This window comes from bacterium, from assembly GCA_013360215.1.
GTDB lineage: Bacteria > CLD3 > CLD3 > SB21 > SB21 > JABWCP01.
This window is the reverse complement of the sequence record JABWCP010000002.1, coordinates 1-57,671: the sequence shown is the minus strand read 5'-3', so window position 1 is coordinate 57,671 and position 57,671 is coordinate 1. Positions and strand designations below refer to the sequence as shown.

Below are 57,671 nucleotides of genomic sequence, written 5' to 3'. Positions count from 1 at the left end.
GAGATTCCCCCGTTGTGTATTTTTGTTTTGAACCGCTTGGAGCCAATAAAAACTACGATCGGGATCTGTTTGATTTTCTTCGATCCGAAAAAAGCCTTCATAAATCAAACGTTCTATAAATCGAGATTGCCATCTATCACTTATTGAGTCTTTTGAAGCGCGACTCCATAAGTGACCAATTTCCAAACGTAGCCGAATTCCTGATTTTAGTTCCACCACAGGGGTAAATCCTTGACCGCGAACGGCACTTTGGATCCAATCACCCTGCCCTTGCGGAACCTGCCTGAAACTATCTTGACTGACTTGAACAAAATTGCCTGTATTGGGCGGCACCGGAATAAAAACGATTTTTCGGTTTTGAAGTTGTTCCTGAGATATCTGATAATCTACGGTGACTTGCACGGCTCTGGAAAAAGGATGATAATCGGCACTTGCGTTTACCAGATTACTGATGCGATCCGGATTGGCTATCGTTTTCTTACTTCCAAAATATTCTCTTTTTCTTCGTTGCCACTCGAACGTGTGATTGAGATTATGCCATTCCGTCCATTGCCAATAATAACGTTGGTTTACAGATTTTGATACCCTTCCATTGAGGGAGTCCACGGCATCATTTCGAATGCGGTCCGATCGCATTTCATAACTTGCGCCAAGCGTAAGATATTGACCGGTAATGATACTTAAATTGGGGCGAATCACCTGATACGATGCGCCGTAAACCGAATCCGATTGTCTGTTCTTTTGCGATTCGTCTTCGTAATACAAACCCGGGCGCCACATCCGCCACGAACCATTGAAATCAAAGAATTTCCTTTGTGTATGGTTATTCAATATGACGGACTGTGTCCGATCCATAATCTGTATATCATAAATGCTGCCCGATATGAAAATATTTTTCCGATCTATTTTTAAACCCGAACCGGATTTAGTGGATACAAATTGATGATCGCCGCGCGTTAATTCACCCGTAAAAAAATCAGTTTGTACGCCTTTCCACGGCTTATATGCCAATCTGAAATCATTCACGGTTTCTTGTAATCCGGGCGCGGTTACTGAGTATACAGACGTCGCAAGATTGGAGATATTCCATTGGCGACCGTATTCAGCATCTTGTGTGCGATCGGGCGCAGTAAAATTGCTATCCTGATTACGACGTGTAATTTGTAAATCAAATTTTCCAAGTTTCGTTTTAAATAACCGGATGTCCTGATCTGCGACGGAAGCTTCCAATTGGTAGGCGTAACCTTGCGATTGGCGCGGGGAATAAAGATTTTTATCAAATTGACTCAATGCAAATTCTGTTTGCAACCGCAGATTCTGAAACGGGTTCCATGCTGCATACCATATTCCCGTTTTCTGCCGTGTAGGCAAATCCATCGGTACAAGCGGTAAATAATAACCCAAACCCGATCCGGCATAGATAAATTCACCCATAATATTACCGCGAACATAATCACCGCGTCCAAACCCGACATCAGTAAAACGTACATTGTACGAACCGGAGCTATCCGATCCGGAATAAACGTAAATGCTATCATCGGAAATCGCGTCATAAACTTTGTAATAAGCACCGCGCCCTTCCCCGACCCATCGTCCTCCCTCTACCAGGATTGTATTCCCATTGCCTTGCAGCCCCCGATCATCCAACGAGGCAAGCGAATCGCGTAACTGTTGGTTAATAGACAGATTAAGCGGATTATTCTTATCATCGGACTCTGATATAAATGCGCCTCCTACAGTTAAACGTCGGTCAAAAAATTGTGATCGCACCGATGCTGAAGCTGTATTACGTCTAAATACTTCATTGGAATATTCAAAATCGACAACGATTCTTGATTCGGGCGTCACCAAACGTTTTCGTGTAAAGGTGATCTGACCTGCATTATAATCCATCACATAATCATTATTTTCCCCTCGAGTCAAAGCTACGCCATTAAGCCACACTCTTTCGCTACCGGCAACGATGATCGGGTTTCGCTCACCGTTTTTTCCGGTTAATTCGTAAGGTCCTTGAACGCCTTCGGTTATGGTTAGCGTATTACTGTGATATTTGCCTTTTGCCGTACCATAAGCTGCAGCTGCGTCGGTACGCCCATCGTTGTACAAACTGCGAACGCCCTGAAGCGAACGATGAAAATTGCCAAACTGAGTACCTGTTGTTTGTATTTCAAAGTCACCGAGGGTCGCGGTAAATTTATCCGCTTTACGTACTTCGATATAGATTTTATCGATTTCCTGAAGGTGTTCGGTATTTCCTTCGGGCTGGATCGGCGTTTGTTCGTCTGTTATTACCGCTTCCAGCGTTACGTCTTCCCCGATTTGACCTGTAACTTGCACATTCAATCCGGAGTTTAGAGTAAAATCCTGATTGTTTCCGATCGTAAATCCGCGCGTTATTGTACCACGGCCATTCAGATCGTTGGTAAAATCCGATGACGGATTAGGCGGTGTCCATCGCGGCAATGTATCAGATTTGGATGAAACGATATTTGATCGAATGATCGGCAGATCACGGCGGGCGTACGAGTCATCTATGCCTAAACGTGAAACTAAAAAACGGCACTCAACCGTAATCGAAGAATCTACGACAAATGAAAAACGAACGACGCCGTCGGAATAACGTATCGTATAATCCTTTTCGCGGATTAATGTCTGATATCCGATGGTAAAAACTTCACTTTCGGGTATGATGCGGCGAAACGGAAGATGGTACAATGTGTCGGAAGAATATCCGCGAATCGTGTGTGCACTTTGAAAGTAGTTAATATTTTTGGATAGCAAGGTATGCTGTAGTGAGGAGTCTGCCGAAATATAAGGAGACGTCTCATCCTGTGCTCTCGCCACAGATAAATCGATAACAATGGCCGATAGAAATATAACGGCAAAACGATAAAGCATCTATCGCAATTCCTCGGTAATTTCGATTTGATAGAGCTTTGATTCCCCGACAGTCGATGACTGGTCTACTATCCAAAGCGAGTGACCGAAACAAGTCATTGCGGTAGGATTTTCAAATGCAAAAGCTATTGTCAAAGCCACTCTCTGCCCTTCGGCATTCCATATCGTTAACGATTTTTTGTCGGCATCCCATACCAACACACGATCCCGTTCATCGGCGGCTAGAAGTAAATTTGCCGAAAACACCGCATCGCTTATGGTTCGGATATAATTTCCAAAAATATCGAAAATTTTGACACCGGTTCGGTCTTTGATAAATAGATTTTTTTTACCGATAACGATCTGTTTTGGATCGTCCAGATAACCGCCGCCTGTAGTAAAACTATTCCATTCCGTTATAGTGCCCGTGACCGAATTGACTTTGTACACACGATGTGTCGCCTGCGATATATAAAAAAGATCACCCTGTTTGCTTTGGGTTAGTGACAAGGGATAAGCCACGCTATGAACGGATTCTTGACCGGAGTAATCGAGATTATGTCCGCCGATGGAAGCCACCCATTCCAATCGCCTATTTAGCCGGATAATCCGCTGATTATTCATATCGGCCACATAAAGGTTGAGTCCATCATGAGTGGTAATCCCTGTCGGAAAATCCAGCATTTCACCGCTCCAGCCTAACCCACCAAACAAACCAAGCATTTGACCTTCAGCATTCATTCGAATGACACGATGCCCGGACGATTCCGTCATATACACATCGCGCAAAGGAGTAACACATACGGCGTTGATCTGTGTAACATTGTTACCATCCGACGTTTTGATGGGAAATACCTGTTTAATCTGAAAACGTATTTCCGCTTGTCCGAAAGCAGGAACGCAGCATATCAGTAAGAAGATACAAATCGTTTTGAATTTCACGTTTTTTTCCGATAGATTGGGATCGCTTAAATAATTAATAAAGGAGGTTCCCTTGCTGTTCCGTAATTTCATATCGTTGAGTAAAAACATATCCATGCTGTTATTAGGCCTTACATTAGCTAATACGGCTTGTACGCAATCGGCCAAAACCACTGAGAAGAAAAAAATAAATGCGGAAGTCGCCGTGATCGAAACTGATTTTGGCAATATTATACTCAAATTTTACGATAAAGAAGCGCCGAAACATACAGAAAATTTTAAAAAATTGGCTCGCGCCGGTTTTTATGATACGCTGACATTTCACCGCGTTATACCCGGTTTTATGATTCAGGCCGGTGACCCCAATTCCAAAGATAATGACCCTTATAATGACGGTCGCGGCGGCCCGGGTTATACCGTACCTGCAGAGTTTAACAAAAAACGTTTTCACAAACGTGGCGCATTAGCTGCAGCGCGTCAAGCCGATCAGGTCAATCCGCGAAAAGAATCCAGCGGTTCACAATTTTATATCGTACAAAACGGCCCGGTATCTCTGGATGTACTCAAACAGATGGAAGCTCAATTTAAAGCCGCGAAACCGGGATTTTATTTTACTAATGAACAAATTGATACCTACACCACCTTGGGCGGTACGCCTTTCTTAGACGGCGAATATACCGTGTATGGTGAAGTTGTCAGCGGTCTTGATGTCATAGATAAAATTGCTATGGTGCAAACCGACCCACGCAATAATCGCCCTGTTCAGAACGTAATTATGAAAAAAGTTTCCATACAGACGATGGAGATCGAAGAATAAAAATTAAAACGGCCACTCCGGTATATGTTATTGACATGACCCGGGTGGCCGTTACTTATTTAGTATAAATTTTATCCTTATTTGTTCAAGTTGAAATGCTTTAATGTATCGTCCAATATTTTCTCCGGGCTATTTTTATCTGTCATAATCCATCGAATGCGTTCGTTCTTCCTAAACCACGTCAACTGACGTTTAGCGTAATTACGCGACCCTTGTTTAAATAAACGCACCATTGTATCGCGATCCATTGTTCCCTTCAGATAAGCGATAATCTCTCTATATCCCAAACTTTGCATCGAGATCAGATTTTCCGAATATCCCCGTTCAAGCAGCATCTCGGTTTCACCGATCACCCCTTGCTCGATCATTTGATCCACACGCATTTCAATACGTTGATACAACTTTGTACGGTCGCAATCCAAGCCAACCCATAGTGAATTCCAAGGAAACTTGGATTGGGTTTCCTTGTGCCATTGGGACAGCGGTTTACCGGTTACACGAAAAACCTCCAATGCGCGCTCAATTCTTTGAATATCACCGATATGCAACCGGTTCGCCGTTTCGGGGTCATTTTGCCGTAACTCTTCAAAAACAGATACGATACCTTCAGAATCTATTTGCTTTCGTATCTCGTCACGTACGGTTTCGTTGTTATCTACGCCTTCAAAAAATCCATCAATCAAAGCACGAATATACAAGCCCGACCCTCCCACAATCACGGGTAGCTTGCCGCGATCAAAGATGGATTGAATAACGGGAAGTGCTTCACGCGCATATTGCGCTGCATTATAGGTCTCGTCCGGGTTGATATGATCAATAAAATGGTGCGGGACACGAAGGCGTTGTGTGTTATCCGGCTTGGCCGTACATATATCCATATAGCGGTAAAGCTGGCGGGAATCGGCGGAAACGATTTCAACATCAGAATATTCTGACAGTTCTATGCCCAAAGCTGTTTTACCGATCGCCGTCGGTCCGACAATCACTAATACATTAGGATTCAAATCGTTCATAAAGGATGCGCCTTGCTCAGGTGCGCATAAAACGTTTGTCTAATTCATCCAACGTCAATTGGATGATAATAGGTCGTCCGTGCGGACATACGTAAGGGAATTTGCAGGCAAATAATTGGTCTATAAGCCCGTTCATTTCATCCACGTTCAATGGATCGCCCGATTTGATAGCCGATTTGCAGGCAAACGATTTGGCCAGATTATCACGAGGATCCATAGCATCATGCTCGTGCTCTTTGTATTCACGAATAATCTCCGTAAGGATTTTTTGCTCATTACCAAGACGAACATCGGCCGGAACGGCTTCGACGACCAGCGTCCGTTTACCGAATACTTTCACGATAAAGCCAAGCCGCTCCATCAAAGCAATATGTTTTTCAATAATGGAAAAATCTTCAGGAGAAAACTCAATCGTCTGAGGAAAAAGTAATTGTTGTGAAAAAATCGGATTATGTTCAAAGGCATCCAGCGCTCTTTCATAGAGGATTCGCTCATGCGCCACATGCTGATCGATGATGGCTAAACCGCTTTTGATTTGCGAAACGATATACCGATTATGCAGTTGCCAAACCATGCTGTTGAGGTTGACCGGGATACGTTTGACCAATTGATCTTGTATATAACTTTTGGAGCTCGGAGCCGTTTCTTCAGCTGAGAAAAATTGCGCTACGGTTTCGTCCGGTGTGGGTTGCGGAGCGGTGTCGGAATGCGCCGGTGTCGTCCACTGCAAAGGTTGACGCTGTGTATTAAGTTCCAGCATCATAGCCGTACCATCAGAGGTACGAATATCATTGGAAGAAGAATGCATCGGATGAGATTGGGTCAGGCTGGGAATCATCACATCCGTATTCATGGTGTCCCTTACGGCATGAAATACAACACGGTACAAAAGCTGTTCGTCTTTAAATTTGACCTCGGCTTTTGTCGGATGCACGTTGACATCAAACTCTTCTGAATTCCACTCCAGAAATAAAACGAAGAATGGTTTATCACCTTTGGGAATGGTATGGCCGTACGCCGACGCTACAGAAAAATTCGCCGTGCGGTTCACGATGGGTCTTCCATTGACAAAAAGAAATTGTTCGCCTTTGGTTTTATATGAGAACGAGGGTTTGCTAACATACCCATGAATTTTTACGCCAAACTGATCCGCCATTAGCGGCAATGTATATGACATGATTTCCCGACCGATGACTTTTTCCAAGCGCCCGTAAAGATCCGTTTTCCGCAATTGAAATATTTTTTCATCATCATGGATCAATGTAAATTCAACGGCGGGATATGCGATAGCAAATCGTTTGATGACGCCCGCAATATGCCGAAACTCGGTTGTATTGGTCTTTAAAAAATTACGACGTGCCGGTACATTGTAGAACAAATTTTTGACGGTTATCGTGGTACCCGGTAGCGATGCTTCTTGTGTTACGTTATTCAACTTTCCGGCGTGCAATTGGACTAGGGTTCCAACCTCCTGATCGGACGTACGTGTTTTTAGCTCAATGTCGGAGACGGAAGCAATGCTGGCTAAGGCTTCCCCACGAAACCCGAAACTCTGTACTTTGAGCAAATCTTCCCATTGGCGTATTTTACTGGTCGCGTGCCTTTCAAAACAAAGCACAGCATCGTCTTGTGTCATACCTTTACCGTTATCAATCACCTGCACAAGATCTTTTCCTCCGGATCGGACCGTGATCGTAACCTCATCCGCACCGGCATCCAAACTATTTTCAACCAATTCCTTAACTACCGAAGCCGGGCGTTCAACAACCTCGCCGGCCGCAATTTTATTGGCAATATGATCCGGTAGTATTTGTATTCGATTTTCCATGTTATCCTTGTTTTTCAGCATAAACCACGATAGCCGACGCTTTCCCGCGTATCAATCCGGCAATCGTAGTGATAAACACAACCAATGGGATACGTACCAATGACAGAGGGAGAAACCACAAACCGCGTCGTTGAATAATATTTTTTTCACTCATTAATACATTGAATACCGCATCAATAGGCATGCCATGCGTGCGATAGACCCGAAACTGATGTTTATTTAGCAACGATCGGAGATCAGCTAAAACAAAATCGTACAAATGACGCGGTACATCCAATGCCACCCAATCGCGTCCGTAAAAAAGAGCATCCAATGAACTAATATTAGGTACAGCGATAACCAAAGTGCCACCCGGTTTAAGTTTTTTATAAATCAAATCCAGTGTTTCATCCAAACGATGCACGTGCTCCAGTACATGCCACATGGTAATAACATCAGGCTTGTCCGGTGTTTGCCCTATGAGCTCCCGATTAATAGTACCCGTGAGGACAGGAACATCATAGTTAGAACGTGCAAATTCTGATGCTTCCGGCGAAGGTTCGATACCGGCAACCTGCCACCCGTTTTGTTTCATTTCATTGAGAAATTCAGCTGTGCCACATCCTAAATCAATGACTAAACCTTTGTTTGATTTATTTTCTACTTTTTTACGCTTCCATCGTACAGAAAAGCGGCGGACCGTATGATAAATTTTGGCAAATAAACTGCGGTTATCGGACGAACTTACAAACGGCGTGTACTCTTCGGCGGAATAATAGACCCCGATGGTATCTTCTGTCGGTCTTGGGTTGAGATATACAAATTGGCATTGCACGCATCGAACCAGCATATGATCGGCATATTTATCATTAAATCGCATCCATGGTGAATATTGATCATGCGAGCATACCGGACACGGCACGGTTTCAAAACGTAAGGAACCCGACATTATGTACTACCCTCTCAAAATTCGATCTGAAAGAAATATCAATAAAATTGTTACACCGATGAGCATGACGTATTCCGTTGTGCGGGATACACTAAACTCTGTACTTTCCAATATGACTTCCGATTTCTTAAAACGTAGATCCTCCGGCGTACTTTTTTTAGTTTTCCAGCAACGGGCGTAAATATATTCATCATCTGTTTTATCAATTACCATCTTGTAAAACTGAACAAATTTACCGTCCACGTGTTTGACGCGTATATTTTTCCCTTTTTCGACCATAGCATAATTAGCATCGGTATAAACGATCAGTCGGCTGGTATTGCCGCATCCGGCCATTAAAAAACTAAAAATTAAGAATCCAAATATACGCTGCATAGATACCCCTTTACTGTAGAATATGAAGGATATAAGTTCCACCGGCTAATAAGAATAATATAAGTACCCCGATATATGCAAATCGGATTTCACCGTTTTTCCAAAATTTGACAATCATTGCCAGCATGCCGGCTAACGGACTGATCAACATTACGACAATGCCGCTGATCAAAACAAAATGAGATAAAGCTAAATTACCGCTCAACCGTATCAGCAAACCGACGGATAAAAGAACCGCGCTGAACCAACCGCCGATTTTTAACATCAAACCTGATTGCTGCATTTCAAAATACTTTCATGAAGAGTCGAATTGCCGCAACGGTCAAGACAACAATGACTAAATATATGATCCATCGCGCATGGAGGCGAATTGCTAAACGTGCCCCGGCTTGGGATCCGGTGAGAATACCCAGAACAAGCGCCGATGTCATAATCAATTCAAATTGCCCAAAAATAACATAGACTAGAGCTCCGGCCATACCTGTATAACCAATCATAAATCCTGATGTTGCTGTAGCCGCCTTGATGGGCATACGATTGATCGCATGCATAAAAGGCACCTGAATAATACCGCCACCGACCCCCAACATGCCCGAAATCACCCCTGCAATACCCGAAATAAACATCATAACGACGCCATGCTGCACCCGGTAGAATTTGCGGATACCGCTGTGCGCTTCCAATAATACACCGTTGGGAGGAAAACGATGCGGTTCTTCATTGTTTTGCCATTCAACCCGGGCATCCGGGTTTTCATTTTGAAAAACCTGATACAGTAAAAAACCTGCAGCAAAAAACATCAACGCTACAAAAAAAAGAGAAAGCAAACGGGCGTCCATCATCACGCCGATTGCGCTTCCGATAAAAGATCCGGACACCATGAGTATCAAAAGAAGCATACCGTAACGATAATGAATCAATTCTTTTTTAGAATAAACCGCCGTTGACATGACCGAAGTAGCAATCAGCGCAATAAGGCTGGCGCCGATCGCGGATTTGATCGGCACATTCAGCAGGATCGTTAAGGCCGGTGTCATGATGATCGCTCCGCCTAAACCTACCATCGAACCGACGGCTCCGGCTGTAAAGCCAATGATTAAATATGCAAGAATTTCCAATGGATGCTTATTTTTGTTTTAATATCTTTTTATACAACACTTCATCTTTAAGCACGCTGCGAGCGGATTCGACCACCGAATCTGACTTGAGCGTTATTTCGAAACGGCGTCGGTTTCCGTAATATCGGGAAATGATTTCTTGCTGCAAAAGATTTCGTATCGCCGTTTTAGCGGCCTCGAACTCTTTCACTTCTTCTTCATCAAATTTGTTCTGAAGTTGTAGAATGGATTGCTGTATCTGTGCCGAATAACCATTGTTTTCGGCGTAAGCGCGTAATTCAGTCAACTGCGAATCGGCGGTTGAATTATAATTGAAATGATGATCTTTGAGAAATTTATAAAATTCGGTTAACAGTTCTTCATCCGGTACAAATCCCGTATCAATTCGGGTATTTTGAGCCGAAAAACGAGTTGCAAAATCGAATACGTACCCGCGACGTACTATTTCTCGTGTATATCCCAAAAAACTATAATCATCTTTTATGATATCCGGTGTGATGCCGCCTTCGGCATATACGATACGTCCTGTTTTAGTTTTGAATTCCTGGCGTTTCGACGACAACGAATCATTGGTCAGGCTATCCCGTACCTGATCTTCTTCTCCAAACACATCGTAATAAAATTCATTCGGCTCATCTTCCGATTCCAAACGCATTGCGTTTGAGCGATCATGGGCATAGTGTTCGCGCTGGATACAACGTCCGGACGGCGTATAGTATTTAGCCGTAGTAATTTTGAGAACCGCATCACGCTCTTGCAATGGATATACGGTTTGCACAAGGCCTTTACCGAAAGTTGTGCTACCTACTAAAATACCGCGATCCAAATCCTGCATTGCCCCACTCACGATTTCCGACGCACTGGCGCTATTACCGTCAACTAAGACGGCTACCGGCAATTGTGGAATCAAAGGGTCATTATTGGCATAGTATGAACGATTGGCATCTTGGATTCGACCTTTTGTGTATGTGATCAATTCGCCTTTACGAACAAATTGATTGGTAATATCAATGGCCGCATCAAGAAGTCCTCCCGGATTCCCACGCAGATCTATGATTAACCCCTTGATGCCTTGTGATCTTAAATCTTTTAAAGCACGCGTGAAATCGGATGTAGATGTTTTAGAGAACTTAGTAAGCTTGATAATCCCGATATCTCCGGCCAATACGCCGTAATAGGGTATATTTTCTATGGCGATCATCTCACGAATCATAGTCATTTGCAAGGCGCTGCTTTGACCTTCGCGTTTAACATCAAGTTTCAATGATGTCCCAGGTTCGCCTTTTACGGAATTAGAAAGATCACGTATCGGTATATCACGCGTCGTTTTACCATCCACGCCGACGATACGATCTCCCGGTTTTAAACCGGCTTTGTATGCGGGTGATCCTTCTGTCACGGTGATTACCATGATCGTATTGCGTCGAATACCGACGGTCACGCCGATGCCGCCGTATTTGCCCTTCATAAAAGCATCCAAATCACTGCTCTCAGAACCTTCATAAAACATGGTATAGGGATCGAGCGTTTCAAGCATGGCGTCAATACCCGTACGCATGATTACTTTGGGTGATATTTCATCTACATATTTTTCACCGACATTTTTGTACACATCGCCAAACAGCCTGAGCGAACGTTTGACTTCGTAATAATAATCATCACCGACAAGCGACTCGGCAAACCAGCCGCCGATGAACGTAACACTCAGTGCGCTTATTACGATCAGAGTTTTCACCCGATTAAATGTAAACTTCACAAAAGGCCTTTCATTGAATTGGTTTATTAAAACCTTTTTTACTGTAGGTGTCCCATTGACCTACAAATCGAACATCGTCGAATGCAACGGAACCTTTTCCCTGAGGTGTTGAATTATTAAGCATAACCGATATTTCATCATTTTTATCAAGTTCATACACGCCCAAAGTTATCCATTCGTCAGTATATTTGCTTTGATTTACTTTAACCGTATCAATACCGTTTTTAGTGCTTACACGATAGAAGGCCACGCCATCGGCAAATTTTTTGGGGATGTGTACTTGGATTTTATAGGAACCCGACTTAGGAAGTTTGGGTTTCCATACGGCTTCCACCGTCGGTTTACCTCTCGTAATCCACATATACCGGTATCCGTGATGATAGCCGCGATGATCCCATTGTGTACCGGGTATCTCCGGTTCAGGAACGATCACGATGTGCTCAGGTTCATATATATTATCGGATGAAACATGAAGACCGTTGGGTAATTTCTGCAAAATGGTCGTATCGTTTTCGAATATCGGTTCCGGTGGCAGATTGGCACCATCCACCCTCAACTCCCAATGAATATGCGGCGCACTGGATCGGCCGGTGCTTCCTACCGTTCCGACTTCTTGTCCTTGTTTAACGTATTCACCGACTTCCACGCTGATGGTCGATAGATGTGAAACTAAAGTCGTATATTTTTTCCCGCCGTACATATAATCTATTTTTACGGTTCGGCCATAACCTTTGATGTAGCCGGCCAAAGAAACAATACCGTCCGTTGATGCGCGAATAGGAAAACCGATGTCAGCGTCCCCGCCGTAACCTTGTTCGATATTATTTACGTCAATACCATACGGAACCGTACGAATATGATGACCGATATTATAATGACTGCCGCCGCCACCGAGCACCCAATTTCCGTGGAAAGGAAATTTGTATTTAGGAAAATCATCTACGATAACTTTTACCACTACCGGATTGGACCATGCGCCTAAATTATCCTGGGCCTTAAAAAATACATAATGAACACCGGGCGGCAATTGACGAGGACTGGTAGTAAACTCGATCTGATCGCTGAGTTCGCCGCTAATACTGGAACTCCAACTGTATTTGACAGGAAAACGGGTACCCGTGCTGCGAACCGTCCCTTTGAATGTGATAGGTTTATATTTACGAAGGCGTATTTCACCTTTTTGAAGTTCTTCGTTGATCAGGTTAATCGCCTGATGTTTAGATCCCATACGTGTGCGCCGATGTAAGACCACGCCGATAGATGTTATCGAATCAATACCGACAGAAAACTCGGCTTTAGCATCCGGTTTGTATTTGTTAGCATCCCGTACGCTACTAAAACTTTCAGCGAATGCACTGTCATTGGCGCTTTCCCATTTGCTTTCATAAACCGATTCTTTTTCAAACTCATCATGGCCGAGATCAAATATATTTTCTCCATTCTCGGCGACACTTTCAGTGCCGGCTTGTGGCGGATTCAAAAAAGCTTTTTTCAGATCAACGGATGCCGTCTGATAAATACCTGTAATGTAATTAAACTTATACAGATTGCCGTCATTGGCGCTAATAAGCACATCGTCGCCGACAGTCTGGAGCGCTAGTACCGGGAAACGAAACTCGGGAATGGGTATCCAACTTTTTCCTTCGTCAACCGAACGGATAAGATTATATCTTATTTTAGCGTCCGGCAATCCCGGTTCATACTCTTCCGAGCGATCAATGACATAAATCGAGTGATCTATTGAGAAGTTTTGAATATCTGAAGGCGATTTGAATTCTTTTTCATATTGAAACGCTTGTGAAGTATGGGATACAAAACGATCTCCGGACTGCATCCAAATCCACCGGGAAGTCTCACGAGTTTTAGAATCAATATCGCGCAGCATTAAGGAGATTTTATTTTTGTGTGCACGAATGCCGAATCCTTCTAATATATGATCGTTCGATTCAGGATTAAAAGTTTCGGCTTCGATCAAAATATTACCATTGTCATCACTGCGTAAAACTGTAACCACTTCGGGTTTAGTACGAGATTGGGCTAATACATACCATGATGTACCGTCGAACGCCACGCCGCGATAATCGGATCCAAGCCCCGGTTCAAATGCCGCCCAAGTAGCGCCGCCATCCGTCGTGCGCAATATGGCACTGCCCATAAATTCGCGCAGAATCATAAACCCGTTCACCGGGTCGGAAAAGCAAATTTGAATCGGATCGCCATCGGCAAGCTTCAATGATTGCATGGTCCAGCGGCGACCGTCGGTCGTGCGTAATAATACATTTTGATCTGAATTGGGTTTACTTAAAATCGCCCAAACGTGCGTTCTATTAAGACTGGCCGTTGCACGCACTTCCCACCCGTTTTCTTCAGCGCCGAGGACGGTTTGCAATTCCCAATTCAATCCCCCGTCATATGTTTTTAAAATACCGGTTATGAAAAGTGCTTTGGGATTTAAGCTGTCTTTTAATGCGCCACCGGTTTTAATGGATCCGATCGCCCATCCCGTAAGGCTATCCGCAAAAACAAATTGTACTTTATGCGAAGCAGCGCTTTTGGGAGGTTTTACTTTTGCATTAAGTGTGTTTATACAAACACCGTAAACCAAAAAAGACAGGGTTAAAAATAATTTCATCAAAAGTTGCATGCGTTATTCAATTTTATTTTTCAAGTAATGGATCAATTCAAGGCGATCATTGAGCTGAACTTTTTCAGTTGTTCGTTTAGCGTACTGCTGCGCCGCGCGATAATATTGCTCGGCTTCGCTCCATAGCTCGATTCGTTGTGCGGCATCACCCAATAACTGATTATATTTTAGATATACCGAGCTATCGGTAATAGCCATAGGGTGTGTTTTGATGTACGAAAAAATAGAATCATATTGCGAAGTTTGATATAAATAGGAAATCAATTTATACGAAAAAATCGCATCATCTTTTTTGTCGTAATGCACTGAATACCACTCGCCGGCTTTATTTTGATCAACGGCGTCCAACCAAGAAGCGTATAGTGTACCGTTATCCGGATGCCGCATCAAGTGATCGGACCATAACGCCGCTTCGTATACGGATGTCGTTTGGTCATAGAGCGTCATAATCTCATGCGTCAAATCCATAGATTTTTGGTTTTGACCTTGGCAAAATACAATATCTGCTTTTAATAATAAAGCCCATCCTCGCATAGTATAGGATAGCGTGCTTTTATTTAATACTTCTTCGACTTTCGATAACGCAGCATCATATTTCTTTTGCTTAAAATGGATGCGTGCACGGCTCAATACCCAGCGTTCGGGCGACGTCCCTGTTGATATAATCTGCTCTGTAAGCTTAAGTGCATTATCCCATTCTTTCATCTCAATTGACGTGTAATATTCTTTTTGCAAATCAGCAACATAATGCGGGCACCGTCTTCTGAATATTGAAGGCTGTAATAGCGTAGTCGCAATGCGAAGGTCAAGCGAATCAAGTTCGATCGTATTTAAAAAAAACTTCCATCGTTCCTGGAGTGTATCCAATGGCAGTTCGTAAACATCTTTAAAATCTTCCGAAGCATACACGCGGTGTATATTTTGAATGGGATATTGATCTACGAGAAATCGTACAAATGAGCCTGAAACGGTATAAGCCAAACCGGATGAACTGCTCCAAAAACCCATCGGTTCCATCAAGGCGGTAATGTCCGGCAGTTTGTTTAGTTTGTATAGCGCAGCGGACCATTCATGCGGCGTTAATTGCGATTCATCCCAAGCCGCGGCTACAGCAAGCCCTTCCAGCATGCCGGGTTTGGTAGTACTATAAAGCGGATGCCCAAACGAAGACGCCAGCACGTGTACCGCTTCATGTTTTATTGTGAATTCAGCATCATCAGAATTGACATGGACCTCATTACGCCATACTTTGGCGAAATTTGTTCCCCCGGCACCCATGAGTATTTTTTTTGTTTGCGCATCGGGATAGATGAATATTTTAACTTTAGCTGGATTGATATTAAGCCAATCCGTGACCTGTTTTATTCTCGCACTGACATAACGTGTTACAAATTTGGAAGTCGTATCACTATAAATTGTAAGTCGTTCATCATCGTACACCACATTCAATTTTTGTTCGAGCGTCGCATAGGATGTGTCCCAGCCCCAGTTATCGCGCCAATAAAATAGGCCCGTAATGACCAACCATACTGCAGCCATCAAAGAAATAAATTTCTTGTAAGTAATAGTGTTATTCAATTTTCGTGTGATTAAATCACCGGATATAAAAATGGCAAACGCGAACCCCAATGAGAATAAACGATGAAATACAAGTGTGTCCGTCAATGGAATCCATTCGTCGTAGATCGGACCTGCAAAATAGCCCCACCAAATGCTATAAACGAAAATCGGCGCGGTGAAAAGCAACCAAATCAGATTTAGGATCAAGGTGAATAACAGGATTATCGCCACCCCCAACCAAGGCCTTCTTTGGATAAAAAAGCGACAGACATATCCAAGGGTAAGACCTATCCAACTCCCTACAAAGGGAAGTAAAAAATACAAACCAAAAGTACGATACCAATGCAAATGATGACCGGCAATCATCGCAATCGAAATGATGACAAAATCAAAAAAAATGATCGGCAACAGCAACCGATTAACGGTTCGTAAGACGCCGGAATGATAGCTAGTATTGGAATGTGCCCTTTCCGTGCTCATCCAAACGGCGAAGAAAATGACATTAATAATGTTTAATGTCTCAGCAAATTCATAATCCAAATCGGATGTTAAAGGTATAAATGCCATCATCGCGGGTGCGACGATCCGTAATATTAGCATTGACCCGCGAAGTTTATTGGATAGCCAAAAACTAAACATGTATTTCCTTTTAACGGCTCAACACGGTTGACTCGATGGCTTGTACAATACGCAGATAACGGCGATCATCAAGATAGATCGGCGCGTAAACAGACCAACGGTGTGTTCGCTTGCCCATCTGAATCTTCAATTCGTAAAAGCTAGGATACTTATCCTGCATGGCTTTATTATCATCAAGACGCCAAACATCGTTTGCTTCCAAAACCTGCCAAAGGTACAAATATTTTCCCACATCCAATGTGTATACACTCAGACTATCTTGATGTACACGGATCATATTATTGTTCGAATAGATCGAAAAATTTGTTTCTGTGTTTCTTGAGTTTACATGATCGCGAAGTGACAAATCAATACGCGAGTTTTCCGCCGATAAAGAAATGCCGGGATACGTCTCTTCAAACATCATTTCTATATAAGCAGTCAGCTTTTTGGCTGAAGATTGATCCGATTTACCAAATAACCGCCAATCATAACTCTTTCCCGAATGTCTTAGATTGATGTTAACGATTTTCCCGTCGGATTGTCCATACACGTTGGACGGCTTTATCGTATTGTGTAAATCACCCACACACTCTAATAAATCAGAAAACTGAGACGAATTCAGGAATAATGTATCACCGGTGGATTGACGTAACATATGCGCTTCACGGTAATCCAAAATGCCTGATTCTTTTGCCGTTCTGGCAATATACATCAGGCCTATCAAACTGTCGCGGGGATTGGTCTCAAAAACAAGACGTACGTGGAAGGCATGAGCGGGATTGTTGATCGCGTATTCCAACCGAAACCCGTCGCGAATAATTTTGATATTTTTCTCGCATCCCAAACCCGATATAAGCCATAGAATGCAAACTAAAGCGACGAATCGGTTATTAGAAATCACGGTTCAAACTTATGTACAAGCTCGGTCGTAAAGTCAGGCCTTACCCTTACCGTGATTTCGTGATATTTTTTAAATGACGGGTGCGTCAATCGTACTTTATAAAAACCGGGTTTCAATTCGCGCTTGACCGGCGTTTTGTAGTCACCGTCACGTACAGTATTAAGAAATATTTCGGCACCGGGCGGATCGCTAACCAAATTGAGATACCCGTTCGGGTTTGCAAAAACTACACGCACAGTAGCCGTATCGCCTTTGACAGCGCGGAAATTCATCAATCGTTTTTCATTGCGCAATACCGCTCGTAATTTATGCGAATTGGCAAGCAAATCATTTACAATAACCGGTGTTTTACCTGCCGACTCCTCCGATCCGTCTAAGTACACGTCCGCGCCTGTGGGATTACTTTCAAAGCGCACGGATGTCCATTGCGCTTTGAGGGAATCTGTCAGTACAAGCACCGAATCCGGTTCCACGCGCAAAGTTTTGACCAAATCGTCATAACCATCGGCTTTAATTGTTAATACTTGATTTCCGACCGGCAAGACATACGAATTATTTCTATAATTTTTCTGAACTCGTCTTCCATTCACCATAAGATAACTTTGTTCCGGAAAAACTTGATCCAGTGAAACGGTACCGCGTTGTTTTTCTAATGACTGCTCCACATACGTCAGACGTTTTTTTCCAAGCGCAATGTCGCGTTTACGCGAAATAAAATCCTCACGTGAAAAAATCAACGTATAGCGACCTCCGGGGAAAATCAAACTGTCTATCGGCGTAAATCCCAAGAACTTACCGTAGCTTGTTTCCACTTTGACCATATCCGGCGATGAGCGAATAGTAACAAAAGAAGTATCACTTCCCGGCGGTATTTCGACCGGTAACGGTTTAAGGTGAACTTCTATGTTTTTCTGTTCCCCTTTTCCGAAAATCACCGCGGTTTCGTACGACTCGTAATGATCGCGCTTTACCGTAATGCGGCGTTCACCGACCCCCACGCTATCGAGACGAAACAATGAACTTTGCGGGGTATAACGATCACCGTCAATCATAATTTCGGCATCGGGTACATTGAGATTCATGATCAATGAAGCGGGGCCTTTTTCGCTCAAAGAACGTGCCATACGGCTAAACTCAAATCCGCCGGACCATGTGATAAGCAACAAAATCGTAGCTAATGTCGCCCAACCAAACGAAACCATGCCGACATATCGGTTTTCAAAAAATCTTACGATTTCTGTTTTTTTATCGGCAGACGGCGGTGCACTTTTAGAAATAGTCGTCCGGTGGCCGCCCGATGATAATTGCTTTTTGGTCGCCTCTAGCGCTTTGGCAAATTCGGTCCCGGATTGATAACGCTCTCCCGGGCCTTTGGCGATTGCCCGCATGACGATAGGATTGATGATCTCCGGTACATTGAGGTTGACCATGCTGGGCGGCATGGGATTTTCGCTGACCACGCGATACATGATCTCCGTTAGATTTTTTCCCGGAAAAGCTTTTTCGCGAGTAAGCAATTCGTAAAAAACGGCACCTAAAGCGAAGATGTCTGTCCGATGGTCTACCGATTTGCCGGTTATCTGTTCCGGTGACATATATCCGGGCGTTCCTAAAATCGTACCGATCACCGTCGTACTGGACGTGGTGATTTTAGCAATGCCGAAATCCATGATTTTAGGAATATCTTCCGATGTGAGGATGATATTGCCGGGCTTGATATCGCGATGTATAATATCATGTTTATGGGCATAGTCTAAACCATGCGCGAGCTGGATCAGGATATCAAGAATCTGCTCAACCGTAAGGGTTTCGTTGTTTTCAATGACGGATTCCAATGTCCGGCCATCCACATACTCCATCGCCATATACGATACGCCATTTTCTTCTTCGGCGTCATAGATGGTAACAATATTCGGATGAGTCAGTTTACCCGCAAATTTGGCTTCGTGCACAAAACGATCCTTGAGTTGCTGGATCATTTCATCGGTCATCCCTTCACGAAATTGCAACATTTTCAAAGCTACGACACGGTCAATACGCGTATCCACAGCTTTAAAAACTTTAGCCATGGCCCCTTCACCCAAAAGGCTGAGTATCTGATACCTTCCGATTTTTTCAGGGTAGGATTCGTTTGTCATAGGCTCATTAGAATAAATTCAAAAAAAATCAGAATTATTGCTTACCAAATCGGTTTTCGATATGTGCGATGATGGCCTGTATTTGTTCATCCAAGGTCATGAGTGAATTGTCTATTACGATCGCGTCGGGAGGTTGCCGCAAAGGCGCTTCGGCGCGAGTCATATCGGCGTGATCGCGTTTTTGTATATCTTCGATCATTTTGGGCAAATCCCATTCATCGGTATCCGCCATTTCTTTCAAACGTCGGCGTGCGCGTTCTTCGACTTTGGCCGTCATATAAAATTTGATATCCGCATTGGGAAAAACCACCGTTCCGATGTCACGCCCATCTACGACGTAACCGCCCTGGTTACCGATATGTTGCTGTTGTTGCCGCAAAAAAGTTCGTACCTCGGCTATCGCCGAAACGGCGCTGACATGGCGTGTTACTTCGGGTGATCGGATACCTTCGGACACATCCCAACCATTGAGAAAGGTTTGCTGGCGTCCGTCTTTGTAATCAATATGCAGTGTGATGTCCGGCAACATCGTAATGATTTTTTCAGGATCGGTCGGAAAAATACCGTGATGTATGGCTTGCAATGTTATCGCTCGGTACATAGCGCCGGTATCAAGATAACAATAACCAAGCCGCTTAGCTAATAATTTAGCGGTCGTGCTTTTTCCGCTTCCCGCGGGACCGTCTAATGTGATCAGTAATTTTTTCACTTCACTATGACTATTTTTTTATCAAACCCGTGGCCTTTTTTAACGCCAACACCTCAGCCGGTTTGAGATTACGCCACTGTCCGTATTTGAGTTTACCCAGCTGTATAGGACCGTACTGCGAGCGGTGCAGCTCCCTCACTTTATAGCCCAGTTTACGAAACATGCGCTTGACTTGTTTGTTTTTACCCTCGTGGATGGTAATTTTGACAAGCTCTTTTCCCAATTTTTCGGCTTTACACGGTGCTGTTTTACCGTCAATCAGCACGACGCCCCGGCGCAATTGCTGCAACTCCGATTCGCCGATTTTTTTATTGAGCAAAGCGATGTATGTTTTTTCAATGCCAAACTTGGGATGGGCCAGACGAAAAGCCAATTCACCGTCGTTGGTCAATAGCAGAAGTCCGGTCGTATCGAAATCAAGTCGGCCGACGGGATACACACGTTCCGTAATTTTGACTAGATCCACGACCGAATCACGGCCCCGCTCATCTTTGACGGTGGTTACATACCGCAGCGGTTTGTGCAGGATAATGTACACATCTTTTTCTTTGATCGAAAGAAGTTGACCGTCCACTTCGACACGATCTAACGCCTCATCCACCTGATAAGATAAATCCGTAACAGCTTGTCCGTTGACAGTAACACGCCCTTCGCCGATGATTTCGTCACAACTGCGGCGACTGGCGACCCCCGCCGTAGCCATAAATTTATTAAGTCGCATCATAATTTAAAATTCGTCCGCTGCAATTTTTTTCTTCTCGATCACGGGTTCCGCGATGATGGCGCCGGTGTCCATCAGCGTCGGTAACTCCGGTTTGATCTGCAAAGCTGTTTTAAACGTATCCTGCCACCGTACACTCAGTTCAGACACCTCACCGGGTTCGCGAATTGCTTTGAGATGGACCAGGCACTCGTTGACTATTTCTTTTTGATTATCGGCATCAAATGGCGCACCGAAATACATACCGAAAGGATAACGCACCAGTAATGTACGCGGCGACTTAACGTTTTGCGCGATGGCTTTTACCGCGCCGATAGTTATCGTCGTAATATCGTTTTCCTCCAGAAATCGTGCGATCATCCCCGCTGTTTGATGCCCCAAAGGGCCTCCCGGCGTTACCAAAACAACATCCACCAATTGTTTTTGGAGTAATTTCAGTATTTTGGGCATACAATCTTCAATAAACAACCGCGGATCTCTGACTTCGCCCATCACGCTGTAGTGGGTTTCCGCTAGACCGCCGATACGTTTTTCGGATACCATCTCTTGTAAACGATGGATAGGAAACACGCTATTGATATCCACCCCGGCCGACCCGAATAGATCCATGTAACGATGGGACACTCGAACAGTTTCCTGGGTAACGGAATTGGGAATTTCACGAAATGAGACATCCGGTATCTCATCTTCAAAAGAAAACGGTTTTTGCGTTTTCCACATATAAAGTCCCGCCGTAGTGATAATCGCAATGCGCACTTCGGAAAGATCTTTAGACAAATGCTTCCATGGGATGTCCTGATTGACGATCCAAGCCTGGTCATTTAAATAATCAAAATTCATCGCCTCTCACTTCAAATGATCTTCGGGATTAAAATTATTTTCTTTAAGCATCGTATCGATTTCAGCGAATTCTTGAGACAGCCCTTCGTTCTTCGCTGTTTCGTCAGCCGTTTTAGCCGCCGCTTCCGCCGCTTTTTTATCGGCAAAATCAAATTCCAGCGTCTCGGCAAACTCTTTATCTTCTTTGATGATGTCTTCGATCTCTTTGAGTTTGGGAAGTTCATTGATGGCATCCAAACCGAAATGCTCCAAGAACGGCTTGGTCGTGCCGAAAAGTAAAGGTTTTCCCGGTGCATCTTCACGACCCACCACCGTGATTAAATTTTTTTCCATCAGTGAACGCAATGTCCAATCGGCGTTTACCCCTCGGATACGTTCAATCTCCGCACGTGAAATTGGTTGGCGATACGCCACAATTGCCAGCACTTCGAGCGAAGATTGGGATAATTTTTTTTCCGCTTTTGATTTGAAAAGTCGACTAACCCATTTGTCATACTGCGGATGGGTGGCGTATTGATAACCGCCGGCGATTTTGATAATTCGCAACGGTAAATTGTTGGCCTGATAATGTTTATTGATCTCATCTATCACTTGTCGAACTAACGAAGCCTGAACGTAATCTTTTTGAATACACTCCAAAAGACGATCCATCGGCAAAGGTTCCGTCGATGCAAAAATAATGGACTCAACTACATTTTGAAGCGGCAATCCGTCCACAATACGCGGATCCGCAGGGACCTCCGATGTCTCGGTATCAATCTGTACTTCCGTGGGTTCCAAGTTGGATTCGTTTTGATTCTGTTCTTCCATAATCTTTTTAATAACCTATCATCTATCATTTTCCAAAAAAACGTTTGACAAAAGATACTATTTTCCGAACAAATACCGTTATAATAGACGGTTTTTCCATTTCATCAAGCGATGGTTTTTCTCCGTTTGTTACGGTGCGGCTAAGAGTCGCATCGGCGGTTTCATGCTGTTCAGTCAAGGGTTTGCTTGCATCATCTTCCATTTTAGCTGAGACAACAGACGCGCCATCAGTTCTTGGTTCGTCTTGTGAAACGAGCGGTTTTACTAAATCCGGTTGAATCGTTTCATAGTTTTGATTGTGAATCGCCTCAATGATATGAACAGGATCGGTGTTCTGTGATGGTTCCGACGCAGCACGTTCAATCACATCCTCGGAGGTTAATTCATTTTCGTGAATAGCTTGAATATCCGTCGTCGAAACATCGTTTGCGCGAATTAATGCGGGTTCATCTTCCCCGACTGGTATTATCGTATCTGATTCAGTTTGATCTGTTTTACTATTATTGCCGATTTCGTTTGAACTAACCTGCGATGGTGTTTGATCAACATCGTCTGCATTTGTTTCAGCCGTCGCAACGATCAGCTCATTCGTTGGCGCAATCACTTTATCTTCAGTGTCTGATAGAGCCGCATTATCCGTGATTGTATCCACCGATTCGGCATCAGAATTATTTACATTGACTTGCGATTCGGCGATTACTGTTCTGATACGCTCGACGGGAACGGGCTCTGTTATCGTTTGGTCTTCTGTCGTGGTTGCTAAAAAAACGGCATCATCGGTTACATTTTCATCAACAGTCACTTCGGTTATTGAGGCGGTTAAATCCGTTGCGATCGTATCATCGGCTGCATTTACTATTGTACGATCCAATGATTCCGTTTCTTCGTTTGAAAACTCGTCACCGTGTGAATCAATATTTTCCGTTTTAACATGGCTTATTTCAGACTGATTTTGTGCGGAAGAAATATTTTCCGATGGTACTTGGGTATAAAAATCAGCTTCCGTTGATTCATTCACCGATACAGATATTGTTTCATCTGAAGACAAATTCGATTGAGTTTTTTCAACTGAATGAATGTTTTCATTTGAAAGTGAATTTAAATTTTCTTCGGCTGTTGCGTCTATAATTTCATCATTTTCGGAATCAGCAAACGCCTCAGAAGTATCTGTATATTCCGTTTGCGGTTGTTCTTCGACTTGGGGAATCGCAACGAAGGCTTCGTTATTTATAATTTCTTCATTCAATCCAACCGTTTCCGCATCGGTTTTCGCTTCATCGGTAACACCCTCAATATTCATATCAACTGTGGCTTGTTCGACTTCTTGCACCGGGTCATCCGTTTGCGCCATATCAATGCGGTCGTTTGCTAATTCGCTATCGGGCGATGTGGCGGCCTCAGTTAATGACGAATCCAAAGCCGTATCTTCGGATTCATTCACCGCAAACGTTGTATCGTCAGATGAAACTTCATTCAACACAGCCGCATCGGACGGTGTGAGAACAGTTTCTTCGTTTAAAGGTATCGGCTGTTTCGTTTCGGATTCGTCGGCGCGTAACTCATCGGGAATTTCATCCGTATATGCGGACGCTTTGTAAATCCATATATCATCAAAAAGGGTGGTTTGGCGTGCTGCGATTTCTCCTTTTTTAACGAGATCCAGCAAGGCTAAAAATGTAACTACCACCTCAATCTTGCTCATATCCTCGACGAGTTCCAGAAACGTGTACATATTGCGATCACGGAAAAAATCCATGATGTATTCCTGCTGTTCTTCGACCGTAACATTGAGACGTTCCACGTTGTGATAAATGACAGCCGGCTTTTTGGCCATTGCATTTTTATAAGCCGTCAAAAGATCAAAAAAGGAGATATCTTTTAAACCAACAGCTTCTTCGGTTTGCTGAGGGATCAGATCAAAATTGAAATAGCTCCGGCGATATACGGAGCGCCAATACTCATCCAGCTCGGCCAATGATTTGGAAGCTTCTTTAAACTGGCGGTATTCGACAAGCCGGCGTGATAATTCCTGGCGCGGATCGATCAGTTCCTCTTCTTCTTCGGTCGTCGGATCCGGTGGTAACATCATTTTGGCCTTGATACGCATCAACGTAGCGGCCATCAGAATAAACTCACCCGCAATGTCCAGATTGAGCGTACGCATCAAATGCAGGTATTCGAGATACTGCTTGGTGATGTATGCGATAGGAATATCGTATATATTCAGTTCGTCCTTACGAACGAAGAATAACAATAAATCCAAAGGGCCTTCAAATTGTTCTAACTTTACACGATACACGATGCGCCCTCAATTATTATCCAACGGTACATTACCAACACCCTTTTTCTTCATAAGTTTTTCGATGTCTTCTATTTTGCGGGGTACACGCTCAGACAGATTGATATTGCCGCTTTCGGTGACCAAAATATCATCTTCGATGCGAATACCGATATTCCACCATTTTTTATCGCACGGTGCATTTTCAGGGATATAAATACCCGGTTCTACCGTCGTAAAAAAACCCGGAACGAACGGCCTGTCATACGACTGCGGATCGTGTACGTCCAGTCCGATCGAATGCATATAGCCGTGCACGGTATATTTTTTTGCATCTTTGCGATCCTGAATCAACCCGATTTCCAAAAGACCATCTTCCAATGTTTTGGTAATGGCATCCGCTACTTCACGGTAAGGTACATTCGGTTTAATGCGGTCAATACCGGCTTGTTGAGCTTTGAGCACGATATTGTAAATGATGGCTTGTTCTTTGGTAAATTTGCCGTTGACCGGATACGAACGCGTCACATCGGCGGAATAACCGTGGTATTCGGAGGCCATATCTACGAGCAATACGTCACCATCTTTCATTTGACGACGATCGGTCGTATAGTGAAGAATAATACTGTTTTCGGCCGAACCGCAGATACTACCATAACCTTCGTATTCCGCACCCAGGCGCGTAAAGACATATTCACCGACCGCCTTGATTTCAAACTCTTTTTGCCCCGGTTCGCAGCTTTTCATCATTTGCAAATGGGCGTCGTTGGTTATCTCAATGGATTTTTTAAGTAAGACGATTTCTTCTTCTGTTTTTACGGCACGCAGTTCGCCGATCAACGGTTCCACATTGATAAAATCCGCCGAATTCATATATCCCAAAAGGCTTCGGGGATTATTACGAAAATCCGTAAACGCCGTCGTCATGTTACGCAGCGTCTTAGTGTCATATTGCTCACGTAAATTAAAACAATACACATTTTCCAATTTCGAAGCAGTCTGCTGTTGGAGTAAAATTTTGTTTAACTGCGTGCTGAATTCATCATTGGTAAACGCCGTATCAATGCCGAGAATTTTCTGTGTGCCGTCGGTACCCATGCGACGTCCGTTATATACTTCATAGCGGTAATCTCGTTTGGGCACAAACATAACCGTCGAATATGTTTTTCCGCCGACAACCCAACCCTCCGGCAAATAAATCAATGCCGCATTGGGTTCACGGAAACCGGTCAGATAATAGAAATTGCTCTCGGGTTTATATTGATAATACGTATCGTTGCTGCGAAGGCGTTCTTCCGACGAAAAAAGCACGGCGATGCTGTGGGGTTTCATTTTCTGAGCCAACGCCTCGCGACGTCCTTTGTGAAACTGCGGTGAAAGCCAATCGTTGTCGTAATCTTTGTACGGTTGGATCTGATCCTGCGCACACAGTGTACTTATGCTGAGTATCCAAAACAAAACGTAACGCATAGTTTTTTCCTTTCGTGCGTTAATCAAGTTTCATAGCTCGGCGAACCGAAACCATCGTATCGGACGCGATAGCACGGGCTTTGTCGGAGCCCTCGGATATTATTTTTTCGACCGCATGGAGATCCGATACCAATTCGGCGCGTTTTTGGCGCATAGGTTCTAAACGTTGAGATAGTTTTTGTCCAAGATTTTTTTTGCATGCGACGCATCCCAATTCGCCGGTTGTACATCCCAATGCAATGCCCTGCGTTTCGTCGGTATTAAACACTTTGTGATAGCTATAAACCGAACAAACTTCCGGACGGCCGGGATCATTTTTACGCAGCTTTTGAGGATCGGTGACCATTTTTCGCACCTGCGATTCGATTGTTGCGTCATCATCAGAAAGATAAATACAATTTCCGAGGCTTTTGCTCATTTTGGCGTTACCGTCAATACCCGGAAGCCGCGGTGTGACCGTCAACTTGTGTTGGGGCTCCGGGAACTGAAAACCGGATGCGCTGTATAAAAAATTGAAGCGGCGTGCGATTTCACGACATAGTTCGATATGCGGTACCTGATCCTCACCGACGGGTACGGTATCCGCTTGATATACCAATATATCCGCAGTTTGCAAAACAGGATACCCGAGATGGCCGAAATCAATGCGCATCATTTGTTCGTCTTGCGTCGTTTCGATAAGTCCCATATCGCGCGCTTGTTCTTTGACAGCGGGATTGCGGATCAACCAAGGCGTTGGTGTGATCATCGAAAAAAGCAAATGCAGCTCCGCGTGTTCTTTGACGCGGGACTGTTGCATGATAATACTTTTTTGCGGATCGATACCGGCGGAAATCCAATCAATAGCCGTTTCGAGTATGTAGTTTCGAAGTGAAGCGGTGTCTTTGTAGCCGGTCGTCAGTGCATGCCAATCAACAATGCCGTAAACGGTTTGATACGAGTCCTGAAATTTGACCCAATTTTCCAATGCTCCGACCAAATGTCCCAGATGCAATTTCCCTGTCGGGCGCATTCCGCTGAAAATTCTCGGCATACAACCTTTCGTCCGTTTGAGAAATCGGCTTTCGAAGCCGGTTACACTGTCGCCGCGCCTGTGTAATGTGTGATAACAAGCGCATCATGACATAAAAAGATATTGTTTCCAGTTATCATAGTGGCCGCTCGCATGCCCTTGGATAAAACTGAGCGGGTGCGGCCTGCGGGGTGTTGTCATCAGCACCATCCGCGCTTCGTCCGGGGTGCGATCCCCTTTCTTATTATTGCACGTGATACACGCGGTGACCAGATTTTCCCACGCATCTTTGCCGCCGCGCACTTTCGGTAAAATATGATCTACCGTCATCGCGTCGGTACGTGTTCCGCAGTATTGGCACTGGTAATTATCCCGTTTCAAAATATTTTTTCGGGACAACATTATGCCTTTACGTTTTTTGTAAACGAAACTCATCAGTCGTACGATGCTCGGGAACGGGTACTCGTGCGAAACCGAACGAATACTTCGCCCTTCGGCAATTTCGATGATCTCCGCCTTGCCCAAAAAAACCAGAACAAACGCCTTTTTCACATGACATATCGTCATCGGCTCATAATTCTGATTGAGCACCAAAACGTGTCCATTAAGTGCCATACCTTCACCACACTCACTTTCGAAGCCGGTTTAATACATGACCTTAACAACCGCGCAAGATAAAGCAAAAACTCTATTCAATCAAATAAAAATTGAAAAGCAGATCGTAAGCCGAATTCTGTTCGTACGCCGAAGCATACGGATGATCATTTATCTTTTCCGGCAAGCCGGAAATCCCGTTCACGGCATCATGACCGGCATGATACCATGCGACGGAATGCGATCTACCCGAAGAAGCTCTTGCGAATCAGGCAGGCGGCCCGCCCCTTGCGGGACTTCTTCTTATTTGATCTTGCTCCCGGAAGGGTTTAGCATGGCGCCGCTTGCGCAAACACCACGTGCGCTCTTACCGCACGGTTTCACCCTTACCACACCATCGGCGTGGCGGTTTATTTTCTGTTCCACTATCCGTTGATCACCGCTTTCGCGATCATCACCCGACCTTGCATTTCTTGGAAATCTCGGCCAGTTCCGCGCCTTAAGGAGTTCGGACTTTCCTTTCCGTTATCACTACGATACGGAACGATCATCGCATCTGCTTTTCATGCTTTCAAAGAACTTTTTGAGACGAATCAATATATGATATTTTGATGCATTAACAATCGCTTTGTTAAGCATTGTCAAAATATCTCACCTTGATAAGTCTTTCAAAAACAAAGCGGTGTTCGTTAAACTTTGGTTGACAATACTTATCCTATGCTTTATATTGCCGCGGTTTAAAAATGTATATTTAAGGAGTTTGTAATGCTACGCGTTTTTAATTTTTGTATTATGATGTTGAGCTTTGTTATTTTGATATCGCTTGCCTCCTGTTCCTCTGCTAAAGAAGCAACTTCGTCCCCTATGAGTTCTGTCGTTTCGGTTCGCGATAGTTTGACGATGAAAGATACTGTCAAACCTGAGATCAATGAACAACCGGTTCAGTTTTTAGAATTGACTCCGGCGGTTTCAGGGCTTAGTAACGGTTCCGTCGAAGATACTACAGCTATAGCATCCGTTAAGGCTAATTATAGTTTGGCGCTCAAAGCCTGGTATGTTGATCAAAATGCATCGCTTGCCAAATCGTATTATCAAAAAGCCATTGACGCGTTAGTCGCCTGGGGCGATGTATTGGCTAAACAAGAAACAACCGATGACAATGCCAATAATCTTTTCGATCCCAATATTGACTTATCTGAAGCCGCTCCTGCGGATGACACTAAAACTGAAAATGAAGAAAATGGCACCAATGGAAAAATGGATTACCCCAATTGGTTAGCCTCAGGCATCATCGATCAGTACAAAAATCTGCTTGAAATCCAAAATGAATACAAAGAGGATTCGTTCCAACAAACCGTGATAAGCCGGTTGGTATTTTATGATATCGGTTTGAGCGGAAGTAATTCCATCGGTACGATCAAAGCACCGATCGCCAAGGGTCACGCCATGGATTTTATTCCGATCAATATTGATAACGAGCGGATTCGTAAGTTTACGGACTACCTCACCAAAAATGGCGGCGCAAACATCAAATATCTATATCGCAAATTTGGCCGCGATGCCGACTTGATTCGCACGATCATTCGTGAAGAAGGTGTTCCCGACGATATGATATACCTTGCGATGATCGAAAGCGGATATAGCGCACAGGCGCGTTCGCACGCTCACGCTGTCGGGCATTGGCAGTTTGTCAAAAAAACAGCTACCGGTTATGGGATGAATGTTGACTGGTGGGTTGACGATCGCCGGGACTTATACGTTTCCACGCGTTATGCCTTCAAATACCTCAAGGATCTGTTTAATGAGTTTGGCGACTGGTATTTGGCATTAGCCGCTTATAACGCCGGATCGGGTCGTATATATAATGCAATGAAGAAAAATAATACACGCGATTATTGGGAAATGACCAAATTACCTAGGGAAACACGTAACTATGTTCCCTATTTTATAGCCGCTACACAGATCGTTCGCGACCCGGCTAAATACGGTATTGCCTTGGAAACCGAATCGGCTGCACGCATGGATACGGTAACTGTGACCGAATGTCTTGATCTGGAGATTATCGCGCAATGCGTCAACTCGACACCGGACAGTATTCGCGACCTCAACCCTGCACTTCTTCGTTGGTGTACACCTCCGACAGTTCCAAACTATCTGTTGAAAATTCCCTTTGGAACACGTACTGCATTTCTTGAAAATTATGCCAAAATTCCACAAGACAAGAAACGCTCATGGGTACGCTATCAGGTCAAGTACGGCGAAACCTTGTCCGGAATTGCCAATCGTTATGGGACGGACGTCAAAGCCATACAACAGGCCAATCAGTTAAAAAGCAGTGTTAACTTAACGACGGGCCAATGGATTCTTATCCCGGTGGCGCCCAAATCGTATGTAGCTACCAAAGAGCCTACACCTGTCCGAAATACACCCGTGGCAAATACTTCCAATCAAACTAAGACTACTAATGCGGGTGGTACCGGTAAAACCAATACCAACTGGATGGCAGGAAAGAAGAAATTGACTTTTAAAGTCGAAGCCGGTCAGACATTAGGTCATATTGCCGAGTGGTATAATATCACCGCGCAAAACATTCGCGACTGGAACGGGCTTTATTACGGCGATCCGATATTCCCTGGCCAGGTATTGACGCTTTATATTGATCAGTATATGCCGGACGAGGGTTATCGTAACGCTACCAATAAACGCACCAAAGAAGTGACGGCCGAAGAGCCGGGAATGAAAATATATGTCGTGCAGGATAACGATAATCTGATCAGCATTGCAAAAATGTTTAATGTAGAAGTGTCCAACATCAAACGATGGAATAAACTTTCTTCCAATACCATTAAGGTCGGCGACAAACTAAAAATCTACCTCAATGACAAACAGTAAAATACCGGCCTTCTACATAGAGCTTTTTTTTATTATGGAGTCGTTTTTAGTAGATACTAATTGGCCTTTTTTAGCGCTTCTATTTTAACGGCCAATTCACCTATACCAACATCAGATTGTATATCGGCTGTGAAATTAGGATCCAGTACTTGTACAGCAGCCAGGCTTGATACAAAATCACCCATCATAAAATAATTTTCTGCTTTCATTGCTTTAAGATCCGATGCTCCGATATTTCCGGCATACGGAAATGACCAGGTTGGCTTAAGGCTGAGTGCCGTCATTAATTTTTCATTGGAACTTGAAAACTGACGCCGTGCATTTTCGCAAAAAGACCAACCGGCATAAAAGTCAACATCCTTACCGACTTTGGTTGATCCTGTTGTAAAAGTTTGACCGGCTTTATTCAAACTGTCCATTTTCATCAATGCCCATCCGGCGCCCGTATATACATCGGCCGAATCCGGATATTTCTTTATGGCATCGACAAATGTTTGATACGAAGAGTCGTAATAAGTTTGGCTAAATAAAATCCATCCTTCCGACATAAATTCGGCATACGAATTCGGTGATGTATCTTCCACATCCACATCGCACGACATCGCGGTAAGAACTACTAATAATGAATATATTATACGTTTCATGTTGTCTCCCCTTATTTGATCAGAAGCATTTTTTTACTAAACACGGACTTGCCGGTATTCACACGGTATATATATATCCCCGTGCTCACCCGTTGCCCGGTTTCATTAGTTCCATCCCAAGTAACGCGATGGTAGCCTGAAGTTTTCGGTCCATCCCATAATGTTTTTATTTTTTGGCCAAGTGCATTGTAAACCGCCAACGTCAACCTATCAGAATTATTTTCCAAAGTAAAGGCTATAGTCGTTTCCGGATTAAACGGATTGGGAAAGTTTTGTTTTAGATCAAATGATTTCACAATCAACGATTCGTCACCGCTCGTCGGATCGTATTGCAATTTAAATCGGCCTAACGAGGAGGTGTTTGTCCGTATTATATTTTCATTGGCCAGTACATGTGATTCTAGTTTGATCCACTGTCCATTTTCTTCGCGAAGAATAAACCATTTTTTAGGCTGTTCATTAGTTAAAGCGGGCAACTTGAATTGAAGTTGCAGTGGCGCAGTATAGTTGATATCCGGTCCAAACGCGTAAATTCGTTCGGCTTCTTCATTTTTTTCTATCGAACATGTAAAAAACATATCGGTTGTCACAGCACTACCCGGAATCATCAATACGGAAGCCCCGTCTTCAGTAGTTAAACGGTTATCCGAACTTGGTTTGGCCAAAGTAGCCGTGAGATAACGTAATTTTGTAGAATCTTGATTTCTGAATGAAATCCCACGTGTTTGGATTGTGTATGTTCCGCTTTGTTTAAGCTGATAACTACCGGAATAAGTATTCGTAGTTCCGGGTAACGAACTGAGTGCGACCGTCGTCGTATCGTTGGTTCGCCACACCCTTACACTGGGCGAATTGATCAAAGCAATATTCGTATTCACTACAACATTGACATATTGGGGAAGAATTGAATTCTGATACAAGGCTGTAACCAAATTTAATGCAATTGGATTTACAACAACTGAAACCTCATTTGACAAACGACTCACAAGACCGTCCACATCCACAACGCTGACAGCAAAATAATACATTTGCCCGTTCGTAAGATTGAATATCGTTTGTACTGTATCGGCTTGCGTAGAAACGCTGTCTACTTGTGTCGTCGGATTGGGTGAAGTGCCCGCGAATATACGATATCGCAGGAAATCACTATCGTTGGTTTTAAGCCAGCGCAACGTTGCCTGAGCGCTATCCGATTGCAAACTCAAAATCGTCGTGGCGGCAGGTTTTTTGTTGGGAATAAACGTACTTACCTCAGGAGAAAAATCGCTTACCTGGCCGTCCCAATACACGGCTTTTACTCTAAAGTAATATGTTCCGCCAACTGTAAGCGTTGAATACAAACGCACCGTATCCCGCGCATCAATGACGGAATCCATCTGCGCTGTAGGATTAGGCGACGTCCCGTAATAAATTCTATATTTGATTATGTCATCCGGTGCGATGACATTCCATGTCAAAGTTGCAATGCCACTATCTCCGATGGCTGTAATCATAGAAGGTGGATCAAGAGGCAGCGGTGTCATCGTAAAGTTATAAGTAGAGGTGCTATTTAACGGTACTGTAGTATTATGGTATGCCGTGCGGTATCCCGATTTGCGAAGCCTTACGGTTGTTGCACCACGCAGAGCTGAAAAACTATATTGCCCGGAGACATCCGTCATACGCGTTTGGGTATCCTCAAGTAAGGCGACCTTGACCCCTGCTAAAGGTAGGTCCGTGTTTATGTCCTTGATAGTACCATTGATTTGCCCAGTTTCTTTACCGCTAAAGCTGGTCATGATCAAGCCCCGTACCATATCGGAGATCGCAATGTTACCCGAAGGAAAAAAAGGAAAAACACCCCACGCACCGGTAAAATTCGCCGAATTATCCGCATCATATGTATCGTATGCACCGGCGACAGGCAAGGTCGAAATGTTATTTAGATCCCAAATTCGTACGCCTTCGGTATAGTAGGAAGCATAGGCATAACGCCCTTTGACGTAAACATTGTGAACGATGGCCGTCGTACCAAAATCTTTGACTTGCGAGATATTCGTATTGTTTGGAATTCCATCGCGCAGAGTTGAAATATTCCAAATTCGTAAACGACCTGCCGGGCTTGAAGTTTCATCCGTAGTGAAAAGATAATTTCCGTCGTCAGATAATGCGGTATTGTGACTAAATGCATTAGGATAAGTAAACTGATGAATGGTACGTGGCTTAGATTTAACTTTTGTGTCAATGACATAAATAATGCCCTGAAAAATCGAAGCAGCGTAGATCGTATCATTGCGTACATAGCAGTCATGTACATAATTTTCCGCCCAGTTCCCCACTTCCACTGGATTTCTTGGATCCGCTAAACTGACGATTTTAATTCCACCTATATCTTTGCCGCCGGGGACACCTTGTGTCACATTACCACCGGTTAGATAAGCATACCCGTCACGCACTTGTAGTGCGTGTGTTCTGAAATAATTTGGTGTTGTCCAGTTTTGAACTAATGAGGCCGAGGCCGGCAATTGAGATAAATCAATTACCTGCAAACCGTTACCACCTTCAGATACGACATAAGCATATTTATCCCAAACCTGAACTTCATGCCATGACGAACTGGGGGCAGGAATGTATGCGATTTCAGTGGGAGATGCGGGATTGGTAACATTGATTATCGCTGTGCCGTTGAAACATCCCACGATAGCATATTCATTTCCCAGTGAGTCAACATACCCCCAGAGGTTAGCATAGTTGCTTCCGTGATCGTCTTTTTGACTCAAGAACGTCATATTTGTTTGTGCGACAATGACGCCTGAGAAAAAACTTAACAGAAAAACTAGCCCGGCCACGTAAAGTTTTTGCATAACAGATCTTTCGCTTTTGTTATTAATAACGAAATCTATCCGATAATTAAACGAAACAAACCAATAAGAATTCCAATCACAAAACCGGCTACGGCACCGTTGACACGAATCCACTGCATATCATCATATGTTCGCGAGCGGAATTGATCACGTATCTCCTGCACAGATAATTTATTGATGTTATAGGTCACCAATTCCGCAATCTTACCGTGATGCGCTTGCAGCATATCGGACGCTATTTCAGTAAAACGGGTGTTGACGGCTACCTGTAAGCTACGATCTGATTCTAACATAAAAATGGTATTTTGCCAAATGTTTTTTAACAGTTCATCTATTTTTTTTCCGCTATCCGTTTCACTATCCAATAATGATTTTAATTTTACTTTGATCCCTGGTATGTATTGTTTCAAATCTGTTTCACCTATAAACTCTTGTATCCATGTGTCCCATGTATTGTTATCTTGACCCTTAAGCGCTTGTTTCCATACCGAGGCGCGTTTTATTATTTCCAGGCGTAGTTCATGATTTTCATCGGCAGCTATGGATCTCAATATAGATGTCACTTTGGTAATGATGCGTTCAGTTAATTCGCCAGCGTCAAAGAATAACTTGGAAAAAAAACCTTGTTCTCTTTCAATATTATCGCGCAAGAGTTCATACACGGTTTGTGAAGTCATGGTATCGGCTATTTTTTCAGGCGCGTGATCAAGTAAGCGGTGAAGAACTTTAGTAAATTGTTCGTCCGGTACAGAGTGCCCCAAAAAATGCATCGGTTTGATATTTTTTAATCCTTCGCGCAATAACATTTCAAAATATGAATCCGATCCAGGCGAATCCAGCCATTGAATAATTCGTGCGCGTCCCCAATTGATAAAACGATCCAACTCACCGTTCTGCTCAATTTTTTTTAAATGAACGGCTAATGCCGATGCGGCATCAAATGAGCTTAACCAGCCGGTTATACTGTCCTTGGATAACCATTCTTCTGCGACTAATTTACCGGCGCCTTCAGCAATAGATTTCTGTTTTCGCGGAATAATACCGGAAGCCGGCACAATACGAAAGCGACCAATCTTGATTTCATCAAAAATCATCTTTACAGCTAGCCAATCGGCTGCTCCGCCCACTGTACCAGCTTCAAAACCGGACTGCAGAATAAATACCAGCATCGGTGAAAAATGAGGATATGAAGCCGCGATAAAAAAACACGCCAACAGTCCGGTCACCATAATACCCAGCGACAATTCGCCTTTGTAGTGCTCGATTTTTTTCAAAGGGATCATTATGATGACTTCGTTCTATCGCGGAGAGTAAGAAAATCTTGGTATATGAGATTAGATAGACGATCTATATTTTGATCTCCATCCAGACGTAATACGCGTCCGGATTCTTTTTCGGCGAGAGCTAAGTATCCTTGACGAACGTATTCAAAAAAATCCCGCCCTTCGTTTTCCATTCGATCTTTCTGCGACGCAATGCGTCGTTTCTGGCTTTCATCCCACGAAATATCGATCAGGTAGGTGCGATCCGGTGAAAGGCCTTGTGTAGCGATATGGTTAGCTGCGTGGATCAGCGACAAATCAATTTTTCGCCCATATCCTTGGTAGGCCGTCGTCGAATCAAAAAAACGGTCAATTAACACGACATGTCCTTCGGCCAACGAAGGTCTGATCTTTTCCGCTAAGATCTGGGCTCGCGCCGCTTCGTAGAGTAATAATTCCGTAACCGGATCAATGACGCTTTCGGTAGATAACAAAATTTGACGTATTTTTTCGGATACGGCAGTACCTCCCGGATCACGCATAGCGATGACCGGCAGTCCCTCGGCTTCGATACGCATTTGCAAACGTCGAATCTGGGTGGATTTACCGCAGCCGTCAATACCTTCGAACGAAATAAAAATACCACGATTCATGTGCGTGATTCCATAAAATGGCCGGTTACTTTTTCAAATAGTTGTGACAAAATAGGCCCCGACGCGCCTTGAAGGTGGTATGCGGCTTGTTCGGAGATAGGCGTCGTTTCAGGGTTGATATCAATCAATAGTGCCCCCGATTGTCGCGCATGTATCGGCAACCCGGCCGCCGGATATACGACACCGCTGGTACCGATACATAAAAAAACATCCGTGTTTGATGCCGCTTGCATAGACTGTTCAAAAATTTTTTCGGGTAATAATTCTCCAAACCAAACCACGTCCGGCCTTACATAGCCACCGCATCTGGGACATAGCGGCGGTATATCATCCGTATCCAATGGATGTTCTACAATTTTATCATCCGTAAAACACTTAGTTCGAAAAATATTACCATGAAGTTCCAATACACGTGTACTGCCGGCTATGGTGTGTAAGTTATCTATATTTTGAGTGATTGTCGTCACTTCAAAATGTTTTTCCAGTTTGGAAATCACGTAATGACCCGCGTTGGGTTTAGCCGCTGCGATCATTTGACGTCGCATCGCGTACCATTCCCATACCATTTTGGGATTACGTTTAAATGCCTGAGGGGTGGCTAATTCTTCCGGTTTAAAATGCGCCCATAGACCGCTTTGTGCGTCCCGAAATGTCGGAACACCGCTCTCGGCGGACATCCCGGCGCCCGTGAAAAAAACCCAACGCTTAGCTTGTTGCAGACGGCGAATAAGCGCTTCATCTATCATTACGCGATGGTCTCCAACAGCTTTTGTACCGCAGTATAAAATGGTTTTACGGTCGGTATGTGGAGACCTTCATCCGGCGAGTGAACGTTACGAAGGGTCGGCCCAAAAGAAATCATATCCATATCGGTAAATTTTTCACCGATAATACCGCACTCCAAACCGGCATGAATAGCCGTTACCTTTGGATTTTTACCGTAAATTTCTTTGAAAACTTTTTTGGTCATTGCCAGAAGCTTCGACTGTGGATTGGGTTTCCATCCCGGATATCCGTCGGTTTCTTTCACCGTTGCATGCGTCAACGAACAAATGGCGCCAACTTGATCTAAAATGTCTCGTTTTTCCTCTTCGATCGCACTGCGATGGCTGGAGCCTATTATGATCTCTTTTTCGTGTGTTTCTATTGTTGCGAGATTGACGGATGTTTCGACAAGACCATCAACATCTTTGCTCATAGCTTGTACGCCGTTGGGCAATGATTTCAAAAGCCGGATCAGCTCAACAGAACGCGAGCGTTTAATTGTAGTAAACTGAGCAATGGGCGCTTCTTTAAAAATAATTTTCAGGTCCGGATCGGTACTCTGATATTTCGCACTGAGGTAATTATGCATTTTTTGTACGCGTACTTTAAATGCACCGATATCTTCCTTGCGTACGGCTATATGTGCAGCGGCGTCACGCGGAATGGCATTACGTACGGTTCCGCCTTTGATGTCCGATAATTTAAATTTGAACTCTTTGGTTAATTCGTACAACACGCGTGTCAAAATTTTATTCGCATTAGCCCGGCCCAAAATAATATCCATACCGGAATGTCCACCGACACCACCTTCTATGGCGATAAGACAGCGCGCTTCATTTTCTTTAGCCGGTTTACGTTTGATCGGAAAATGAATAACACCGTCTTTCCCCCCTGAACAACCGATGAATAGCACACCTTCATCTTCCGAATCGAGATTGAGTAAATAACGTCCTTTGAGCATGGAAGGTTCCAATTTCAATGCGCCAGTAAGACCGGTTTCTTCATCAACGGTAAATAGTAATTCTAACGCCCCATGTTTCATGGTCGTGTCTTCAAGTATGGCCAGCATTGTCGCTACGGCAATTCCGTTATCCGCGCCAAGCGTCGTGCCGGTTGCTTTGACCCATTCTCCGTCAATGCGGGGTTTGATCGGATCGTTATCAAAATCAATTTGAGTATCTGGCGTTTTTTGGCAAACCATATCCAAATGCCCTTGGAGAACAACAACCGGTTTATTCTCATAACCGGGAGCGGCCGGTTTACGAATGACAATATTCCCTGCGGCGTCTTCACTCCAGTCCGAATTGAGTTTTTGTGCTACTCCCTTAATATACGCTCGGATTTTTTCTTCCTTTTTCGAAGGGCGTGGGACTTGAGTTATTTCATAAAAATAATCAAAAACGCGTTTAGGCTCGAGATCTTTTAATACATGATCAGACATATTTCTTCTCCGTTATACATATGATTAACCGCACGGCAAGTTAGGTTATTCGACTAAAAATTCCAATATGGAAATTCGTTTTGCTTATATGCATTGCGGTAATTACTTTAAAAAAAAGGAAGGACGCCGATGAAACTCAAAAAAATACTGATCGTTGACAATGATCCCGCGTCATTAGTTAATTTATCCGCTATGGTGGAAAAAGCCGGTTTTACCCCTGTCGGCTTCCAGAAACCAACCTTGGCGATGGAGTTTATCGAAAAACCGGACAATCATGATATTCGCATGATCATCGCAGAGATGAATATCCCCGGCTCTGACGGTTTTACGTTCCTTAAAGCCATACAAAAAAAACCGCATCTCAAACTGATGCCATTTCTTTTCTTGTCCGAGCTCCAAGATACAGCCGTGCTGGTGAATGCCTACGAACAAGGTGCTGTTGATTATTTCATCAAACCGATTCGCAAAGAATCGTTATTTATTGCCAAAATCAAATCCATGGTGGACGCATTTGAGCGCACACTCCAAAGCGCCAACACGTTATTAAGCGGCCAACTGAGCGATAAACCATTAGTGGAATTACTGGCGGTATGTGAAAACGAATCCTTAAACGGCTACTTACGAATCAAACACGCCGATGGGATCGGAGTGATCACGTTTGTGAAAGGCCTACCGGAAAAAATGGCTATCGTGGATGCACAGCAAAAAATCATTAAAAGTGAATCGGAAGCTTTTGAAGCCATGTCGGATTGGTCGGAGGGTGAATTTTTGATACGACGTGGAAACATCTGATAGAGGTACGTCATTTTCCGGACGGTATCGCGGAAGAATACATTGATCGGAAAATCATATCGGCCGCGTCTTGCAGGATAATTTTTTTGTAAAAAACAGCATCAATTTGTTCATCTACCAAGCCACGATATCCTTCGGAAGTAAGGTGGTCGTGTAATTTTTTATTTACGCCACGAAGTAATGCGTTTCGAATACGACTCTTCCTTCTTATATCCATGTCCCCGCTTGATTCCAAATATTCTCTGTGCTTAAAAACCGTTTCTAAAGCGGCATCAATGCCTTCGTTTTGCGTTGCCACTGTTTTTAAAACGACCGGCATCCATGGTGCATGGGCGTAACGAATTTGTACGGCAGCTTCTAATTCACGTTTGAGGATGTCCGCCTGATCGCGATCGGATTTATTGACTACAAATAAATCCGCGATCTCCATAATGCCGGCTTTCATGGCCTGCACCCCATCGCCTGATTCCGGTACAAGCACAACAACTACGGTATCGGTGAATTGGACGATATCTATTTCCGATTGACCTACACCGACCGTTTCAAAAATAATAACATCGTACCCAAACGCATCCAACAAGTCTGCCGCGGCGTGTGCCGTATGCACCAGACCGCCCATCGCCCCGCGGGTAGCCATACTGCGAATAAAAATACTCTCATGCATAGAAATCGCTTGCATCCGAAAACGGTCACCCAATATGGCACCCCCCGTAAATGCGCTGGTCGGATCGACGGCAATAATACCGACACGTTTCCCTTGTTGTGCCAATCCTAATGCAGCGGCATTGACTAATGTACTTTTACCGGCACCCGGAGGGCCGGTAATGCCGATCCGGTAGGCTTGTCCTGTATAGGGAAGTAACGCTCGCAAAATATCGGGGCCGTTTTCCGCGTCGTTCTCTACCGACGACAGTAATCTGGACAGATAACGTTTTCGTTTAGGATCATTATGCGCCAATAAACGCACGGCATCTATATGTTCCATTGAGATACTCATATGCTAATTTCGAATAGCCCCGGTCAAAATACGAAAAGCAATTCGCATCAGATCGGCAAAAAAATAAAACGGAATAGTCAACCAATGATACCAACGGGCATATTTGATGAGCAATTTCATATTACTAAAAAAACGTAACCGAATTTTTCGTAATGATAATTGCCCACCCGTTGAAGCAGATATTTTATGCCAAATTTTTGCCTGCGGAATATACATCAATTCAAAGCCGGCCTGTTTTGCTCGGAAGCAAAAATCTACATCTTCCGAATACATATGATATGAAGTATTGAGTCCCGGCACGCTCTTAAAAACATCGCGCCGAATCAGCATCGCACAGCCGGTGATGTAATCGCACGTTTTTGCTTCTTCGTATTGTAGGTTTTCTTTTTCACGAATGCCAATATGTCGCGCCGTACCTTTGTATAATTTAAATTCGGCTCCGGCAAACCAAATCTGATCATTCGGTTCAAAGTAGTAGATTTTAGGACCCAAAATACCGGCTTGCGGATAGTGCGCCAGCCCCTCGGATAGATAAGTAAGGCACTTTTTGTCCATCACCGTATCGTTATTCAACAATAAAACAGCGTCGGCGTTGTTGTCCAGCGCGTATTGAATACCGACATTATTTCCTCCCGCAAAACCAAGATTAGCTTCATTACCGATGTATTTGATTTTTCCGGAGTGAATTTCAGAACTAAACTTTTCTTTAAGATAATCGCCGCTCCCGTCAGGAGACGCATTATCAACCAGCACGATAGTAAACGATGTGAAATCGGAGTCTAAGCAAGAGCGAACGCACGCTTCGGTGAGATGCCGTCCGTTATACGATAAGATGATTACAAAAATATGCGGCCTTTGCATACGTGCTACCGGTTATCGGCCATCCTGAAATGCAATATGGGATAACGGTACTGTGACGGTAAATGTCGAACCTTTACCTTCGACGCTGGTTACGATAATTTTTCCGCCATGCAATTCTACGATAGTTCGTGCGAGAGATAATCCGATACCGGCACCTTCCGCCGAACGCGTCGTGGTCTGATCTACTTGATAAAATTTATCAAAAATACGCTCAACATATTTACTCGGAATTCCTGAACCGGTGTCGTGCACATGGATTTCAATGGCATCGGTAGTCATCAGCGCATGCATACCTACGTTACCGCTAAAACCCGTAAACTTAATTGCATTTTCGATCAAATGACCAATGGCTTGAATAAAACGAGGACCATCCATGGCCACGATAGGAAATGTATCTTCGACTTTCATCTCTAAGTTAATATTTTTTTCACGAGCTAGGTCTTTATATTCATCAAACGCCTTGCTCAGTAATTCTTTGAGATTATTGGGATGGCGCTCAATTATGATGGAACCGTATTCGATCTCTGCTAATGAAATAAGATCATTGATAAGATCGGCCAAACGCTTACTTTCGTGCAAAATAACTTCGACGAAACGTTGTTTCGTTTCATCATCTACGTCTTTGGATTCTTTCATCAACGTACTGAAACCTTGAATCGAATGAATCGGCGTACGAAGTTCGTGCGATATGGTCGAAAGAAAATTAGATTTTAGGTCACGGACTTCCTTTCGCGCACGATACCCCCAACTTACGACTTCGCGGAAAAGATTGTTGGTATCCCTCAAACGTTTGCTCATCACTTTTGCTAAACGCGTCATGATTTCATGCGACAGTTTTAAGTCTTCATGCATTAATGCATGAAACGATTCTTTGGGAAAAAACAATAATTCCGTTTCATACATTGTCACCGCACCGGCCGACCGCACTTCTTCATCCAATAACGCCATTTCACCGAAATAACTGCCTGCGGGAAGTACAGCTACAGCTTGTTGACGCACTTCTTCACCCGGCACGCTTTTGAAAATTTTTACGAACCCTTTGGCAATGATGTACATACCGTCCGGTTGCGTATTACCGTCTTCAAAAATCACCGTATTGGTCGGATACACTTTGAGCGTAAAATGCGGTAATAAACGGCGCAGCGCATCTTCGGATATATTTTTGAAAAGCGCAGAAGACGCTAACGATGTAAGTTTGTACTCATCTGAGGACATAAGGTGTTCCGTATTCGGTAAAATAATTATGTAGAAACATATTTGTTATTGAGGGCATTTGCAAGCATTTAGGTCTTAATAACACCCTCTATAGGACTGGAAGCCGTAGCATAAAGTTTTTTCGGGATACGCCCCGCTTCATAAGCCAAACGTCCCCCTTCGACGGCCAAACGCATTGCGCGTGCCATTTTGATGGGATTTTTTGCTCCGGCGATAGCGGTATTCATGAGAATACCATCGCAACCAAGCTCCATTGCAATCGCTGCATCGGACGCTGTACCGACACCCGCATCAACGATGACAGGCACTTTGGAATGTTCAATGATAATAGCAAGATTGTACGGATTACGAATTCCTAAACCGGAACCGATCGGCGCAGCTAAGGGCATGACGGCGGCACAACCGATGTCTTCTAGTTTTTTACAAACGATCGGGTCATCAATACAGTATGGCAAAACGGTAAAACCATCTTTGACTAAAATTTGTGCGGCTTCGAGAAGCTGTTCATTATCCGGAAATAATGTACGCGGATCACCCAAAACCTCCAGCTTGACCAATGTCGCACCTAAGGCTTCCCGTGCCAATTTACAGGTCAGAACCGCATCTTTAGCCGTGTAGCAACCGGCTGTATTAGGAAGTAACGTGTATTTTGAACCGATATAATCGAGCAGATTCTTGTCGTCGGGTTTAGTGAGATCAACACGTCGAAGCGCCACGGTAATCATTTCTGCACCGCTCTCTTCAAGCGCTTTTTTGGTTTCATCGTAATCTTTATATTTTCCCGTACCGACAATCAACCGTGAATTGAAGGAATATTTGCCAATTACCAACGCACTCATATTTTATTTTCCTAAACATTCTTTTTTGAATATACGCGTTTTAATAAAAATAGCAAACCCCGCCGTAAAGCGGGGTTTTATAAACTAAGCTTTAGCCGCCCTGTGTTGCTCTTATGATTTCGATTTCATCGCCCTCGCATACCGTTTGTGTTTGAATGCGATCTTTAGAAATTACGTCGTAATTAACAGCCACAGCGACACCATGTGCATATGAAACACCAAAATGTTGGAGCACATCATCAATTGTTGTTACAGAATCCAATTCGTAAACCGTACCATTGATTTTAATCTTCATAGCTAAGCCTTACCGTTAATCCGACGTTTTACTTTTCGCAATAAATGCCACCGCCACACAGGATTCAAATAATCGGTAAATAAGACACCGTTGAGATGATCTATTTCGTGCTGCACGATACGGGCCTTTACTCCGATAAAACGCTTCGTCTGTGATAAGTTATCCATATCGGTATAACTAACTGTAACTGCCGCAGGGCGCCTTATTTCAGCCTCAATCCCGGGAAGGCTCAGACAACCTTCGCGAAATACATTGGAACCGTCGCTTTCGCGTATTTCCGGATTGATCATCACGATCACTTCTTCGGTGCGATCCATTAGGCGCGGATCAATGACGACAAAACGTTCACTCATGCCCACTTGCGGTGCCGCCAAACCGACGCCTTGGTGTTCAGCAATCGTTTCGATCATATTCGCGATCGTCATGCGTAACGTGTCCGTAATAGCAATGACCGGTTTACAAACTGAGCGCAAAATGGGATCGCCGTATAAAACCACTTTCACAATGAAATCGGTTATTCGGCCGATTTTACTTCAGCGGATGCTTCGCCGGAACCTTTGACAACGGTGGTTACAGCCGAACGTTCGATTTCGACTTTTACATTATCAGCTATTTTTACCAATACCGTCGTCTCTTTGGTACCTTGGACTACACCATGGATACCGCCGACCGTAATTACTTTATCCCCTTTCGCCAAAGCGCTCACCATCGCTTGATGTTCTTTTTGACGTTTTTGCTGAGGACGAATCATCATGAAATACATGATCGCAATGATAAACACAAAAGGTAAAAAACTCAGCAAAGGATTCGGTGCTGCACCGCCCGGAGCCGGATTACCACCCATCAACCACATCATCATTATTGGATTCAAAGTACACCTCATTTAGTTAAGTGAATGTATATTTAGAGTAAACTAATTTTCTCTCCGAGTGATTTCTGAATATTCGAAAGCATCCAGTCATGTAAAATACCGTTGGAACCGATTACATGACCTTTGTATAAAAAATTATTTTGCCCGTCAAAACCGGTAATACGTCCGCCGGCTTCTTGTATAATCAACGTACCGGCAGCTATATCCCAAGGATTGAGGTTGAGTTCCCAAAAACCGTCAAAACGACCGCAGGCAAGATAACATAGATCCAATGCGGCGGAGCCGGGTCTTCGAATACCCGCCGTTTGCGTCATGAATGTTTTAAATATATTGAGATAGTCGTCAATAAAATCAAACGTTTTGAAAGGAAATCCGGTTGCTAAAAGACAACGATTATACTCCGTAGTGACAGACACCCGAATCTTGCGGTCATTTAAAAAGGCGCCTTTACCGCGTTCGGCGACAAACATTTCTTTGCGCAACGGCTCATATACAACGCCCACCGCTAACTGACCATACACTTCCAGCGCAATGCTTACGGCAAACATAGGCATCCCGTGAATAAAATTAGTGGTACCATCCAACGGGTCTATAATCCATCGAAAAGGACTTTCGTTCCGATGTTTACCGGTTTCTTCCGCTAAAATAGCATGATCCGGAAAAGCACGTAAAATGTGCTGTATGATAACTTCTTCCGATTTACGATCCACTTCGGTTACAAAGTCATTATGCAACTTAGCATCAATCGTAAATACGCGCCCGTAATAGTCGGTAATAATACGTGCCGCTTGTAATGCCGCACCAATAGCGACGCTGCGCGCCTGTCGTGGAATTTCGGTCATCATCAGTTCTTTTTCAGGCCTTGTATTTGTTCGATTCGTTGTTTGGCATAGGCACTGTATTCGCTTTGCGGACCATTGACACGAATAATATCATTATACATTCGTATAGCTTCATCGTATTTGGACAATTTCACGTAACATTCCGCCGCTTGGCTTTTTGCAGCACTGGACCAATCGAATTTTTTCCCCAATGTCAAATATGGGATGCGTAAGTATTCCAACAAGGCCTGTTCGAAATTATTCATCGCCCAATACGTTTCTGCGATATTAAATTGAATTTCCGCCTCGTCTTCACCGGAAGCCGTTTTGATCAGATCTTTAAAATACTCAAGCGCGCGATCAAAGGACTTCAAGTTTTTGTGCATGGCGCCGATGTCTATACGCATGGCCCAAATCGTTGCCGGATCGTCGTCCGGAAAACGTTCGAGATATTGCTGCATAAGCATCAACCCGTTTTCATAATATCCCGCGGCTTTATACACTTTGATCAAAAAATTAGTTCCCAATTTGGCATCGGCTAATTTGATACGTGGATTTTGAAGCGCCAACTTAGAGGCCTCAACAGCGAGCTGAACATTTTCTAGGCGAAAAGCTTCAAATGCCGTTCTCAGATGGACACGCGGAAGTATGTCACTATCCGGCCATTTTTGCGGAATTTGCTGAAAGTATTCGAAACCCTCTTTACTCTTGCCTTCATTAAACTTAATCACTCCCATTTCAAACAAAACTTCAGGCATGATGGCCGCCGTTTTATAATCTTCGATCACACGCGTATATGTTTTTACAGCTTGAGCGTAATCGGCACGCGTTTTATTGTATTGATAATAACGACCTAATTCGAATAAAAATTCTGCGTTATAATTCAACAATAAAAGTTTCAGGTTTTTATCCGATTCGTATTTTTTATTAAAGTCTTTTTCCAACTTTCCTGTTTCGACGATTTGACCCAGACGGTATGCGCATACGATCGTGCGCGACTCAAAAACAATTTGCTGCATTTTATCTTTGGTATATAACGCTAGCTTCGTAAACGCTACTTTTGCCGAATCGTATTGCTCGGAATTGAAGTACATCTCCGATGCCCGTGCCAGCGCTTTAAATCCGGCTTCGGTCTCCGGATATAACTGCGCGATACGTTGATAATAAGGCAGTGCAATCTGAAAATCTTGCTTCTTCTCATACATCTGTGCAAGCGCTGTCAGTGCATGCAACGCGTATTCGCCTTTGTTATCCGGAAAAAGATACGCTTCGTAGTATTCCACCGCTTTGGTAAAATTACCGGATTTGTCGTAGCAATAAGCCAACCGGTAATCAAGCGGATGATGTATTTTTTGTTGCGCGGCAATAATATCCATCTGCTCCAATGCGGACTCGCCCTGTGTGCGTGCATTAAGGTACGCTTTGATCGCTTGGGTATATTGGCCTGACAAAAGATAGTTATGTCCTACGGATTGAGCTGCACTATCGGCATACGGTGTGTAAAAATAATGCGTGATGATCTCATTGAGATTATTCAAAGCAAGCGCATAATCAGATTTTTCCTCTTTATAGCGTGCCATTAGCATTTTTGTTTTGACGATATAGCGCCCGCGTGGATATTGTGCCGCATACCGGATCAAAGTCTGATAATACAAATCCGGTTGTTTGGAAAACCAATACGCTTCGGCCATACTATAAAACGCATCTTCGGCCACAGGGCTGTCCGGAAAATCTTTTATAATCGCTTCATAACATTGCATCGCCGAACTCAATGGTTTCAGTGAATCGGGTTTTGCAGTAACGGGTGATTTATCTTTACTTTTGGTAACGAAAGGAACCTGTGGGACAATAACAGGTTTTAATTCACCGAGCGCCATCATCGCATCACCCAATCCTTTGAGCATGTTCGGCTTTAGCGTTGAACCGGGAAATCGTTCCAGCAATCCGGTGTACATCTCTTTAGCTTTTCTCTGGCGATCGGTAGAATTACTAATCGTTTTCAGTGTGCTTTCGATGACACGCAACGTGGCGACATCGGCATATTTGCCTACGGCTAATTGTTTGTACACACCGACAGCGCTGTCCGCATAACCGGCCTGTGTTGGCTTCATTTCTGATATACGGTCATAGGTTTGAGCGAGATAAAATAAAGCTTCTTCCGTCAAAGCGCGGTTTTTAGTTGAAAGGATGGTTTTTTTGAATAACCCAGCCGCACCCTCATAATCTTTGAGTTGTTCAAAAAATAAACGCGCGTAAGCAAATGTGATTTCGTCTTTCGGCTTATCTTCGATAAGATTGCCGATCAGATATATTATACTTTGCGTGGTCGTATTATTACCGTATTGATGAAAATATTCGATACGTCGGCGCTCATTCAACGCATCATTCCAAAGTAATGTTCCGGGATAATTACTTTTAAGTTTCTCTAATGCATCAAGAGCTTCAGATATCTGATTATCCATACGCAACGACTGCGCTAAAGCAAGGTATGCGTCATCTATTTTTTCACTGTTCGGAAATTCGCTGATCAGGCGCGTAAACATGCGCGATGCTTCCGCATAATCAGCTAACCGGTCTTTGAGCAATAAACCGCGATCATATAAGACGCGATCTAAATCGCCGGATTTAGGGTATTTAGTGATATAATCTTCATAATAACGACCCGCTTCTTTATAGCGTTTTAATTGAAATGAAATTTGCGCTAACTTGAGTGTCGACCATTTGACAAATTCGGATGTTTGAAAAGCTGCGGCATATTGTTCTGTGATAGTATAATAATAATCACCGGCGGCGACCGGGAGATTTAGTTTTTCCGAGGCTAAACCGGATTTAAAATTGGCCTCTAATGCATTTAGACTATCGTTTTTTTCGGATGAAACACGTTTATACAGATCAAGCGCCAGAGTATATTTCTCATTGACGAAAAGCATATCGCCAAGATTGATCTGCGCGGCATGTTTGAGTGGCTCCGGAGCAAGTGTATTGGAAATGACGATTTCAAAGTTTTTACGCGCATCGATAAAATTACGTTCTCTGAATAGAATATTGCCTAATTCGAACAAGGCATATACGTTGACCTTGGTCTTACTGTATCGTGTTACGATTCGGACATAAGCATTTCGCGCTTCATCGGATTTACCAAGGCGATCCGCGATTCCCGCCTGTTCAAACATGGCCGAAGCCACCAATTCCTGATCTTTTGATTTTTCAATGACCGTTTGCAGTGCACCGGAAGCGGCCGGCCAATCGTTTTCATTTTTGAGAAGCATCGCCAGTTTGAAGCGGCTGACATTAGCTTCCGGAATATCGGGACGATCGGCGATGAGTTTTTGCAAACGATCTTTAGCGCTGCGCAGATCACCCGCTTTGATAAAATACTCACTGGCTTCGATAATGGACGTCACGGCATTGGGTGCGGTGGGATAAAATGTTGCAATACTCGTAAGCGCATTGGCCGCAGAGGAATAATCCCCCATTGCCGCATAACATTCTGCTATCTTGGCCCAGGCATCCGGCGCACGTTTATCTTTGGGATAATCGATCGCAAGGAATTGAAAATCACGTCGCGCCTGTTCATAATTTTTTTCATTAAACTGCGCCATACCCGAATAATACCGGGCATCCGGGATGCGCATATCGGAAGGATAGTTTCGTATAAATTTTCCGAATTCCTGCGCTGCGAGCGCATAGAGCTTATCATCATACAGCTTACGGGCATATAAAAAATCCGTATCGGCGCTCGACACTTGTGTATGTGCCGGCGTAGAAAGGATCAACGAAAGTATGATCGTAAGCAGAATAGATGAATTACGGATGTTCATAACATAGTCTTTCGTATGTACACTATTTGACCATTAGGTTGGCGTATTTTACCATCAAACGACGTTCTACTCCATCTCCAAAAAGAATCGTGAGTTTTTGTTTGTCGCCTTGGCCTTCGCTGTTTTTTATGGTGCCGGTTCCAAACGAAGCATGGATAACTTGCTGACCGATACGATATTTAGTTTCAGTGATCGCAGCCGATGTGACAATTTCATCTGAAAAATCTTTCAACGATTTTTTGACACGTGAAGGACCGTCTTCATACGCTGTAACGCGTTCAGAACCGGAGTAGTTTTTGGATTGCCAGGATTTCCCCGACCCTTCGAATAGCCGCGGCTCATAGGTTGAAATTTTCTGCCAATCAAGCAATTTAGCCGGCACTTCTTCAATAAAACGGGAACGATCGGTTTGATAAATGTTATTAAACCGCATACGTCGTTTGGCAAATGATAAATATAATTCTCTCTGCGCACGCGTCGCGCTTACATAAAACAACCGTCGTTCTTCCTCCAGTTCGCGTGCATTATTGCGCGCATTCTCGAGAGGAAACAAACCTTCTTCAAGACCCGCGACTACGACTAACGGGAATTCCAAACCTTTAGCGCTGTGTATCGTCATCAGGGTAACGGCATTTTTGTTTTCATCATATTTATCTACATCGGCAACTAATGCCACTTCTTTCAAAAAGGCTTCAAGTACCGGTTCTTCAGCTTGTTCGGCGTCGTATTTCATAGAAAATTCAGATACGGCGTTGAGCAATTCGACAATATTTTCGTAACGCGAAATCGCTTCTACTGAATTTTCCTGTTGATACATTTTAAGCAACCCGAGTTCGTCTATTAATATACGCACCCATTCGCCAAAACCCATCTGCGTGCGTAATTCCTGATACTTCTGAATAAATTCGCAAAATGACACGATCGCTGCCATCGTTCGCTCCTGGATCAACCCCGCACCGAAAGAGCGCACATTGCGAAACGCATCAAAGAGTGGCATGTTTTTCACCTGAGAAAACTCCTCAAGCTTTTCCAATGTCGTTTTACCGATGCCGCGTGCAGGAAAATTGATCACACGCTGAAGACTGATGACATCGGCCGGATTGGATATCAACTTGAGATACGCCATCACATCTTTTACTTCTTTGCGATCATAAAAGCGAACCCCGCCGACGATGACATACGCGATGGACATTTGACGTAACGCATCTTCGAGTACGCGGCTTTGTGCATTCGTACGGTAAAGAACGGCAAAATCAGCAAAACGAATTTTTTCCTGCTGAATTTTCTTTTGAATCACTTGAGCGATGTTCTTAGCTTCGGCGCGATCATCATCGCATTCAAACACCGTAATCAGTTTACCCTGGGCTTTATCTGTCCACAGCGATTTATCTTTGCGTATTTCATTGTTACGAACAACTTCGTTAGCGACTTGAAGAATATTCGCTGTAGATCGATAATTTTGCTCAAGCTTGTAAACGCTGGCTTCCGGGTAATCTTTTTCAAAATTTAAAATATTACCGATGTCCGCATGACGCCATCCGTAGATAGACTGATCATCATCTCCTACAACGCACAGATTGCGATACTTGGCCGCAAGCATCTTCATAAGAATATACTGTGCCCGGTTGGTATCTTGATATTCATCTACATGGATGTAGTGAAATTTTTCCTGATAGAAAGTCAGCGTGTCGGGAAATTGCTGGAAAAGTTCAATCGGTTTTACGATCAAATCATCAAAGTCAAAGGCGCTGGCTTGCCGTAATCGTTTTTCATAATCCGTATAAACTAGCGCCGCCTTTTCATCCATCGGATTATCAACCGACTTATGAAACTGCGATGGATTTTGAAATGTATTTTTGGCTTTATTGATTTTGGCGCGGATAATATTGGGCGAATATAATTCTTGAGAAATGCCCAAATACTCCATCGAAATTTTGACTAAATTGAGCTGATCATCCGAATCGTAAATCGTGTAGTTTTTAGAATAACCGATTTTTTCAGCTTCATTCCGAAGGATTTTCCCGAAAATGGAATGAAAGGTGCCGATCCATATTTTTTGACTATGATACCCGACTAATCTTTCGATACGGTGTTTCATTTCACCGGCGGCTTTATTGGTGAAAGTTACGGCGAGAATATTAAACGGGCTGATTTGTTTTTCGGCTATAAGGTACGCAATACGTCGCGTAAGAACGCTCGTTTTACCACTGCCTGCGCCGGCTAAAATCAAAACCGGCCCATCGGTAGTTTGGACTGCTATTTTTTGAGCATCGTTGAGGTTTGTTGTCAAACCGTCGCCGGACATATTTTTTCCTTATTTATTTTTTGGCGCGTGCAATGTATAGAACGAGCTATTGAAATGCAAGGTAACAAAAAATCCTGACCGGTAGTGATCAGGATTTTTTTGAACAATTTATTTTGAGTTTAACGTACGACCATCACTTTTGTCGTATATTTTCCTTCACCGCCGGATTTCAGTACGGCAATGTAAACACCGTTACGCACTTTTTCACCGTTTCCGTTGCGGCCATCCCAAACCATTTCGACTTGTGTATCGTCTACAGTATTTTGTGTCAATTTGGTTACGAGATTACCGGCTAACGTGTAAATTTCGATAACCGCTTTTTCGCCGGTTCCTCTGAAACGGAAAGTCGTCTTTTCTTTGCCGCTGCTGCCAAACGGATTGGGGAAATTACCAAATTGAGCAACCTTGCCGCCGTTCTCCGGATCCTGTATGCCCATTTGTTGCGTTGTATTACCCGCATTGGCTTCCGGTGAACCCAAAAGATTGCCTGTAGCATCTACGGCAGGAAGCAGCGGAAGATCCGTGATGCCGGCATCTTGCGAGCCCAGTACATCATTGTCATAGGCTGTCACGCCCACCAATATCAATCTGAAATTTGGGTTTTTGCCTGCAACAGCTGGTTTTACCCTCGCTTTGAATACAACTTCTTCGGCGACTCCGGGAAGAATGGCCAACCCGTAGTCTAAATCCACAGCCAACGCACGAGCTAGTTTCTTCAATCCTACATTTTGGTCCACACGGACGACCGCCGTATCTTCATCGGTACCTAGATTGTTTGCACGACCGAAACTGACTTCTTCACCCATAAGTCGCACCGTGATCGAATCGAAATAAGCAGTCCAGTTGGTGTCGTTATACGTGCGCGTTTTGTAATCAAAAGTTTCAACTACAAATTTAAATTCCTGAACGATCATGCCGTTGGTGTTGGTCGTGGAAGAACTATTCTTCAACCGCAATGCCATGATGCTGTCAACAACACCGTTTACGTAAATCGTTGTACCCGGATCCGTTGCTATACGTTCCACACGAAGTTGTTTAGCTTCAGTCGAAACGGCAAGGCGGAATGAACGCGATTCAACTGTCACGGTATCGCGTGTATTCGTATCCGTTGGTAAATGAACAAAGCGCAGTACCAAAGGATGGTTAACCACACCATCCGGAGCACGAACAAGCCACGATGCGGTAAAATCACCATTGTCAAAATCAAAAATGTTATCCCGGTTTGCCACATCCTGCTCTGTAAAGATCAAACCATTGCCCGCATCTAACGAATCCAAAAGCAACATACCTTGGCCGCGTGGTAACGCATAACCGAGATTGGATACCGTTGCCTGTATGCGGAATGTTTGATTTTTTGTGACAAAATTGTCGGTAGCATCTACCGGCTCGATGATCGCAGCACGCAAACGCAGAACGGCTTTACGTTGCAAAGTAAAGTTCTTATCAACTTGCGCCGTCACATTGCTGTCTTTGTTGTTACGATCAACGCCGACAAATGTAATCCGAGCCAAGTCGATCTGTTCGTTATCCGTCGGAATGATAAGCGATGAAGGCGCCACAACACTCCAGCGGACAATATTATCCAGATCGGATATTTGTTTGAGTACTACTTCGCCATCTTTCAGGCGATACGCGGAGTTATTAGGAAATTGTATCGTAGCATAACGCGCCGTGAGTGAACGCGATTGGGTAAATTGCGCACTGACAACAAATATCTGATCTGTCGAAACCGAATCACCCGGAACACCTTGGATCGTTATGGACGCGTTAAGAATTTCAGCCGGATTGACAACCATGACATTTTGTGTATCCGCATTGCTGAAAACAACTACGGGTTGATCTGTGTTTTCGTCATTGGGTAATACATTTACCACGGCTGTCATTTGTAATGAACCGGATGCGTTAGCGCGTAAGGTCCAGTTGATAATCGTATCGCGTGTAAAAGTATATACATTAGGAGCCGCAACTACATCAAATCCGACCGGAACATTAAGCGTAATCTGACCGGCACCGGAGAATGCCGCTTGTCCTAAATTACGGATCGTCGCTTCGACGCTAAGTTCCTGACCGAAGGACAGTGTATCATCCAATGCGCCTACAGGCCCGGTGATACGCAGTGCCGTTGTCATTTCTGCACGGCGTACAACCGTCGCAGACAGTTTGAGTGTGTCGCTTATGACCGTGTCACCGGTTGTAGAATCTATACCTGAATACACAACCCGTAGCGGATAGACGCTGTCGTTATCCGTATTGGAGAATATCCGCCATGTCGTAACAACCGAATCATTTACATTTTGTATAAATGCCTGCGCTAAACTATCGCGGGTAGACAGACCTTCACTTGGTAAAATCATCCGCGCTTGCATACCTGAGAGACGGGATAGATCTTTTACTACCGTTTCGACTGTAAATCCTTGGAATGTCGAAACCGTCCCATCAACGGCGCCATTCGGGCTTATAATACGAATGCGCGTAGCAATCAGATTTCCGGTATTGCTGGTTTTCAGGAAAACCGAGTCCCGCACATTATGAATAGCGGATTTACTATTGGTATTAATGTCTAATGGAAATGCGGAATTAGCGGTATCCAAAAGCGCAACTACCGAGTCATAATCCGGCGTTTCTTGGTACGAACTCATCGGTATTGTAAATGTGCTTCCGACCGTCACAAAATAAACTGAATCTAATGTGGGTGAAGCCTGGTAGCGGAACATATTGTTTATCGGTAATCGGACACGCACAGGAACCAATGCCGTATTTAACGAAGCTTCACCAATATTCGTGACCGTTACACGCAGATTAAAATTCGCCGTATCCGACACTTCGAGCGAGTCACCGGGTATATCAACAAATAAATTCAATTTCAGTTCAGCCGAATCCTGCAGCGTAAATGTAACTTGATTTCCGGAAATCGGGTCAACGATGTCTAACGGTCTACCGGAAATGAGTCCGTAACCGGAATCAACAAAAGCACGATAACTTTCTGCACCGGATGCATTACGTGTTCTGAAATAACGCGACACGGCCCATAGCGAATCCCCTCCGTTCAGCGTCGTCGTCAACATACTGTCGAGATCCGCATTACCCGCGTCGCTTTCGAAATGCACGCGGAGATTAGCCGACTCTTCACCAAAATTTCTAACCAGTGATTTGATCCGAACAATCTGGTCACGATTCAAGATGCCCGTATTGTAAACCGTATCAATATACGTGCGCGTAATCTGGAGTTGTGCAGGTACGCGAATACCCAATGTATCAGAGGTATACAAAGTATCGTACTTGATTTGCGCGGCATCATTATAGTCTACGGCTCGAACCATACTGGATATGCGATCCGTACCCAGTACTGCATTGCCTTTCACGCGATAGTACTGTGTGAAATTTTGTGAACTCAATCCGGAAATGGTTGACGGTTTGTTGGTTGCCAGAAGCACCCAATCGTTAGTTACAGTTGCACCGGCATTGCTGATCGAATCAGTAATTGTAAAACTGATTGCATCCGCTTCGCCTGTATTGCGTACATAATAACGAACCGGTATGCTATCCTGACCTTGCACCGCCAAAGCTGAATCAATCAATACCGAGTCGATTACAAGGAAAGCCGGAGTCTGAACAGTCAATGGATCTAGTTGATCCGTAAAGAATGTAAACTTCAAGGTATCCAATGTTGCGGCGGCCGAGTCAAAAAGTGTTCCGTAGAGTACAATTCGCATGCTATCGCCGCCCGTCCCGTAAACGCCGGATGGTAATTTGACCGTATCGGCTCGGAACGTTAATTGGGTTGCGCCGGTAATACCGATGGTCTTATTGACATTGGTATCCAATGTGGTGCGATACGATGTGCCGCTGCCCGTATGTGTAATCTGAATATAAGTCGAATCACCGATCAAGTTGACCGGGAATGTACCTGTATTGGTGAAACTATATTTGAAGGAAACATTTTGATTGCGCGAAACAACCGTCGGGTTCAACGATGAAGCAACAGGTTGCGCGTTGGCATCCAACGGTATAGTAATAAGTTCAAAATACGTACTGTCCGGCATACCGATCACACTGCCGGGAATATAAGAAATGGCAGCCACGCGATTAATTCCGACGGTTGTTCCTGTCTGATACACAGCGCTCGCTCGACCGTTGATGTCGGTAAGTACCGGTATTGTACTGGTCAATTGACCGCCATCGGATGAATCAATAACAACGAAGGTCACTAACGTATCCTTCACCGGATTATCATATACGTCAAGAACTGTTGCCGTCAGCGTGCGGCTATTGCCAATCTTCGTATTGGCAATCGTTATCAAACTATCCTTAAACTTATATGCCTGATTGTGCTTCACATTCAATGCCTGCGACAATACCTCCGTTCCCAATCCCTGAACCTGTGCCCGGAGTTGGATCAGCGCCTGTGCCAACGTATCCACCACCGTAAATACCGCCACACCATTCGTCAATGCCAATACACCGCTCGCCGGTGTCGTCCTAAGCGTACTCGTCACCACACCGCTCAGCTGTATACTGTTCGTACTATTGGTCGCTAAATTACCGTACCTGTCATAGCCCCGTACCGTCACCGCCTCACTGTTACCGGCTATCCAGTTCGTATTCACACCCATCGTCAGATAACTGATCGCCCGAGGCTCACTCTCAATCGTAAAGTTCACACTGTCATCCAGTGTACTCACCAGCTTCGCCTTCACCACATTCTGCAGCCCGGCCCAATGCATCCGTCGCTACCAGCGTGTCCACCGTACTACGGCTGCTGTCATTGAATCCTACATTACCCAACGTGCGTGTAAATCGTACCGTATCATCCGGCACCACATTACCAAAACGATCCTTCACCACCACACCTATCAGCGTACTGCCGTATACTTCTATCGTATCAATTAACGCCTGCGCCGTCACCACCGTATCAGCCACTCCGCTACGCACCGTCAAAAGTCTAGTTACCGTGTTACTTGCAATCAGCCTGTCATTATCCGTCGAATCATAACCCTGTACCTGGCTGCTAAAATTAAGCGTCCCCAGTCCCGTATTATCCGCACGGTACGTCCACACCACCGTACTCACTTCACCGGAATCCAAACGTGTCTTACTCAATACCGGTCCACTCTGCAACGTCACCTGAGCACTACCCGAACTATCCGGCGTCAGCGGACTCGGTGTGAGGCCCGTCACCACACTGCCGCTATCGGTCTTCACCCGCATACGAAGCTCAAACACATCGCCCACACGTACCGTACGCGTCGTTACCACCGTGTCCTGCATGTACACCGCAAAACTGTCCGCCACCGCAAATAACTGTGCCTTGCGATATATCCGTACACTGTCATCATTATAAAGCGTATCCCGTGTCACCTGCGCCGGATCATTACCATCCGTGCCCGATACGCGCGTACTCATCTGCACCATACCCTTGCGTGCATTCACACCCAAACGATAATACTGCGTAAAACTCGCCGAGGATAATCCCTGCACCGTGTCCGGCTTATCACCGCCAACCAGTATCCAATCACTCGTCACATTGACACCCTCATTAGCAAACGAATCCGATACCGCAAAACTACGTGCTAACACCTCACCCGTATTGCGTACATAATAATCCACACGCAAACTATCCTCGCCCTGCACCGCCTGCGTTACCGCCATCTTCACCGAATCCAATACCATAAACGCCGGACTCTTCACCACCAGCGTATCCATCTCCGAATTACCAAACCGTACACGTACCGTATCATAATCATTCGCCGAAGAATCAAATACCACACCATACAACACCACCTGAGCACTGTCATTCGATCCCGACGGATAACGGCCTAAACCTATATCCATCGTATCCGCTCGGAACGTCAACTGCGATAACCCTTCTGCACCTATCGTACGGTTCACACTCGTATCCAAATACGTACGATACACCAAACCACTCGCATCATTATAAAACTCAATATACGTCGAATCACCAATCAAATTGATCGGGAACGTCTGCGTATTATCAAAACTTACTCTAAATCCTACACGCTGACCTAAACTAACCTCCCGTGGCGCTAAACTGCTATCCACATACGATGCATTCGCATCCAAAAGTGTCGTGGTTATATCAAATACAACACTGTCCGGCGTAGATGTGATCCCGCCAAAATTGGCACGTGCCGTAACAACATTACTACCCACTGTCAAACCGGATTGATATTGTACAAAGGCACGGCCTGTCGAATCCGTAAGCGTAGGATTGGTGCTCAATATGGATCCGCCGCCGCCATCGTTGATCACACGGAAAGCGATAGATGTATCTTTAACACCGTTACCAAAACTGTCAACCAATGTCACCGCAAGACTGCGAACATTGTCGATCTTAAAATTATTGATCGTTACCGTGTCTACCGTAAAACGTGCCGCCGCTGAATGATGAATAACTATATTGCC

General features: G+C 44.2%; 42 protein-coding genes and 1 other RNA gene (1 of these 43 running past the window's edge). 3 read left to right on the top strand and 40 right to left on the bottom strand.

Annotation, left to right across the window (positions count from 1 at the left end):
• On the bottom strand, positions 1-2,898 hold the 5' portion of the coding sequence (locus tag HUU58_01745; protein NUN44378.1) for a hypothetical protein. Its footprint begins 642 nt before the window's first position; the window shows 2,898 of its 3,540 coding nt (coding positions 1-2,898); the start codon lies at positions 2,896-2,898; its stop codon lies beyond the left edge, outside the window.
• Complete coding sequence (locus HUU58_01740) at positions 2,899-3,819, bottom strand: hypothetical protein (protein NUN44377.1); 921 nt, start codon at positions 3,817-3,819, stop codon at positions 2,899-2,901. It lies immediately after the preceding gene.
• Positions 3,820-3,913: 94 nt separating this feature from the next.
• On the opposite strand from HUU58_01740, the gene HUU58_01735 reads away from it, so the two are divergent.
• Entirely contained in the window at positions 3,914-4,615 is a 702-nt protein-coding gene (locus HUU58_01735) for a peptidylprolyl isomerase (protein ID NUN44376.1), read from the top strand.
• Between the two features lie 77 nt (positions 4,616-4,692).
• Here HUU58_01735 and miaA read toward each other — a convergent pair whose 3' ends face one another.
• The 20 genes from miaA to rnpB form a co-directional block, all read right to left on the bottom strand.
• The gene (gene miaA / locus HUU58_01730; protein ID NUN44375.1) at positions 4,693-5,628 is read right to left on the bottom strand and encodes a tRNA (adenosine(37)-N6)-dimethylallyltransferase MiaA; all 936 of its coding nucleotides are present in this window, start codon (positions 5,626-5,628) and stop codon (positions 4,693-4,695) included.
• Between the two features lie 16 nt (positions 5,629-5,644).
• On the bottom strand, positions 5,645-7,456 hold the full coding sequence (gene mutL, locus HUU58_01725) for a DNA mismatch repair endonuclease MutL (GenBank protein ID NUN44374.1): 1,812 nt from the start codon (positions 7,454-7,456) through the stop codon (positions 5,645-5,647).
• Between the two features lies 1 nt (position 7,457).
• Positions 7,458-8,384, bottom strand: coding sequence for a class I SAM-dependent methyltransferase (locus tag HUU58_01720; GenBank protein ID NUN44373.1), 927 nt, complete (start codon positions 8,382-8,384; stop codon positions 7,458-7,460).
• Positions 8,385-8,390: 6 nt separating this feature from the next.
• Positions 8,391-8,759 (bottom strand): hypothetical protein, encoded by a 369-nt coding sequence (locus HUU58_01715; protein ID NUN44372.1) that lies wholly within the window; start codon positions 8,757-8,759, stop codon positions 8,391-8,393.
• 10 nt (positions 8,760-8,769) lie between these two features.
• A complete protein-coding gene (locus HUU58_01710) occupies positions 8,770-9,042 on the bottom strand; it encodes a hypothetical protein (protein NUN44371.1) in 273 nt (90 codons plus the stop codon).
• Between the two features lies 1 nt (position 9,043).
• The gene (locus HUU58_01705; GenBank protein ID NUN44370.1) at positions 9,044-9,877 is read right to left on the bottom strand and encodes a sulfite exporter TauE/SafE family protein; all 834 of its coding nucleotides are present in this window, start codon (positions 9,875-9,877) and stop codon (positions 9,044-9,046) included.
• A gap of 7 nt (positions 9,878-9,884) precedes the next feature.
• A complete protein-coding gene (locus HUU58_01700) occupies positions 9,885-11,633 on the bottom strand; it encodes a S41 family peptidase (GenBank protein NUN44369.1) in 1,749 nt (582 codons plus the stop codon).
• A 10-nt stretch (positions 11,634-11,643) separates the two neighbouring features.
• The gene (locus HUU58_01695) at positions 11,644-14,265 is read right to left on the bottom strand and encodes a peptidoglycan DD-metalloendopeptidase family protein (protein ID NUN44368.1); all 2,622 of its coding nucleotides are present in this window, start codon (positions 14,263-14,265) and stop codon (positions 11,644-11,646) included.
• Positions 14,266-14,280: 15 nt separating this feature from the next.
• A complete protein-coding gene (locus HUU58_01690; protein ID NUN44367.1) occupies positions 14,281-16,476 on the bottom strand; it encodes a hypothetical protein in 2,196 nt (731 codons plus the stop codon).
• Between the two features lie 10 nt (positions 16,477-16,486).
• The gene (locus HUU58_01685) at positions 16,487-17,359 is read right to left on the bottom strand and encodes a hypothetical protein (protein NUN44366.1); all 873 of its coding nucleotides are present in this window, start codon (positions 17,357-17,359) and stop codon (positions 16,487-16,489) included.
• A complete protein-coding gene (locus HUU58_01680) occupies positions 17,356-19,497 on the bottom strand; it encodes a serine/threonine protein kinase (GenBank protein NUN44365.1) in 2,142 nt (713 codons plus the stop codon). Before HUU58_01680 ends, HUU58_01685 begins: the two co-directional genes overlap by 4 nt.
• Positions 19,498-19,531: 34 nt before the next feature.
• Positions 19,532-20,206, bottom strand: a complete 675-nt coding sequence (locus tag HUU58_01675; protein NUN44364.1) for a (d)CMP kinase — start codon at positions 20,204-20,206, stop codon at positions 19,532-19,534.
• A gap of 10 nt (positions 20,207-20,216) precedes the next feature.
• Positions 20,217-20,927: an rRNA pseudouridine synthase gene (locus HUU58_01670; protein NUN44363.1), complete on the bottom strand. Its 711-nt coding sequence runs from the start codon at positions 20,925-20,927 to the stop codon at positions 20,217-20,219.
• 6 nt (positions 20,928-20,933) lie between these two features.
• Positions 20,934-21,767: a hypothetical protein gene (locus tag HUU58_01665; GenBank protein ID NUN44362.1), complete on the bottom strand. Its 834-nt coding sequence runs from the start codon at positions 21,765-21,767 to the stop codon at positions 20,934-20,936.
• A 6-nt stretch (positions 21,768-21,773) separates the two neighbouring features.
• Positions 21,774-22,577 (bottom strand): SMC-Scp complex subunit ScpB, encoded by an 804-nt coding sequence (gene scpB / locus HUU58_01660; protein NUN44361.1) that lies wholly within the window; start codon positions 22,575-22,577, stop codon positions 21,774-21,776.
• Positions 22,578-22,602: 25 nt separating this feature from the next.
• Positions 22,603-24,876: a segregation/condensation protein A gene (locus tag HUU58_01655; GenBank protein ID NUN44360.1), complete on the bottom strand. Its 2,274-nt coding sequence runs from the start codon at positions 24,874-24,876 to the stop codon at positions 22,603-22,605.
• A gap of 9 nt (positions 24,877-24,885) precedes the next feature.
• Positions 24,886-26,325 carry an aminopeptidase P N-terminal domain-containing protein gene (locus HUU58_01650; protein ID NUN44359.1) on the bottom strand — a complete coding sequence of 480 codons (1,440 nt, stop codon included), beginning with the start codon at positions 26,323-26,325 and terminating at the stop codon, positions 24,886-24,888.
• 19 nt (positions 26,326-26,344) lie between these two features.
• Positions 26,345-27,358, bottom strand: a complete 1,014-nt coding sequence (trpS, locus tag HUU58_01645; GenBank protein NUN44358.1) for a tryptophan--tRNA ligase — start codon at positions 27,356-27,358, stop codon at positions 26,345-26,347.
• Positions 27,359-27,442: 84 nt separating this feature from the next.
• Positions 27,443-27,952: an HNH endonuclease gene (locus HUU58_01640; GenBank protein NUN44357.1), complete on the bottom strand. Its 510-nt coding sequence runs from the start codon at positions 27,950-27,952 to the stop codon at positions 27,443-27,445.
• A gap of 91 nt (positions 27,953-28,043) precedes the next feature.
• Positions 28,044-28,495, bottom strand: an RNA gene (rnpB, locus tag HUU58_01635) — RNase P RNA component class A.
• 300 nt (positions 28,496-28,795) lie between these two features.
• Here rnpB and HUU58_01630 point away from each other — a divergent pair.
• Positions 28,796-30,823: a LysM peptidoglycan-binding domain-containing protein gene (locus HUU58_01630; protein ID NUN44356.1), complete on the top strand. Its 2,028-nt coding sequence runs from the start codon at positions 28,796-28,798 to the stop codon at positions 30,821-30,823.
• 56 nt (positions 30,824-30,879) lie between these two features.
• Here HUU58_01630 and HUU58_01625 read toward each other — a convergent pair whose 3' ends face one another.
• Genes HUU58_01625 through HUU58_01600 form a run of 6 tightly spaced genes read right to left on the bottom strand, consistent with a single transcriptional unit; the run spans position 30,880 to position 38,431 of the window.
• The gene (locus HUU58_01625; GenBank protein NUN44355.1) at positions 30,880-31,467 is read right to left on the bottom strand and encodes a hypothetical protein; all 588 of its coding nucleotides are present in this window, start codon (positions 31,465-31,467) and stop codon (positions 30,880-30,882) included.
• 11 nt (positions 31,468-31,478) lie between these two features.
• Complete coding sequence (locus HUU58_01620) at positions 31,479-34,310, bottom strand: choice-of-anchor B family protein (protein ID NUN44354.1); 2,832 nt, start codon at positions 34,308-34,310, stop codon at positions 31,479-31,481.
• Between the two features lie 35 nt (positions 34,311-34,345).
• A complete protein-coding gene (locus HUU58_01615) occupies positions 34,346-35,593 on the bottom strand; it encodes a DUF445 domain-containing protein (GenBank protein ID NUN44353.1) in 1,248 nt (415 codons plus the stop codon).
• Positions 35,593-36,213 (bottom strand): dTMP kinase, encoded by a 621-nt coding sequence (gene tmk / locus HUU58_01610; GenBank protein NUN44352.1) that lies wholly within the window; start codon positions 36,211-36,213, stop codon positions 35,593-35,595. The genes HUU58_01615 and tmk overlap by 1 nt, the downstream gene beginning before the upstream one ends.
• Before the next feature lie 8 nt (positions 36,214-36,221).
• Positions 36,222-36,971 carry an NAD-dependent deacylase gene (locus HUU58_01605; protein ID NUN44351.1) on the bottom strand — a complete coding sequence of 250 codons (750 nt, stop codon included), beginning with the start codon at positions 36,969-36,971 and terminating at the stop codon, positions 36,222-36,224.
• Positions 36,971-38,431, bottom strand: a complete 1,461-nt coding sequence (locus HUU58_01600; protein ID NUN44350.1) for an aminoacyl-histidine dipeptidase — start codon at positions 38,429-38,431, stop codon at positions 36,971-36,973. The genes HUU58_01605 and HUU58_01600 overlap by 1 nt, the downstream gene beginning before the upstream one ends.
• A 129-nt stretch (positions 38,432-38,560) precedes the next feature.
• Here HUU58_01600 and HUU58_01595 point away from each other — a divergent pair, with 129 nt between their 5' ends.
• Complete coding sequence (locus HUU58_01595; protein NUN44349.1) at positions 38,561-39,223, top strand: response regulator; 663 nt, start codon at positions 38,561-38,563, stop codon at positions 39,221-39,223.
• A gap of 10 nt (positions 39,224-39,233) precedes the next feature.
• On the opposite strand, the gene meaB is transcribed toward HUU58_01595, so the two are convergent.
• The 12 genes from meaB to HUU58_01535 all read right to left on the bottom strand — a co-directional run.
• Positions 39,234-40,220, bottom strand: a complete 987-nt coding sequence (meaB, locus tag HUU58_01590) for a methylmalonyl Co-A mutase-associated GTPase MeaB (protein NUN44348.1) — start codon at positions 40,218-40,220, stop codon at positions 39,234-39,236.
• Between the two features lie 3 nt (positions 40,221-40,223).
• Complete coding sequence (locus HUU58_01585) at positions 40,224-41,081, bottom strand: glycosyltransferase family 2 protein (GenBank protein NUN44347.1); 858 nt, start codon at positions 41,079-41,081, stop codon at positions 40,224-40,226.
• A 12-nt stretch (positions 41,082-41,093) separates the two neighbouring features.
• Complete coding sequence (locus tag HUU58_01580; GenBank protein ID NUN44346.1) at positions 41,094-42,296, bottom strand: cyclic nucleotide-binding domain-containing protein; 1,203 nt, start codon at positions 42,294-42,296, stop codon at positions 41,094-41,096.
• 68 nt (positions 42,297-42,364) lie between these two features.
• A complete protein-coding gene (locus HUU58_01575; GenBank protein ID NUN44345.1) occupies positions 42,365-43,135 on the bottom strand; it encodes a thiazole synthase in 771 nt (256 codons plus the stop codon).
• A 91-nt stretch (positions 43,136-43,226) separates the two neighbouring features.
• The gene (gene thiS / locus HUU58_01570; GenBank protein ID NUN44344.1) at positions 43,227-43,430 is read right to left on the bottom strand and encodes a sulfur carrier protein ThiS; all 204 of its coding nucleotides are present in this window, start codon (positions 43,428-43,430) and stop codon (positions 43,227-43,229) included.
• 2 nt (positions 43,431-43,432) lie between these two features.
• Complete coding sequence (gene def, locus HUU58_01565; GenBank protein NUN44343.1) at positions 43,433-43,933, bottom strand: peptide deformylase; 501 nt, start codon at positions 43,931-43,933, stop codon at positions 43,433-43,435.
• A gap of 11 nt (positions 43,934-43,944) precedes the next feature.
• On the bottom strand, positions 43,945-44,283 hold the full coding sequence (yajC, locus tag HUU58_01560) for a preprotein translocase subunit YajC (protein NUN44342.1): 339 nt from the start codon (positions 44,281-44,283) through the stop codon (positions 43,945-43,947).
• A 50-nt stretch (positions 44,284-44,333) separates the two neighbouring features.
• Positions 44,334-45,143, bottom strand: a complete 810-nt coding sequence (locus tag HUU58_01555) for an inositol monophosphatase (GenBank protein NUN44341.1) — start codon at positions 45,141-45,143, stop codon at positions 44,334-44,336.
• Between the two features lie 2 nt (positions 45,144-45,145).
• Complete coding sequence (locus HUU58_01550) at positions 45,146-48,943, bottom strand: tetratricopeptide repeat protein (protein ID NUN44340.1); 3,798 nt, start codon at positions 48,941-48,943, stop codon at positions 45,146-45,148.
• Between the two features lie 22 nt (positions 48,944-48,965).
• Positions 48,966-51,248 carry a UvrD-helicase domain-containing protein gene (locus HUU58_01545; GenBank protein ID NUN44339.1) on the bottom strand — a complete coding sequence of 761 codons (2,283 nt, stop codon included), beginning with the start codon at positions 51,246-51,248 and terminating at the stop codon, positions 48,966-48,968.
• A 119-nt stretch (positions 51,249-51,367) separates the two neighbouring features.
• Positions 51,368-55,930 (bottom strand): T9SS type A sorting domain-containing protein, encoded by a 4,563-nt coding sequence (locus HUU58_01540; GenBank protein ID NUN44338.1) that lies wholly within the window; start codon positions 55,928-55,930, stop codon positions 51,368-51,370.
• A partial coding sequence (locus tag HUU58_01535; GenBank protein NUN44337.1) for a hypothetical protein occupies positions 55,914-57,671 on the bottom strand: 1,758 nt, incomplete at its 5' end. The genes HUU58_01535 and HUU58_01540, both read right to left, overlap by 17 nt.

Bases quoted from the DNA above. Each gene is read 5' to 3' on its own strand.
- HUU58_01695 (NUN44368.1), bottom strand. From the start codon at position 14,265: ATGAAATTATTTTTAACCCTGTCTTTTTTGGTTTACGGTGTTTGTATA.
- HUU58_01605 (NUN44351.1), bottom strand. From the start codon at position 36,971: ATGATAGATGAAGCGCTTATTCGCCGTCTGCAACAAGCTAAGCGTTGG.
- HUU58_01650 (NUN44359.1), bottom strand. From the start codon at position 26,325: ATGCGTTACGTTTTGTTTTGGATACTCAGCATAAGTACACTGTGTGCG.
- HUU58_01550 (NUN44340.1), bottom strand. From the start codon at position 48,943: ATGAACATCCGTAATTCATCTATTCTGCTTACGATCATACTTTCGTTG.
- HUU58_01715 (NUN44372.1), bottom strand. From the start codon at position 8,759: ATGCAGCGTATATTTGGATTCTTAATTTTTAGTTTTTTAATGGCCGGA.
- HUU58_01555 (NUN44341.1), bottom strand. From the start codon at position 45,143: ATGACCGAAATTCCACGACAGGCGCGCAGCGTCGCTATTGGTGCGGCA.
- miaA (NUN44375.1), bottom strand. From the start codon at position 5,628: ATGAACGATTTGAATCCTAATGTATTAGTGATTGTCGGACCGACGGCG.
- HUU58_01665 (NUN44362.1), bottom strand. From the start codon at position 21,767: ATGAATTTTGATTATTTAAATGACCAGGCTTGGATCGTCAATCAGGAC.
- HUU58_01545 (NUN44339.1), bottom strand. From the start codon at position 51,248: ATGTCCGGCGACGGTTTGACAACAAACCTCAACGATGCTCAAAAAATA.
- meaB (NUN44348.1), bottom strand. From the start codon at position 40,220: ATGAGTATCTCAATGGAACATATAGATGCCGTGCGTTTATTGGCGCAT.
- HUU58_01615 (NUN44353.1), bottom strand. From the start codon at position 35,593: ATGATCCCTTTGAAAAAAATCGAGCACTACAAAGGCGAATTGTCGCTG.
- scpB (NUN44361.1), bottom strand. From the start codon at position 22,577: ATGGAAGAACAGAATCAAAACGAATCCAACTTGGAACCCACGGAAGTA.
- HUU58_01580 (NUN44346.1), bottom strand. From the start codon at position 42,296: ATGTCCTCAGATGAGTACAAACTTACATCGTTAGCGTCTTCTGCGCTT.
- HUU58_01630 (NUN44356.1), top strand. From the start codon at position 28,796: ATGAGTTCTGTCGTTTCGGTTCGCGATAGTTTGACGATGAAAGATACT.
- yajC (NUN44342.1), bottom strand. From the start codon at position 44,283: ATGTGGTTGATGGGTGGTAATCCGGCTCCGGGCGGTGCAGCACCGAAT.
- HUU58_01625 (NUN44355.1), bottom strand. From the start codon at position 31,467: ATGAAACGTATAATATATTCATTATTAGTAGTTCTTACCGCGATGTCG.
- thiS (NUN44344.1), bottom strand. From the start codon at position 43,430: ATGAAGATTAAAATCAATGGTACGGTTTACGAATTGGATTCTGTAACA.
- HUU58_01600 (NUN44350.1), bottom strand. From the start codon at position 38,431: ATGTCTGATCATGTATTAAAAGATCTCGAGCCTAAACGCGTTTTTGAT.
- HUU58_01620 (NUN44354.1), bottom strand. From the start codon at position 34,310: ATGCAAAAACTTTACGTGGCCGGGCTAGTTTTTCTGTTAAGTTTTTTC.
- HUU58_01735 (NUN44376.1), top strand. From the start codon at position 3,914: ATGCTGTTATTAGGCCTTACATTAGCTAATACGGCTTGTACGCAATCG.
- HUU58_01720 (NUN44373.1), bottom strand. From the start codon at position 8,384: ATGTCGGGTTCCTTACGTTTTGAAACCGTGCCGTGTCCGGTATGCTCG.
- mutL (NUN44374.1), bottom strand. From the start codon at position 7,456: ATGGAAAATCGAATACAAATACTACCGGATCATATTGCCAATAAAATT.
- HUU58_01710 (NUN44371.1), bottom strand. From the start codon at position 9,042: ATGCAGCAATCAGGTTTGATGTTAAAAATCGGCGGTTGGTTCAGCGCG.
- HUU58_01575 (NUN44345.1), bottom strand. From the start codon at position 43,135: ATGAGTGCGTTGGTAATTGGCAAATATTCCTTCAATTCACGGTTGATT.
- HUU58_01690 (NUN44367.1), bottom strand. From the start codon at position 16,476: ATGTTTAGTTTTTGGCTATCCAATAAACTTCGCGGGTCAATGCTAATA.
- HUU58_01640 (NUN44357.1), bottom strand. From the start codon at position 27,952: ATGGCACTTAATGGACACGTTTTGGTGCTCAATCAGAATTATGAGCCG.
- HUU58_01585 (NUN44347.1), bottom strand. From the start codon at position 41,081: ATGCAAAGGCCGCATATTTTTGTAATCATCTTATCGTATAACGGACGG.
- HUU58_01670 (NUN44363.1), bottom strand. From the start codon at position 20,927: ATGCGACTTAATAAATTTATGGCTACGGCGGGGGTCGCCAGTCGCCGC.
- trpS (NUN44358.1), bottom strand. From the start codon at position 27,358: ATGCCGAGAATTTTCAGCGGAATGCGCCCGACAGGGAAATTGCATCTG.
- HUU58_01595 (NUN44349.1), top strand. From the start codon at position 38,561: ATGAAACTCAAAAAAATACTGATCGTTGACAATGATCCCGCGTCATTA.
- HUU58_01680 (NUN44365.1), bottom strand. From the start codon at position 19,497: ATGACAAACGAATCCTACCCTGAAAAAATCGGAAGGTATCAGATACTC.